This is a genomic window from Bradyrhizobium sp. BWA-3-5 (genome assembly GCF_032917985.1).
GTDB lineage: Bacteria > Pseudomonadota > Alphaproteobacteria > Rhizobiales > Xanthobacteraceae > Bradyrhizobium.
This window is the reverse complement of record NZ_CP136626.1, coordinates 1,613,743-1,671,126: the sequence shown is the minus strand read 5'-3', so window position 1 is coordinate 1,671,126 and position 57,384 is coordinate 1,613,743. Positions and strand designations below refer to the sequence as shown.

Below are 57,384 nucleotides of genomic sequence, written 5' to 3'. Positions count from 1 at the left end.
ACGGTCGCATCCGCCGTCACCACCTGCATGTCGACGCCGAACTGGCGCGCAAGCATGCCGCGGGGATCGCGGATGCCCTTGACGCCGTCGAGCGCATAGCCGACCGGCAGCGCGTGCAGCACCGTGCGCCCTTCACCGGTGGCGTGGCGCATGCCGGTGGAGGTCACCCGCGTGACATCGTCGGCGGTGACCGCGCCGCCCCTGATATCGGCGGCGGCCTCGACGAGCTGCCCCTGCAGCCGGCCGCCAGAAACCGACAGCAATACCGACTCAACGCGGACCTTGGCCATGCGCTCGGCCAGCGCTACGGCCTGGCGCACCGCCTGCTCGCATTCGGCGAGGTCGACCACCGCGCCGGCCTTGACGCCGCGCGACTGGATCTGGCTGTAGCCGATCAATTCCACCGCATGGGTGCGGCCGCGCAGCGCCTCGCTCGGCGGCGACGGCCGCAGCCGCGCAATCATGCAGGCGATCTTGCTGGTGCCGATATCGAGCGAGGCGACCATCGCCGTGCGCTTGTGGTCGACGGGCCGCGTCTTCGGGGTCTGGTTGCGGTCAAGGCCGGTCATGCGGAATCACCCGGCTTCTTCTTCGGCTTCTTGTCCTTGAACAGCTCTTCGCGGGCCTTGGCGGCCTCCTCCGACAACTGCACCGTCAGGCGGTCCGGCAGGCGCAGGTCGACGGCGGTGATGTCGCGCGAGAACAAGCGGTCCTCCTTGTCGAGCTTGCTCAGCACCGCCAGCGCATTGCCAACGTCATTCTCCGGCAGGCGGATGTCGAGACCGTCCTTCAGGCGCAAATTCCAGCGCCGTTCGCCGACCAGGATCGCCGCCTTGGTGACGGAGCGGACCTGCGGATAGCGATCGAGCAGCGCGAGGAAATCGCGCGCCTTGACGTCGGCGCCCTTCCCCACCACCAGCGGCAGCGACACGAATCGTCGCGCCACAAAGGGCTCCAGCACCGCGCCATCCTCGGCGATCACGGCAAGACGGCCGTCCTGCTGCCACAGCGCGAACGCGGTGCGCTCGACGATGTCGATCTGCAGCCGGCCGGGATACAGCTTCAGGATGGTCGCGTCCGCGATCCAGGGATTGGCCTTCAGCTTGTCGCGGAGGACGGTGGCGTCGAGAAACAGCAGCGAGGAGCGGCCGTTGACGCCGCCGATCGCAAGCACCTCGTCCTGGCTCAGTTGTCTGCGGCCGTTGATGGCGACCTCGGTGATGCGGAAGCCGGCGGAGTTGGCCAGCGCGTTGCGCGTATCGCTGAGGCCGACCATGAATTCGTCGACGTGTCCGCCCTTGACGATGCCAAGCCCGGCGCTGCCGAGCAGCATCAGCACGGTCAGGGCGACGCCGAGGCGATTCGGCAGATAGCGTTCGACCAGCCGGACCACCCGATTCGACGGTTCGCGGTCGATCATCGGTCTTTTCGGGGCGGGCGCACGACGGCCCATCCGCTCGCGCAGCAGCACCGCCGCTCCAATAGCGGCGGCCTTCAGGTCAGCCTGGGGCTCCTGCGGTCTCATCGACCGGGCGGAGCGTCCTGCACCATCCATTGCACGAGCCTGTCCAAGTGTTGTTCCCGCAAGCGTTTTTTGCGAGTTCCGGCTCAGATGACGTCTCGGCTCGGCCGGACCCACGTGCTGAAAACGCACACCCCGGCAGCCAAGCGCCACATGCGCCGCCAGCGTTAACCTTCGGACTTACTGGTAAACAAAGTGTAAAACCGCCGGCCTGGCGGTGAGATTTGATACGTCTTTTGAGGGATTTGCCGGATAACTGTTAGGATTTTGAAACAATTTTAGGGGCCGGGGCGGGTTTCCCCGGTTAACGATCTGGGCAGCCGGTCAGGCCCGTTCCCGGGCCCGCCGCTCCGCCAGGGTGATCTGGTCGCGCAGAAAGTCCGGAAATTCGATCCCCTGCGCCTTCAGCGCCTTGGGATAAAGCGAGGCCGCCGTCAGTCCCGGCAATGTATTGGTTTCCAGGTAGACCGGCCCCTTGGCCGCGACGATGAAGTCGGTCCGGGAATAGCCGGTGCAGGACAGCGCCTTGTGCGCCCGCAGCGCCTGATCCTTCAGTTGCGCGGTGATCTCGGGGGAAAAGCGCCCGGGGCAGATCTCCTGCGTCGATTTGAGCAGATATTTGGCCGCGTAGTCGAAGGTGCCCTCTCCGGGGACGATCTCGACCGGCGGCAGCGAGATCAGCGTGCCATCCGATTGCTCCAGCACGCCGCAGGTGGCTTCGATGCCCGCGATGAACGGCTCGATGACATATTCCTCGGTCTTCGCAGCGTTGCGCACCGCGACCAGATCCTGCTTGGCGTTGACGAAGATCAGGCCATAGCTCGACCCGTCGCGCGCCGGCTTTGCGATCAGCCGGCCGTATTCGGCAAACGCCGCATCGAGATCTTCCAAGGCAACCGCGGCCGGCGCCGGGACACCGGAAATCGCCGCAAAGCGCTTGGCTGCCATCTTGTCGAAGGCGAGATTCGACGACGCGGAGCCGGACCCGGTAAAGGCAATCCCGCGCAGTTCGCACATCGCCTGCAATTCGCCATTCTCGGCCCGGCCGCCATGAAGACCCAGCACCAGCACGCGGTGGTCGGCCTTGGCCTTGTCGAGCGCCGCCTCCAGCGCGACGCCGCGGTTACCCGGCTGGAATTCATTCTCGAACGGACGCTGGTGCTCGAGCAGCAGTCTCGAGCCGACCTCGTGGACCATGTCCGCCACCGACCAGAACCAGAGATCGGCTTCGGGAAGGGCCCGATGCAGCGCCTGCGCGGTTGCCACCGAGACCAGGCGCTCCTTGTTGGTGCCGCCGAAGAGAATGGTCGTTCGCATACTCGTTCCCATCTGTCATTCCGGGGCGATGCGAAGCATCGAACCCGGAATCTCTTTCGCCATGTAACCTCGAGATTCCGGGTTCGCGCTACGCGCGCCCCGGAATGACGACTAGACCGGAATTCCGATCCGCTTGATTTCCCAATGCAGCTCTATGCCAGAATTCGCTTTAACTCGCTCGCGCACGGTTTCGCCCAGCGTTTCAATATCATGGCCCGTGGCGCTGCCGGTGTTGATGAGGAAATTGCAGTGCATTTCCGAGACCTGCGCTCCGCCGACACGCAAGCCCCGGCAGCCGGCGGCGTCGATCAGTTTCCAGGCGCTGTTGCCGGGTGGATTCTTGAAGGTCGAGCCGCCCGTCTTTTCACGAATCGGCTGAGCGGTTTCACGGTGATTCTGCACTTCGGTCATTCGCGCGCGAATGGCTTCGGCGTCAGCCGCCGCACCGCGAAGCCGCGCCGACGTGAAGATAACAGAGGGATCGATGCCGCTGTTGCGGTAGACGAACTTCATGGCGGCATTGTCAAAGACATGCCTGGTGCCGTCGCGGCCGATGCCGACCGCTTCGACCAGCACGTCCTTGGTCTCCCCGCCATTGGCGCCGGCATTCATCCGCAGCGCGCCGCCGATGGTGCCGGGAATACCGAAGAAGAATTCCATGCCGCCGATGCCGGCCGCAGCCGCGATCTCTGCGACCCGCTTGTCGAGCGCGGCTGCGCCGGCGCTGACGACGTTTCCTGAAGCAGACGTCTCGCCAAACGCCCGCGGCGCCAGACGGATCACCACGCCCGGCATGCCGCCGTCGCGCACGATCAAATTGGAGCCGACGCCGACCACATAGACCGGCAACTCCTTCGGAAGATGCTTTAAGAAATAGGCGAGATCGTCCTCATCCGCCGGCGTGAACAGCACCTGCGCCGGCCCGCCGACGCGAAACCAGGTCAACTCAGCCAGCGACTGGTTGGCCAAGAGCCGCCCCCGCAATTCCGGCATTGCGGCTTTGAGTTCGGAGGTGAGGTCGGGGAAGGCCACGGCTAATCCAACGCCTTCAATTCACCGGGCAACGCATAGGCCCACTGCGTGATGTTGCCGGCCCCTAAGCAGACGACGAGATCGCCCGAGCCGGCGACGCCATGGACGATCTTCGCCAGCTCCGCCGAACCCGGAAGCGGGATCACCTCGCGATGGCCATGGGCGCGCAGGCCGCTGACGAAATGGTCGCGGTCGATGCCCTCGATCGGCGCCTCGCCGGCCGGATAGACTTCGGCGACGATGACCGCATCGGCGTCGTTGAAGCAGGTGCAGAATTCCTCGAACAGCGACTGCAGGCGGGTATAGCGGTGCGGCTGCACCACGGCGATGATCTTGCCGTTGGTGGATTCACGCGCCGCTTTAAGAACGGCCGCGATCTCCACCGGGTGATGACCGTAATCGTCGATCACGGTGACGCCTTTCCACTCGCCGGTCCGGGTGAAGCGCCGCTTGACGCCGCCGAAACCGGCGATCGCGTTGCGGATCGCGTCGTCGGACATGCCGAGTTCATGCGCCACCGCAATCGCCGCCGTCGCGTTCAACGCATTGTGCCGGCCGGGCATCGGCAGCACGATATCCGATATCTCGTGCGTGGCGTCGGTCTTGCGGTTGCGGAAGACGACCTTGAATTTCGACCCGCTACCCATCGGCGTCAAGTCGACGAGCCTTGCATCGGCCTGCGGATTTTCGCCATAGGTGACGATGCGCCGATCCTCGATCTTGCCGACCAGCGTCTGCACCACGGGATGATCGGTGCACATCACGGCAAAGCCGTAGAACGGAACGTTCTCGACGAAATTGCGGAAGGCGTCCTGGATCGCCTCGAAGGTCTTGAAGTGGTCGAGGTGTTCAGGATCGATGTTGGTGACGATCACGACATCGGACGGCAGCTTCAAGAAGGTGCCGTCGCTCTCGTCGGCTTCCACCACCATCCAGTCGCCGGCCCCGAGCCGCGCGTTGGAGCCATAGGCGTTGATGATGCCGCCATTGATCACGGTGGGATCGAGCCCGCCCGCATCGAGCAATGTCGCCACCATCGTCGTCGTCGTGGTCTTGCCATGGGTGCCGGCGATCGCGATGCAGCTTTTCAGCCGCATCAGCTCGGCCAGCATTTCGGCGCGGCGCACCACCGGGATGCGCTGGGCGCGGGCGGCCATCAGTTCCGGATTGTCGCGCTTGATCGCGGTCGAGACCACGACGACGTCGGCGCCGTCGACATTTTCGGCCTTGTGGCCGACCGAGACCTTGACGCCCTTGTCCCGGAGACGTGCGACATTGCCGCTTTCCGAGGCGTCCGAGCCCTGCACGGTGTAGCCGAGATTGACCAGCACCTCGGCGATGCCGCTCATACCGATGCCGCCGATCCCGACGAAGTGAATGGGTCCGATCTCGCGCGGCAGTCTCATGGATGGTTCCTTGTCATCGCCCGCCTTGCGGGCGGAGCGATCCAGTCTTCCGCGAAGCCAAGGCTCAAATCAGGCGCCGCGGCGTACTGGATGCCCCGCTTTCGCGGGGCATGACAAGCGCTTTTTCAGCCGCCGGGAGCGTCAAATTCCGGCCGTTTTCATCACCAGATCGGCCAGCCGCTCGGCGGCGTCGAGCCGGCCGACCTGGCGGGCAGCCTCCGCCATGGCGGTTAGCCGCGCCGGTTCGGCGGCAAAGGTGGAAATTTCCGCCGCCAGCCGGTCCGGCGTGAACTCGCCTTGCGGGATGCGCAAGGCGCCGTTCACCTTCGCCAGCACGCCGGCATTGGCGAACTGGTCCTGATCGATCGCGCCGGGCAGCGGCACCAGGATCGAGGCTCGGCCGATCGCGGCGAGTTCCGCCACCGTGCCGGCGCCGGAGCGCGAGACCACCAGATGGCTGGACGCCAGCCGCGCCGGCAGGTCGGCGAAAAACGGCGCAAGCTCGGCCTTGATCTTGAGCCGGTCGTAGATCGCGCGGACCCTGGCCATATCCTCCTCGCGCACCTGCTGCGTCACGACCAGCCGGCTCCACAGCACCGGCTCGAGCCGTTCGAGGGCTGGCGGCACGATGTCGCTCATCACCCGCGCGCCCTGGCTGCCGCCAACCACGAGCAAGCGCAGCGGCCCCTTCGGTTCCGGCGAAGCAAAGGGCGTCGCGGCCGCAGCGAGGATCGCGGGCCGCATCGGCGTGCCGACCGTCGTCGCCTTCCCCGCCAGCGCGGGATCGCGATCAAGCACGCCCGGCAGCGAGGTCGCGATCGCATTGACGCGGCCGGCGAGAAAACGGTTGGCCCGGCCGAGCACGGCGTTGGCATCATGAATGACGCTGGGCACGCCGAGCAGCCTTGCCGCGATCAGCGGCGGCAGCGTCGGATAGCCGCCGAACCCGACCACGGCCGCCGGCTTCAGCCGCCGCACCAGATTGATCGCGATACCCGTTCCATAGCCGAGCGTGATGACGGTGCGCGCCAGCGACAACGGATTGCGCCCGCGCACGGTTTCGCTCGGCACCACGTCGATATTGTCCCTGGTGAAGAGACCACTGTAGCGCAGCGCGCGGGCATCGGTCGCCAGCCGCACGCGCAGGCCGCGCTTGATCAGCTCGACGCCAAGCGCTTCGGCGGGAAACAAATGACCGCCAGTGCCACCGGCGGCCAGCAGAATGAGAGGCGCGTTGTCCATGATTTCAGATAGCCGACAACGCCGCGCCAGTCACGCCCCACAGGCGCTTTTCCGCGAAGTGCGGCTACGTCAAGCGTACCCGCGCGCGACAACCGCCTCGTTCATCGATTCTACCTCGGTGCGCGGGCGTTGCCGCGTCAGCGCCAGCATCATGCCGACGCCGTAGGCCAGCGAGATGATCGACGAGCCGCCGTAGGAGATGAACGGCAGCGTCATGCCCTTGGCGGGGATCAGTTGCAAATTGACCGCCATGTTGATCGCGGCCTGCACGCCGAACAGGATCGCGAGCCCCGAGGCCGCGAAGCGCGCGAACATGTCCTCGCTGGCATAGGCGCGCGTCAGCGTGCGCAGCACGATGAAGGCGAACAGCGCGACCAGCGCCAGGCACAGGATGATGCCGAATTCTTCCGCGGCGACCGCGAACACGAAGTCGGTATGGCTGTCCGGCAGGCTGCGTTTTGCAATTCCTTCGCCGGGGCCAAGGCCGAACCAGCCGCCGTTCCAGAACGCTTCCATCGCCATGTCGACCTGGAAAGTGTCGCCGGAGGCCGGATTCATGAAGCGCTTGATACGGCCCGCGACATGAGGAACAAACAGATAGGCACTGAACAATCCGGCCGCCGCCGCGCCGGCGAGGCCCGCCACCCAGACCATCCGCATTCCCGCGATGAAGAACAGCGCCCCCCACACCGTCAGGATCAGCATGGTCTGGCCGAAATCCGGCTCCATCACCAACAGCGAGACCAGCATCAGGAGCAGCGCCAGCGCCATCGAGGTCGCCGGCATTTCCGGCCGCCTGGTCGATTCCGCAAACAGCCACGCCGCCATCACGACGAAAGCAGGCTTTGCGGATTCGGAAGCCTGGATGTTGACGCCGAGCAGCGTGATCCAGCGCCGCGAGCCCTTCACCTCCGCGCCGAAGGCCAGCGTCGCCACGATCAGGATGACGCTAGCGATGAAAACCAGCAGCGCCAGGCGGCGGATTTGCTGCGGCGACAGGAACGATACCCCGATCAGCACCAGGATCGACGGCAGCAGGAACAGCATGTGCCGGCTGAAGAAGTGGAACGGATCAAGCCCGATCCGCGTCGCGACCGGCGGGCTCGCCGCCAAGGACAGGATGACGCCGCCCAGCATCAGCGCCATGATCGCGCCGAGCAGCAGCTTGTCCACGGTCCACCACCAGTCCGAAAACGGCGTGCGTTGGTCACGGTGGAGCATGGACGTCCCCAAAATGGCAGAGGTAACGCCCATTGGTGGCGCAGGATGGTTTATGGGGGGTTAATGGGAGGGGTAACTTTTGAGAGATCGGGCAATGCTACGCGGGATACGTGGAGCGAAGTGGAGCCCATCCTATCTACGCATGGACTTCACCCTGCGGGAAGCATTCCCTTCAACAGAAACACCTCGGGGACGCTGGAACCCGATCTCGCGCCGCGCGCAGGAGATCCTGGTCGGCTTTTGGAAGGGACGGCAAATCGCCGTCCTTGAAGAACCCCATGGCCTTGGGGGAAGTGTGGGGTCTCTTCGGTAGTTGACCGCGAACGCCCCCAACGCCTTCTCCAGCGACACGCCCGCTGAAAGCATTGCGGAGATGTCGCGATAATCCTTGGCCTCCGCGCGATCCAGAATCGCCTTCAGCTTGGTGGCGAGCAGCTCTTCAAGAGAAGCAACCAGCAGCACCCGATCCTTGGTGCGAACCGGGTCGTTGATCCTATCCAGCGCGAGTCCCCCAAAGAAGGATACTTTCCCCGGGCCAGACGGCATCGGCACACTCATGACGAGCGTGTTCTCGTCCTCCTGAATAGTTCTCGCATTCTGAACGAATTGAAAGCTTGTCTCGATGTCCGCCTTGTGCAGCGGCTCTGCCCTGAAGAAATCAAAATCGACCGAAACCCGATGGCCTAGGTGGAGCGCAACGGCAGTGCCGCCGACAACACAAACGATAGATTGGGTGCCGAGGCCAATTGAGGCCAGATCTCCTTCTGGGCCGGCGGGAGGATTTCGATGCGGGGTTCAAACGGATCCGGCATCGAACGATCTCACCGGAGCAGCGTCGGGTATCGGGCGGCCGGTTGTCCGCATCAGGCGACCACGCCAAAACTCCCATGACCGCTCATCGATCCACCCTGGCTCTGCACGAAGCATGATGTCGGCAAGTTGATCGCAGCCCAGCATTTGCTCCAATCGCCTCACCTCTTCGAAACCTGGCATACTCATCGCCTGGGCCAGAATTCTGGTTGCCGACCGAGGCTGCGAACCAACCGGCTCCCACCAGAAAAACTTCCTCTCCAGATCAGACAAAAAGTCCTTCGGAAGGTCTCTGGTCAGCGCGGTTTCCATGGCAAAAAGTTTAGCACGAGCCGCCAAACTAAGCCAGTCGGGCGCGAGCCAAGCCGACGCTTCGCCCGCTAAATCATCCGCCTCGCAATAATTTACTTTACCCTCGTCTCGGCCGCGATCAGCTCTCGCCCGTCTATGGTCGTGACCGTCAGCCGCACTTGTTCGCCGCTGCCGCCGGCGGGAATCGCCTTGGAAAGACGGTTTCCGTTCTTCGGGTCGGCCTCCACGGCGTCGTTGAACAGTATCGCCTCGCCGCGTTTCAACGTTACGCGCAACGGCCCCGTCGGCTCGATGCTGAAGAACTGAAGATTGGCGGCAGACGTGGTAGCCGAGAAATTGATCAGGATATTCTCATTCGCATGCGTCACGCTGCTCATGCCGACGGTCGGGCTGTAGGTCTCCGTAACAGACAGCTCGCCCCGCGCCGGAAGCCTGGCGCGGTGGAAAAACTGGTCCGATACGCCCGCCCATAATTCGACGTAAGGCCTGGCTTCATTCGGGTCCTTGCGCGCGTCGGTTTCGTTCATGAATGAAGGGAAGCCCCATGTCCACATCTTTAGCCCGCGCGTGACCTTATTGTCCGCGATGCGGATGATCCCCTCTTCGTTGTCGTGGTTGATCACGCCCCAGAAGTTACCGCCCTGCATATCGGGCGCCGCGTACGCGATACCCATCGTCGGCCAGTTCTTGAAGTGACGCAATTTCTCGAAACGGCTCTTGCCTGAGCCTATGCTCTCATCGCCTTCAGACAGGTTGCGCGACCAAGCAGGCGTGGTGTAGGCCGCGATCGGTGCGATGATCTCGGCGCCGCCGGTCGTTTTAGGATTGGTCGGGTCCGATCCTGGCGCCAACGTCGTGCATGTCCAGTACTCGTAGTCGACGCTCTTGTCTTGCGGATTTCTCAGTACCACGCGGGTGTCAAGCGCGGCCCGACCGGCTTTCAGGCTGATAAAGTAGGTCGCTTCGATACCCGTCGAACCCTTGAGAAATTGTTTTGGTGCCGCGGAATACGCGAAATCATCCTTGAGCGACATCGACACCGTCACTTCGCCAGCGTTCTCCTTCACTACCCTGAAATCCCAAGGCTTCAGCCATGCCTTGCCGTGCTCGGGATCCGGGAACGTCGGGAAGATGCCGCCATACACCATCAGCCAGTCGTAATAAAAATTGCCGGCCTTCATGCCGTAGGGCACGCCGACTTCCGTACGATAGAGCTGTTCATGGCCGGTCGGCTTGTAGATGATGGAGAGGATGCGCCCGCCGAATTCGGGAACGAGCGTCACCTTCAGATAACGGTTCTCAAGCACGTGGGTCTTGAACGTGCGATCGACGATGGTGTTCTTGTCGAGTGATCCGTCGATGAATCCGTTCTCTGCAGAGGTCGCGTATTTGACGGTGCTCCAGCTAATAATCGATTCGCTGAGGGACACCCGGTCCGGGGACGTCGCATGCGCGACGGCAGAAAGCGCGCAGACCGTCGAAAGGACCGTAACCACGAAGCCGCGAGACGAAGAAGCAGAAATTGCCATTTACGTCGCCTTCGAATGGGCCGGACCGACCATGCTACAGCGAACTGTGCCCCGGATGCAGCGCAGTGCGGAGCGATGCGCTGCCAGGCCCGGACCCATGTCGCCGCAGGTCCCGGCTCAGCGTAGCGGCATTACATGCCGCAACGTGTCCCGCGACACGATAATCTCACACCACCGGCTTGACGCCCGGCATCGCCGTCACCAGATCGCGGAATGCCGCGCCGCGGATTTCGAAATTGCGGTACTGGTCGAACGAGGCGCAGGCGGGCGACAGCAGGACCACGGGATCGACAGTCCCTGACGCTTCCGCATCGCGCGCGGCGTTGGCGACGGCCACATCGAGCGTTTCGGAAATCTCGTGCGGCACGCGCTCGCCGAGCGTGCCGGCAAATTCCTGCGCGGCCTCGCCGATCAAATAGGCCTTTCGGATGCGCGGGAAATATTCGGTAAGGCCCGTGATGCCGCCCTGCTTCGGCTTGCCGCCGGCGATCCAGAAGATGTCGGCAAAGGACGACAGCGCGTGCGCGGCGGCGTCCGCATTGGTGCCCTTGGAGTCGTTGACGAACAGCACGTTGCCGCGGCGGCCGACCTGCTCCATGCGGTGCGCGAGCCCTGGAAAGCTGCGCAAGCCGTTCTGCAGCGTGTCGATCGAGATGCCCATCGCCAGCGCACAGGCCGCGGCGCAGGCGGCGTTCTGTGCATTGTGCAGGCCGCGCAGCGAACCGATGCCCCCTAACCGTGCGATTTCGCGGCGCGCGCCACCGGAGGCTTGCAGGATGGTCTCGCGCTCGACATAGACGCCGTCGGGCAGCGGGTTTTTCACCGATATTCGAACCACCCGTTTGCCGGCCTGATCGAGCTGGTCGGCGATGTTGCGGCACCAGCCGTCATCGACGCCGACAATCGACGTGCCCTGCGGCTGCACGCCGGCGACCAGCCGGGCCTTCACCGCGGCGTAGTTTTCCAGCGTGCCGTGACGGTCGATATGGTCCTCGCTGACGTTGAGGAGAATGCCGACCGACGGATCGAGCGACGGGGCGAGGTCGATCTGGTAGGACGACATCTCCACCACATGCACGCGGCCCATGCGCGGCGGCTCCAGCGAGAGGATCGCGGTGCCGATATTGCCGCCCATCTGGGTGTCGTAGCCGGCAACCTTCATCAGATGTGCGATCAGGGCCGTGGTGGTCGACTTGCCGTTGGTGCCGGTGATCGCGACGAATGGCGCGTCCGGTGCGTGGCGGCGGCGCTCGCGGCAGAACAACTCGATATCGCCGATCACCTCGCAGCCGGCCCGGCGGGCCATCAGCACCGACCAATGCGGCGCCGGATGGGTCAGCGGCGCGCCGGGCGTGAGGATCAGCGCGGAGAAATTCGTCCACGAAACGTTGCGCAGATCGGCCGTGGTGAAGCCCGCTTGCGCGGCCTTGGCGACATTGTCGGCGTTGTCGTCCGCCGCGATCACCTCAGCTCCGCCGGCCTTCAGCGCGTGGCAGCTTGCAAGGCCGGAACCGCCGAGGCCGAACACGGCGACCGTCTTGCCGGCGAATGAGGTGACGGGGATCATAGCGCTCGGCTCACCGCAGCTTCAGCGTGGAAAGGCCGGCCAGCGCCAGCATCACCGAGATGATCCAGAACCGGATCACGATCTGCGGCTCGGTCCAGCCCTTCTGCTCGAAATGATGGTGCAGCGGCGCCATCCTAAACACGCGCTTGCCGGTCAGCTTGAACGAGGTCACCTGGACGATCACGGAGACAGCCTCCAGCACGAACAGGCCGCCGATCACGGCGAGCACGATCTCGTGCTTGACCGCCACCGCCGTCGCCCCCAGCATTCCGCCGAGCGCCAGCGAGCCGGTGTCTCCCATGAAGATCGAGGCCGGCGGCGCGTTGAACCAGAGGAAGCCAAGGCCGGCGCCGAGCACCGCGCCGCAGAGCACCGCGAGCTCGCCGGTGCCGGCGACATAACGGATCTGCAGGTAGTCGGAGAACACTGCGTTGCCGGTCAGGTACGAGATCATGCCGAAGCTGGCGGCGGCGATCATGACTGGCACGATGGCGAGGCCGTCAAGGCCGTCAGTCAGGTTCACCGCATTGCCGGCGCCGACGATGACGAAGGCGCCGAAGATCACGAAGAACCAGCCGAAATTGAGCACCACGTCCTTCAGGAAGGGAATCGCCAGCGAGGTCGATGTCACGTCGCGGCCGAGCCGCACCAGCGCGTAGCAGGCGGCGAGCGCGATGATTCCTTCGATCAAAAGCCGCAGTTTGCCGGCGAAGCCGCTGTGGCTTTGCTTGGTCACCTTCAAATAGTCGTCGTAGAATCCGACAAAGCCGAAGCCGAGCGTCACCGCCAGCACGATCCAGACATAGGGATTGAGCGGGTTGGCCCACAGCAGCGTCGAGACGACGAGGCCGGAGAGGATCATCAGCCCGCCCATCGTCGGCGTGCCCTTCTTGGAGATCAGATGCGATGCCGGGCCGTCGGTGCGAATCGGCTGGCCCTTGCCTTGCCTGAGGCGCAGATGGTCGATGATCCAGGGTCCGAACAGGAACACGAACAGCGCGCCGGTCACCATCGCCCCGCCGGTGCGGAAAGTGATGTAGCGAAACACGTTGAAGACGCCGCGGAAGATGCCAAAACCGGGAACGGTGTTGGAAAGCTCGATCAGCCAGTAAAACATTCAAAAGGCCCTATCACGCGGCTTGGTTGCGCCGTCTTTGGCGGTAAGCGCTTTGGCAACGACTTGATAATCGTTTTCATCCTCAAACCAAGCAAATCTTGGTCATGGCTGGGGTATTGACGAATCACGCCTCGCGGAGAAAGCCGGCCGCCGGGTGCTGGCAGTCTACGCCTTTGCCTGCAGGGCAACCAGCAGGCGGGGCACAAACTTGTTCACCCAGAACATCTTTTTGCTGCCCTTGACCACCACCACGTCCCCGTCCCGCAGCAATGCGGCGATTTTCCGGGGATCGAGCGTCGCCGGGTCATCGTGCCAGCCGAGCGCCCGCTCGGCGGGAACGAGATTATATAAATGCCGCATCAGCGGGCCGACGCAGTAGACGCCGTCAATACCAGACAGGTCTTGCGCAAGCTTCTCGTGATAGGCGGGCGCGTCAGTGCCCAGTTCCAGCATGTCGCCGAGAATGGCGATACGCCGGCCGGATTTCACCGGCCGCGCCTTCAGGCTGCCGAGCGCGGCCACCATGCTGGCCGGGTTGCCGTTGAAACTGTCATCGATCACCGTGATGCCGCCCGCCGCCTGCTCGACGCCGCGGCCGGTCATGATGCCGACATGGTTGAGTTCTTTGGCGAGCGCCGCGGGATCGAGCCCGGCGGCGTAGATCGAGGCCAACGCGGCCAGCGCGTTCTGCAGACGATGCGGGGCGCCGGGCGTCAGGCCGAATTCGATCGGCTTGCCGTTCACCTGCACGGCGACGTTCCAGCTTTCACCGTCGGCCGTATGCTTCAGTTCGCGCACCTCGGACGCTTCGCCGAAGCGGACGACCTTGCCGTTCCATTCCGGCGCCGCGACATCGTCGGGCAGCACCAGCACGCCATCCGTTGGCAGACCCTGCGCGATGCTCACCTTCTCGCGGCGGATCGCTTCCAGGCTGCCGAGCTTTTCCAGATGCACCGGCTGCACGTTGACGACCAGCGCGACCGTTGGCTTCGTCAACTCGCTGAGCCGCGCGATCTCGCCGGTCTGATTCATCCCCATCTCGACGACCCACACGCTGGCATTGGGGCTGGCATTGCACAGCGTCAGCGGCACGCCCCAGAAATTGTTGAAGCTGCTCGGACTGGCATAGGCATTTGGATAGGCGGCGAGGAATTCCTTGGTGCTGGTCTTGCCGGCGCTGCCGGTGAGCCCGATTACCGGGCCTTTGAACCGGGCACGCGCGGCGCGCGCCAGGCCCCACAGGCCATCGATCAGCGTGTCCTTCACCACCAATTGTGGAACGCTGACGCCGGCAATTCGATGCGGAACGATCATTGCCACCGCGCCGGCCGCTCCCGCTTTGTCGGCGAATTCCCAGCCGTCGCGCGCGCTGGCGAAGCTCGAGATGAAGCCGCCGCTCGGCGTACCGCTGAGCGCCACGAACAAGCTGCCCGGCTTCACCAGCCGGCTGTCCTGCGTGACGAAATCGATCGGCGTGTCCGGGTATTCACCCGAGAGGACGAGCGCGCGCGCGACTTCGGCAATTGTCCATAATGGTGTCGCGCTCATTTAACCCTCGTTGCCAGCGCGGCTGCCACCGCCTCGTGATCGCTGAACGGCAGCACCTTGTCGCCGACGATCTGCCCGGTCTCGTGTCCCTTGCCGGCGATCAGGAGCGCATCGCCGGGCTGCAGCGCGGCGATGCCCTGCCTGATCGCCTCAGCGCGGTCGCCGATCTCGGTCGCGCCCTTGGCTGCCGCCAGAATGGCGGCGCGGATCGCTTTGGGATCTTCGCTGCGCGGATTGTCGTCGGTGACGATGACCTGATCGGCATTTTCCGCCGCGATCGAACCCATGATCGGCCGCTTGCCGGCGTCGCGGTCGCCGCCCGCGCCGAAGATAACGACGAGCTTGCGCTTCGCGTAAGGCCGCAGCGCCTGCAGCGCCTTCGCCAGCGCATCCGGCTTGTGCGCGTAGTCGACGAAAACAGGCGCGCCGTTAAATTCGCCGACTCGCTCCAGCCGCCCTTTGGCGCCCTCGAGATGTTCGAGCGCTGCGAAGACGGCGTCAGGCGCACTGCCGGTGCCGATCGCAAGCCCGGCGGCCACCAGTGAATTCTCGATCTGGAATTCGCCGACCAGCGGCAGCTTGACGGAGTAATTGCGGCCGCGGGTTTCCAGCGCAAGGTTCTGCGCAAATCCTTCGACGCTGGCGCCGACGAGGCGGATGCCTTCCCCGTCGCCATCCGCATTGCGGCCAACGGCGATGATCCGCAAACCGCGCGACCGCGCCGCGTCGATCACCTGTTCCGAGCAGGCATGATCGGCCGAGATCACCGCCGCGCCGCCGGGCGGAACGAGATTGCGGAACAGCCGCAGCTTGGCCGCCAGGTAGTGCGCCTCGTCCGGATGGTAGTCCATGTGGTCGCGCGACAGGTTGGTGAAGCCGCCGGCGGCGACGCGCACGCCGTCGAGACGGAACTGATCGAGCCCGTGCGACGAGGCCTCGAAGGCGAGATGCGTGACGCCATCGCGGATGATCTCGTCGAGCTGCTTATGGAACGCGATCGGGTCCGGTGTGGTGAGCGAGCCGTAGACGGTGCGTTTTGGCGAAACCAGACCGATGGTGCCGATGCTGGCGGAGACATGGCCGAGCCGTGCCCAGATCTGGCGCGTAAACGCGGCCACCGACGTCTTGCCGCTGGTCCCGGTGACAGCGGCAATGGTCGTGGGCTGCCGCGGATAGAACCGCGCCGCTGCCAGCGCCAGTGCGCGGCGCGGGTTCGGCGTGACAACGAAGGGCACGCGGCAGTCGGCCGGAGCACGGTCGCCCACTACCGCAACCGCCCCGGCTTTGATCGCGGCGTCGATGAAGCGGGAACCGTCGGTCTTGGAGCCGGCGAGCGCAAAAAACAGGTCGCCGGGCTTCACCGCGCGGCTGTCGAAGCTGAGGCCCTTGACATCGAGCGCTGCCGCCTGCGGCTCGACCACAGCGTCATCGCTGAAGAGATCGCGAAGTTTCATCTTGCTCCAGTCCGGCCCGGCGCAGCTCGGCGCGTCTCTATTAATTGAGCCTGATCTTGTCGGAAAACCGGTGTCCACCCCGCATCAAGTGCGGGGCATGCTTTCCGGATCACGCTCGTATACGCCTTACTGGGTTGTCCTCGATGCCGCAAGAATAAGGCGGTCCGACGTCGGCAAGTCGAAGCGCGGCTCGACGCCGAGCAGCGGGGCGATGCGGGCAATCACCTTGCCGCCGGTCGGCACCGCGTTCCAGCCCGAGGTGATGAAGCCGTGGGTTTCCGGCAGTGCCTTCGGCTCGTCCAGCATGACCAGAAGCTGGTATTGCGGATTGTCGGCCGGGATGATCGCCGTGAACGAGTTGAGCACCTGCTTCTTGGAATAGCGGCCGTTCACCACCTTTTCCGAGGTGCCGGTCTTGCCGCCGATATAATAGCCCTTCACGTCGGCCTTCTTGGCGGTTCCGATTTCGGCGTTCAGCCGCATCAAATAGCGCATCTTGTCCGAGGTCTCGGTGCGCAGCACCTTCTTGGCGATCGCCTGCGCCTCCTCCTCCGACCGCTTCAGGAAAGTGGGCGGAATCAGGTAGCCGCCATTGATGCAGGCGTTGATGCCCATCACCGCCTGCAGCGGGGCCACCGCGATGCCGTGGCCGAAGGAGGCGGTGATGGTGTTGAGCTCGGTCCAGCGCTTCGGCACGATCGGTGAAGCGCTTTCCGGCAGCTCGGTGCGCAGCCGGTCCATCTGGCCGAGCTTCTTCAGGAAGGCCTTGTGCGCCTCGACGCCCTGCGACAGCGCGATCTTGGCCGCTCCGACATTGGAGGAGAAGGTGAACACTTCCGCCAGCGTGATGCTGCGGCCGACCGGGTGGGTATCGTGAATGGTGAACTTGCCGAACTTCAGCGCGCCGCGCCCGTCATAGAGTGAGTTCAGGTTGGCCTTGCCGGAATCCAGCGCCATCGCCAAGGTCAGCGCCTTGAAGGTCGAGCCCATCTCGAACACGCCCGTGGTCAGGCGGTTGATGCGGTCGGGGTCGTGCGCTTCCTTCGGGTTGTTCGGATCGAAATCCGGCAGCGAGACCAGCGCGACGATCTCGCCGGTGCGCACGTTGGAGACGAGGCCGGATGCCGCCTTGGCCTTGTATTTCTCCTTCGCCTTCAAGAGTTCGTCACGCAGCGCGTGCTCGACGCGCAGGTCGATCGACAGTTCCACCGGCTTCTGCAGCCGATCGGTGGCAAAGCCCGCGCGGTGCAGATCGGCCAGACCGTTATTGTCCAGCCATTTCTCCATCCCGGCGATGCCCTGGTTGTCGATGTTGACGAGGCCGATCAGATGCGCGACCGCGGCGCCGGTCGGATAGACGCGCTTGTTCTCGCGCAGGAAGCCGATGCCGGGAATGCCTAGCTTGTGGATGTCGTGCTGCTGCTTCGGCGTGATCTCGCGCTTCAGCCAGACGAATCCCTTGCGCGACGACAGCCGCGTGCGCGCTTCCGCCGTGTCGAGGTCGGGCAGCGCGGCGGTCAAAAGTTCGATCGCCTCGTCCTTGTCGATGATGCGGCGCGGCTCGCCGAACAGGCTCGGCGCCTTGACGTCGGTGGCGAGCACCTCGCCGTTGCGGTCGACGATATCGGGCCGCGCGGTCGCAATCGCATCCTGCGAGGCGGTACGGCGCGCACCATGGCTGTCCGCGCCGACCGCGAACATGACGAGACGTCCGGCGAGCACCACATAGATCGTCGCGAACAACAGGATCGCGAGGCCGACGCGCGCCCGCGCCTTGGCGACGCGGTCGACATTGCGCCCGTAGAGCAGGCTGCGGATCAGCCGCTGCCGCCACGGCTCTGGGGGCTTTCTGGTCCTCGCAAGTGCCCGGCCAGTCATTGCTGATCTCCCGACGCCGGCACTGATCCGGTGGTGGGCGGCGCCTCGGCGGCGGCTTCGATGGTGTTGATCATGGCGCCGATCGGATCGGGCGCGCCGGGCCGCGCAAAGGCTGGCGGCCGCTCCGGCAGATTCTTCAGCTGGTCGTACTGCGAAGCGGTGAGCGGCTGCAGCTTGAGATGACGTTCGGCGAGGCCCTGCAGCCGCAGCGGAGCGTCGAGCTTGGCCCATTCTGCGCGGAGCGCCGCGATGGCGTCGCGCTGCTCGCGGATCTCAGCATTGAGCCGCAGCACGCGTTCGACGCGCGAGGTCGATTCCATCTTGATGCGGTAGACGTAGGCTGCCGCAAACACCAAGACGCCGATGACGAGGAAGTGGATGATCCGCATGATCAGCCTCCCCTCATCACATCAGCGAGGACCGGCCAGGCGGGCAGCCGGCCGGCGGCATGCGCCGGCGCCGCGGTGCGTTCCCCGGCACGCAGCTTGGCCGAGCGCGCGCGCGGATTGGCCGCCACCTCCGCCTCACCGGGGGTGACCGGGCGCTTGGTCAAGATCTGAAAGCTCGGCGCGACCTGTGCAATTTCCGGAAGATGGCGCGAGCCGCCGCCGGTTTTGCCGCGCGCGTTGAAGAAATCCTTGACGATGCGGTCTTCCAGCGAATGGAACGACACCACCGCCAGCCGCCCGCCGGGCTTCAGCACCCGCTCGGCGGCCGCCAGCGCCAGATGCAGTTGGTCGAGTTCCGCGTTGACGAAAATTCTAAGACCCTGGAACGTGCGCGTCGCCGGGTGAATTTCGTTCGGCTTGGCGCGCACGACTTTGGCAACGATGTCGGCCAGCGCCTGCGTCGTTGCGATCGGCGCCTCTTTCCGCGCCGCCACGATGGCGCGGGCGACGGCGCGGGAATGCCGCTCTTCGCCGAAGATATAGATGATGTTGGCGAGATCGGCCTCGGACGCCTTGGCCACGACATCCGCCGCGGTTGGGCCGTCATGACCCATCCGCATGTCGAGCGGGCCATCGAGGCGGAACGAGAAGCCGCGCGCGGCCTGATCAAGCTGCATCGAGGAAACGCCGACGTCCATCACAACGCCGTCCACCGCCGCCTCGCCCTCTGCCGCGCAGACCTCCGCAAGGTTGGAGAAACGATCCTCGACCAGGGTCAGGCGTCCGTCCGACTGGTCGACCAGGTCAAACCCGCCCGTGATCGCCGACCGGTCGCGGTCGATGCCGATCACCCGGGTTCCCGCCACCGCGAGGATGGCGCGGCTGTATCCGCCGGCACCGAAGGTCGCGTCGACATAGATGCCGCCATCCCTGGGGCTAAGCATCTCGACCGCCTCGCGGCCGAGCACCGAGATATGGCGTGGCGCAGCCGGGCTCATACGCCGTTCCCTGGCGTTTTCCAGTCGATCATACCTGAACTGGACGCGAACCGGCCCATTGCGTCTCAAATCTCTGCGCTTCGCCAGGTGTGTCCGGCCGAGAGGCCACGACCCGGCAAGATTGCCGCTTCCGACCCAGCCTCGCGCGTTTCCAGACGGAATTTGCTGGGTTGCCATGGCATTTCGAGCGCGAAAGAGGGCCTCGGCCGTCCCCAAACCCGGTTCGGCTCTTCATCACTTAGTAACGGCACTTAGCGTTAAGAAAGCGTTGATGGTGTGCTGCAGCTTTTGCGCGCTTTTGAGACGGCCAAAAATGGTGATGCGCCTCGCCCACAGTTGAGCAAAAAACGCGGGGAGGAGTCCGGCCGCCGCATTGCGCGGCCGCGAAGTAAATGAATAGTAAGCGAAATTGTCTTGTGAACATGATGTTGCCGCGTTGCCGCCCCGTTTGAGATTAAAAAATGACTACTGGCTCGTTCACATCTGCTGGTATTGATTCGAGGCGTCAACGCGCCCTTCCCGTGCCCAGGGCCAACGCCGATATGAAGACCTTTATTCCGGATTCCTCGATCGCTTCCGACGTCATCCCGTCGCCGAACTTTGGCGACCGGAATAACGGACGCGCCGCCGACATGATCCTGCTGCACTACACCGGCATGCCGGACGTCGAAGGCGCGATCGCCCAGCTCTGCACTCCCGGCACCGACGTCTCGGCCCATTATATCGTGCTGGAAGACGGCCGTATCGTGCAGTCGGTGCCGGAAGCCAAGCGCGCCTGGCACGCCGGCGTATCCTCCTGGGCCGGCGAGGAAGACATCAATTCCTGCTCGATCGGCGTCGAGATCATCAATCGCGGCCACGACTGGGGCTATCCGGATTTCCCGTCGCGCCAGATCGCCGCCGTGACCGCGCTGTGCCGCGGCATCATGCTCCGCCGCAAGATATCAGCGCATCGCGTGCTCGCGCATTCCGACGTCGCCCCGGCGCGCAAGAAGGATCCCGGCGAAAAGTTTCCCTGGCACTTGCTTGCGAATTCCGGCGTCGGCCATTGGGTGCAGCCGGCGCCGATCGTGCGCGGCGAAACGCTCAAGCTCGGCAGCATCAGCGACGCCGTCGCCGGCCTGCAGGCGGCGCTCGCCAAATACGGCTACAGCATCCCGACGCACGGCAAGTACGACGGCCCGACCATGGAAGTGGTTACCGCGTTCCAGCGCCACTTCCGTCCCGCCCGCGTCGACGGCATCGCGGATCTCTCGACCATCTCTACGCTGCACGCGCTGCTGACGAGCCTGCCGGCGGATGCGAGGACGACGGTGGCGGCGAGGTAGGGTTATTAGCGAATACTCTCCGCCGTCATTGCGAGGAGCAAAGCGACGAAGCAATTCAGCACCTTGCTCGGGGAGAGATGGATTGCTTCGCTTTGCTCGCAATGACGGAGGCGCTATTTGCGATCCATCTCCGCAATCCTGCGCGCATAGAGCCGCCTTAGCGGCTCGAGCTGCGTCGCCGCCGCAGCCTTAATATACGCTTCTCGCGCGGCATCGTGGCGACCGAGCCGGCGCAAGAGATCGGCACGCACCGCCGGCAGCAACTCATATCCCTTGAGCCCGCCGCGCGCATCCAGGGCGTTGACGAGGTCGAGCGCCCGCGCGGGCCCGTCGACCATCGATACCACAGCCGCGTGGTTAAGCTCGATCACCGGCGACGGGCTGATTCGCAGCAGCACCTCGTAGAGGCCGGCGATCTGCCGCCAGTCGGTATCCTCATAACTCGGCGCACGCGCATGGAGCGCGGCGATCGCCGCCTGCACTGCATAGGATTGCGGCCGTCCTGGCATTTGCAGCGCCTCCTCTACGAGACGAAGGCCTTCCGCAATCTGCGCGCGGTCCCACAGCGTCCGGTCCTGCTCTTCGAGCAGAACGATATCGCCGCCGGCGGTCTCGCGGCTGGCGCGCCGCGAATCGTGCAGCAGCATCAGGGCGAGCAGGCCCTTGATCTCGCTGCGTCCACATATCAGCGCATCGAGCAATCGCGCCAGCCGGATCGCTTCCCGGGCCAGGTCAGGCCGCATCAAATCCTCACCGGACGTCGCAGCGTAGCCTTCGGTGAACACGAGATAGATCACCGCGAGCACGCCATTGAGCCGCCCTTCCAGCGCCTCGCGCTCCGGGACCTCATAGGGAATGCCGGCCAGGCGGATCTTTTGCTTGGCGCGCAACAGGCGCTGCGCCATCGCGTCTTCGCTGGTGAGGAAGGCGCGCGCGACCTCGGCGGTCGTCAGCCCGCACACGGTACGCAGCGTCAGTGCCACCTGTACCTCAGTTGCAAAGGAGGGATGGCAGCAGGTGAAGATCAATCGCAGCACGTCGTCGTCGAGCACGCCCGCGTCATCGTCGCTCGGCGGCAAGCCATTCAGCAGCAGCTCATGCGTCAATGCCTCCTGTTTGCCACGAAAAGAGATGTTGCGCCTGACGCGATCGATCGCCTTGTTGCGACCGACATTCACCAGCCAGGCCCGCGGATTGGCAGGCAGGCCGGCGGCGGGCCAACGCTCCAGCGCCGCCGCCACCGCATCCTGCAAGGCATCCTCGGCCAGATCGAAATCGCCGACGAGGCGGATCAGCGTGGACAGCGCCCGCCCCGCTTCGTCGCGGAATATCTTTTCGATCTCGCGTGGTGTCATTCGATTTCAACGCCGTCATTCCGGGGCGATGCAGAGCATCGAACCCGGAATTTCGAAGTTCCGGGTTCGCGCTTCGCGCGCCGCGGAATGACACCTAGTCATAGATCATGACAGGCCTGACCTCGATCGACCCCATCTTGGCGGTGGGAATCCTCGCCGCAATACCCAATGCGGTATCGAGATCGTTGGCCTCGATCAGATAATAGCCGCCGAGTTGCTCTCGCGTCTCCGCGAACGGACCGTCGGTCGTCAGGATCTTGCCGTCACGGACCCGCACGGTGGTTGCCGTCGTTGTTGGCTGCAAGCCGTCGCCCGCCTTGAAATGGCCGCTCTGGATGATGGATTGGGTGAACGCGCCGTATTCCGCCATCAGCTTCTTGCGGTCGTCCGCGGTCATGCGGCCGTATTCCGCATCACTCCGGTAAATCAGCAACAGATACTGCATCGCAAACTCTCCTCTTGATCGGCTGGATCGCCGACATCAGGTCGAACGGACCTTCCGCAAAACGACACAGCCGGAAGAATTATTTTTTTGCGGCGAAGCATGCCGGAAGCCCGACGCCGGCCGGCATCAGTGCTTTCCGCCCGCCTCGGCGAGCCGCCGCCGCAACTCCCTCACCTCCTCGAACCGCTTCGTCACGTCGCGCAGGACGGCCACCGTGCCCGCGACCTCCTGCCGGTCGTCGTGCAGCAGCACGATGGTGAATTCGACCGAGATGCGGCGTCCGTCTTTGGTCAGCGCAGGCACCGACAGCAGATCGCCGTGGCCATAGCGGCTCGTTCCCGTCGCCATCGTGTGGCGGAATCCCTCCCAGTGTCGGGCGCGCAAGTTCTCGGGAATGATGATGTCGAGCAACGCGCCGGTCGCCTCTTCGGCCGTGAAGCCGAAGATTCGCACCGCGCCGGGATTCCAGAATGTGATGCGCCCTTCGCGATCGGTGGCGACGATCGCATCCGAGGCGCTTTGCAGCAATGCGTCACCAAGAGCGGCAGGAATGTTCATGGCGTACCAACCCGCAATTATCTGTGGGCATCAAACGCCGCGATATCGGCCATGTCAAAGTGGCGCGCGGAACCCGATTAACCATCGCTTCCGCTTGACGCGGCGCGCGGAAATCCCCATTCGTAGCCCGTCAGTCGGCCGGACGGCCGCTCCCGCTACGGTCGAAAGGCTGCGGGAGAGGAAAGTCCGGGCTCCATCGACATGCGGTGCCGGATAACGTCCGGCGGGGGCAACCCCAGGGAAAGTGCCACAGAGAACGAACCGCCCTCCTTCGCCTTCGGGCTTCGGAGGGTAAGGGTGAAAAGGTGCGGTAAGAGCGCACCGCGTTTCCGGCGACGGAGACGGCATGGCAAACCCCACCGGGAGCAAAACCGAATAGGGACGGCAACGCGGTAAGTTCGCGAAAAACGATAACACCGCAGGGCGATGTCAAGCCCGCCGTCCGGGTAGGTTGCTCGAGGCCATGCGCAAGCATGGTCCCAGAGGAATGGCCGTCACGTACCATTCGCAAGGATGGTGCCCTACAGAACCCGGCTTACAGGCCGGCTGATATGTTGAATGAGGGGCTCGGCGCCACCACGCCGGGCCCCTCGCCATTTGTGATTCAGAACCGTAGCCTGCATGAGCGCAGCGACATGCGGGAACAGTCGGTGGTTAGAGTTGTCCCGGATATCGCTTCGCTCATCCGGGCTTCTGCTCCACCCCGAGACTACGCCGCAATCTTCTGCAGCAACGCCATCAGCGCCTCCGGCGCGGTGACATTGGGCGAATGGCTGGCGTCGATCTCGTAATAGCCCCAGGCGGGATCGCCCTTCGTCATCTTCGCAAAGCGGCCGAAGGTGTCGGCCGGCGTGATCCGCGTGGCGTAGATATAGCTGCGCGGCAACGTCAACGGCCCGCCCTGCAGCTTGAGCCTGGTCTCGAAACACTCGATCGGCATGTCGACGCGCCGTGCGCTGAGCCATTCGACGTCGGCCGGCGAAGTGTCCGGTGGCGTCGGGTTCGGCGGCACGCGCCAGCCGTCACCGGTCTTTGCAAGCTCTTCCATCCGCGCCCGTGCCGACTCATTGAGATCGAGCAGCGACTGGCCGTCCTGCGGCACGAAGGCATCGATATAGATGAGCTGCCTGACCTTGTCGCGGGCGCGGTCGGCGACGCCGGTCGCAACCATGCCACCATAGCTGTGCCCGACCAGCACGATGTCGCGCAGGTCCTCGTACTTGATGACGTTCAGCATGTCCTCGATATGCGTATCGAGGTTGATGGCCGGGTGCGCCAGATGCGACCGTTCGCCGAGGCCGGTGTAGCTCGGCGTGACCAGGCGATGCCCGGCCGCCTGCATCAGCGGATGCATCTTCTTCCAGGCCCAGCCTGCGGACCATGCGCCGTGACAAACGAGAAAGGTCTTTGGAGCCGTTGTGTTCATCGGACGATTTCCACCCTGTTATTGTTGAAGGCGTTGATTGCGATAGTACCTGCCGGTCGCCTCATGTAAACGTCGTGCAAATCGCAAGGTCATCATTCCGGGATGTTCCGAAGGACCAGACCCGGAATCTCGAGATTCTCAGGGGCGCAAGGGCGCCCCATAGTTCGATGCTTCGCATCGCCCCGGAATGACGGGGAGAAGCTTCCCGAACTGACGAGGGGGAAATAAAGAGTGGACGTAACCACCTACGCCATCCTGCTGGCCGGCGCGCTCGCCGGCGGTTTCGTCTCGGGGCTCTCCGGTTTCGGCACGGCGCTGATGGCGCTGGGGATTTGGCTCTATATCGTGCCGCCGGCCGTCGCCGTGCCGCTGGTGCTGATCTGTTCGGTCAGCTCGCAGATCTCGACGCTGCCCGCGATGTGGAAGGTGATGGACTTCAGGCTGGCTCTGCCGTTCGTCGCCGGCGGCCTCGCTGGCATGCCGATCGGGGCGCTGCTGGTGGCGCGCGCCGATCCGCAAGTTTTCAAGCTCAGCGTGGGCGTGATGCTGCTGGTGTTTCCGACCGCGCTCTATTTGATCCGCAAGCCGATGGCGTTCCGTTTCGGCGGCCGCATTGCCGATGCCTGCGTCGGATTCGCTGGCGGCATTCTCGGCGGCCTCGCCGGCCTGTCGGGCCCGCTGCCGATACTATGGGCCAGCATCCGCGGCTGGACCAAGGACCAGCGCCGCGGCGTCTTCCAGATATTCAATGGCACCGTGCTCGGCGCCGCACTTATCCTGCAGATCGCCAGCGGATTCGTGAAGCTGGATATGCTCTGGCTGGCCATGCTGGCATTGCCCGGCACGCTGATCGGCGCCCAGCTCGGTATGCGAACCTATCACGCGCTGAACGACCGAAACTTCTACGATGTCGTGCTGGCGCTCTTGTTCGTGTCGGGCATGGTATTGGTGTGGAGCAGCATTGCTCCGAGGTGAACGGCGCATAGCCGCCATGTGCTCCGAGTAGATTGCTGTACGCTGATCCGCAAAGCGGCTAACCAGTCGCATCATGAGCTCCCACTCGTCGCGCGAACGTCTCGGGCTGCTGCTCGGCTTCATCGGCATGGTGATCTTCGGCGGCACGCTGCCGGCGACGCGAATTGCGGTGGCCGAAATTGATCCGATTGCACTGACCGCGCTGCGCACCGCGATCGCCGGGGTCTGCTCGCTGGTGCTGTTGCTCGTGCTGCGCCGCCCACTGCCACCGCGCGCGCTGTGGCCGCAACTGGTCGTCGCGATGCTCTGCGTCGCCGTCCTGTTTCCGCTCTTGATGTCGATGGGGATGCAACGGGTCGACGCCTCGCATGGCGGCGTCGTGCTCGGCGTGCTGCCGATCGCCACCGCGCTCGTTGCGGTGGCCATTACCCATGAGCGGCCGAGGCCGCTGTTCTGGATCGCTTCGCTCGCCGGCGCCGCGCTGGTGATCGCGTTCTCTCTAAGGGAAGGCGGCGGCGCATTTTCCGTCGGCGACCTCCTTCTGTTTGCCGCCGTCGCGGTCTCCGCGATAGGCTATGCATTCTCGGGCCGGCTCGCCGCGCATATGCCCGGCTGGGAGGTCATCAGCTGGGTCCTCGTCATCGGCCTGCCGCTCTCGATTCCCGCCGCAGCGCTGACCCTGCCGCACGATGCCGGCCAGATTGCCGTGAAATCGTGGCTCGGTCTGCTCTATGTCGCGCTGTTCTCGCAATGGATCGGCTTCTTCGCCTGGAATGCCGGGCTCGCGATGGGCGGCATCGCGCGGGTTTCGCAGGTGCAGCTCCTGCAGCCCTTCGTCACCTTCACACTCGCCGCCTTCTTCAACGGCGAGACGATTACGCTGCAGATCCTGCTGTTCGCCGCCGCCGTCGTGGTGACGGTCGCGGTCTCGACGCGCACGCGCACCAGGCCTGCGCCCTTGGTACCGCAACGCGATCGCGAGCCGCCTCAGCTCGCCGCATCCTGATCGGTCAGAGACGGGCTTTCCGTGATCAGCTCGTCCCTGATCCTGTCCGACTGGATGGCGCGCAGCAGGACCCTTGCGGTCTTCAGGTGGCCCGCTTTGACGCAGAGCCGGATGATCTGGCTGACCGAAATATCGCGCATGGCGTCGTCGGAAATCTTCTTGGCGACTTCGAGCGCGCATTTGATCGCGGCCTGATAGCGCTCGCTTTCGGCGGCCTTTTCGGTTTCCGCGTTGCGGCCGCGCAGCGTTGCCATCCTTTCGGTGATAACAGCCGCCGCGGCGCAGATCTCACGTATCAGCTGCGCCGCCTCGATATCGCCCTCGGGCGCGACGCCGGTTTCCCAGACGTCCGGCGGCCGATCCCTGTGAAACCAGCGCATCGCTACGGGCCCTCCCGATATGGGAAGGATATTCCGACATCGATCGGGTCCGCAACAATGTGCGCGACCTCACTCAGCCCGCCGAGAGACGGTCGCGATCCTTACGCGGACGCGCGCGAAGCTGCCTGCTGGCCCACCCCAACGTGTGGCGGAGCAACCTCACGCTCCTTTGTCGCCAGCCGCTTCCCGAACTCGCGGCGCAGCAGAAACAGCGCGAGGCACGCCTGCAGCGTGGTGGTGGCGATCGACAGATACCAGACCTGCTCGATCGCAAAGCCCGGCCGGGTCGAGAGCCAGATCACCGGCAGCGCATAGGTCAGCAGGCGGGTGCCCGAGCTGAGCAGCACCGGCCGGGTGTTGCCAAAGGCCCTGAAACATGCTGTGGCATGTGAAGATCAGCCCCTGCGCCACCAGGTTGAGCGAGACGAAATGCAGGAACTGCACGGCGACTGTCATCGTTGCCTGATCTTTCGAGAAGCCCGCGAGCAACAGGCTGGCCTTCCATTGCGCAAGGAGCATGAAGCCGATCATCACGGCGGTGGCAATCAAGGCCGCCTTCACGAAGGTCTCGCGCACGCGGCGGCCATCGCCGGCGCCGAAATTCTGGCCGGCGATCGGCCCGGCTGCCAGGGCAACCGCCAGCGCGGGCATCTGGATCAGGCCAAGCACGCGCGTGCCGATGCCGAATCCGGCCTGGGCAGCCGCGCCGAAATCGCGGAGCACATAATAGACCACGCCCATCCACGCGAAAATGATCGCAAATTCGCCGCCGGCCGGCAGGCCGACCTTGAGGATGCGCTGCCATTGCCGGAGTTGCGGACGCCACTGCGCGGGATCGAAGCGGACATAGCGCTCGAACTTGTGGAAATACATCAACAGCATCAGCACGCCGATCAGGACGGCGATCGAGCTTGCCAGGCCCGCACCGGCAACGCCGAGCGCATGGCCGGTGCCCCAGCCGGCGATCAGCACCAACGCCAGCGCGATGTTGATGATCACGACGAGCGCCTGCACCAGCATGGTCGGCCGCACGATGCCGGTGGCCCGCAGCGCGGCCCCCATCACCTGCGTGGTGAATTGCAGCGCCAGCGCCGGCATGAACCACAACAGATATGTCGTGCCGGCTTCGACCGTGGCCGCGTCGGCGGCGACGGCGCGCATATAAAACCGCGCCACCACGGAACCCGCGGCCAGGGTTAGCAAGCCGCACAACACCGACAGCACGACCGATTGGTTGAAGACGAGGTTGGCGTCGGCGCGGTCTTTGCGCCCGACGGCATGCGCCATCAGCGAGACCGTGCCGACGCCCAGCACCTGCATCAATCCGTTGATCAGAAATCCGGCGTTGCCCGCAGCAGCCACGCCCGCAACGGCGGCTTCGCCGAGGCCGGCAACAAAATACAGGTCGACCAACTGGCAGATCATGATGGTGACCATGCCGGCGACGATCGGTGGCGCCATGCTCAGGATGTGGCCCACGATGGAGCCGCGCGCCAGGTCTTTCATTGTCAAATTCCATTTCCGGCGCGTGACTGTGCGGACGCTCGTCCATCAACCACGCGCCACAACTCATTCCGCCGCCGAGATGAACTCGGTGGCCTGCAGCTCGAACAGCCCGCGATAAATCCCGCCGGGGCGCGCCGTTAGCGCTGCATGGGTGCCCTGCTCGACGATCTCGCCGCGGTCGAACACCAGGATGCGATCCAGGCTACGTACCGTCGACAGGCGGTGCGCGATCACGATCGCGGTTCGCCCCTTCATCAGCCGCTCCATCGCCTGCTGGATCAGGCCCTCCGATTCCGAATCCAGGCTCGAGGTCGCCTCGTCCAGGATCAGGACCGGCGCATCCGCCAGGAAGGCGCGCGCCAGCGCGACGCGCTGCCGCTCGCCGCCCGACAGCTTGACGCCGCGCTCTCCAACCAGCGTGCCGTAGCCCTTCGGCAGCCGCAGGATGAAGTCGTGCGCATTGGCGAGCCGCGCCGCCTGCTCGATCACCTCCATGCTGGCGCCGGGCCGGCCATAAGCGATGTTCTCCGCCAGCGTGCGGTGAAACAGGATCGGCTCCTGCTGCACGATCGCGATCTGGCTGCGCAGCGAATGCTGCGTCGCCTTGGCGATATCCTGGCCATCGATCAGGATCTGGCCGCCGCTGACGTCGTAGAGCCGCTGCACCAGCTTGACGAAGGTGGTCTTGCCGGAGCCGGAACGGCCGACCAGGCCGACCCGTTCGCCGGCGCGGATCTCCACCGACAGGCCGTCATACAGCGGCACGCGATGGCCGCCGTAATGGAACGTCACGTCATGGAACACGATGCGGCCGCCCTGGATGTCGATCGGCGTCGCATCCGGCGCGTCGGCAATGCCGATCGGCTCGCCGTGAATCGCGACCAGCTCCTCCATGTCGTTGACGGAGCGCTGCAGGTTATTGATGTGCATGCCGACGTCACGCAAATAGGCATGGATGATGTAGTAGCTGGTCAGCACGTAGGTGACGTCGCCCGGCGTGGCGCGGCCGGCGATCCAGAGCAGGATCGCGCCGCCGATCACCGACGCGCGGAAGCACAACAACACCGCGAGCTGCGCCGTCGAGGTGTAGTTGTAGCGGTACCACGTCCGCCGCACGCGCGTGCGCCATCGGCCGATCACACCGGCCAATCGCGCATCCTCGCGCGCCTCGGCGCCGAAGGATTTCACCACCGCGTTGCAGGTCAGCGCGTCCGCCAGCGTGCCGCCGACCTTGGTGTCCCAGGCATTGGAGACGCGCGCGGCCGGCGCGATGAACTTCACCGAGAATGCCATCGTCATCGAGACATAGATGACGGTGCCGACCGCGATCACCGCGCCCAGCACGGGCCAGTGCAGCCCGAGCAGGATCATCGAGCCGACCAGCACCAGCAGCGACGGGAGCAGCGCCATCAGGAGCGTGTCGTTCAAGAGGTCGAGCGCCCACATGCCGCGCGTGATCTTGCGCACCGTCGAGCCGGCAAACGAGTTGGCGTGCCAGTCGGTCGAGAAGCGTTGCACCCGCGCGAACGCATCGCGCGAGACGTCCGACATTGTCTTCAGTGTGAACGGCACGATCGCCTGCAGGCCGGTCAGCCGCAGGATCATCGAGGTGAGGCCGAGCGCCACGATGGCGCCGAAGGCGACAAACGCGGCACGGCGCGCGGCGGGATCGGCGGTGCCGCGCGTCAGCGCATCGACCAAGTGGCCGGAGAACAGCGGCATGAACAGGTCGGCGGCGGTCGCGCCGAGCAGGCCGCCGGCGACCACCACGGCGCGGCCGGGCTGTTGCAGCCAATGTCGGAATACGAACGGGATCACCACGCGTATCGCCGCGGGACCCTTTTCCTTGAGAGCGGTCATGGCGTCATCCGGCTGCGCATGGGCACACGCCGGCTCCATCTGAATTGACGCGCAGGCGGCCTCGGAAACGAGACGCAAGCGTCGCCAAAAATTACGTTAAGTCGTTGGGAAGCTTAGAGATCGGGGCATCAGGCCCGATCAGGACTGGTGGAGCTCGCGCTCAAGAACGCGATCGAAAACCCACCACGAGCATCGAACGCGAGGACGCGATCTGCGAATACATGGAAATCATGCAAATCTCCCCGGTGCGAGCGACAATCTGCGACTTATAAATGCATCGCGGGCGATTTGCAACATGACAAGGCCGTGAAGTGCGTTGTCAAATTGCCTATCAATGCGCGTCGCCTCCCAGCACCGCCGCGGACGGCTTCTTCAGCACCAGGACGAGCAGGCTGAGGCCGATATAGAACACGGTTAGCATGAAGAAGGCGTCGCCATAGCCCATCACCACGGCCTGGCGGTGCACGATCTGCGACAGTTGCTTCATCGCCATCAGCGCGGAATCGCCCATGCCCTGCAGGCGCTGGGTGAACATGTTGAGCGTTTCGACCGCTGTCGCGTTGCCCCAGGTAACGCGGTCGTGGAGGCGCGAGATGTGCAGGTCGGTGCGCTCGTTCAGCACCTGGTTGATGACGGCAAGGCCTACTGCGCCGCCGAGATTGCGCGTCAAGTTGAACAGCCCGGAGGCGTTCTTCACCCGCTCCGGCGCCAGCGTGCCGAGCGCGATCGTGTTGGTCGGCACCATCGCCAGCATCATGCCCATGCCGCGCAGGATCTGCGGCACGAGCAATTCGTAGAAGTCATACTCCTTGGTGATCCACGTCATCTGGTAGGAGCCGAGCGCGAACAGCACGAGGCCGATCGCGATCAGGTAACGCATGTCGTATTTCGCCATCAGCCGGCCGACGAGCGGCGCGGTCAGGAACATGGCGATGCCGGAGACGAACATGGTTTCGCCGATCTGCAGCGGACTATAGCCGCGCACTTCGGCGAGATAGCGCGGATACATATAGGTGAGGCCATAAAGCCCGATGCCGACGCAGAACGAGATCAGGCAGCCGACGCCGAAATTGCGGTCGGTGAAGGTCCTGATGTCGACGATCGGCTCGCGCGCGGTCAGCACCCGCCAGAAAAACGCGATTCCCGACACCGCGCAGATCGCCGCACAGATGGCGACCGAGGTGTCTTCCAGCCATTGCGACTGCGGCCCCTCCTCCAGCACATATTCGAGCGTGCCGAGAAAGCCGGCCATGAAAGCGAGGCCCCACCAGTCGAAATGCTCGAGCAGCGCGAAATTCGGCCGGTCGAAATCGCACAGCGCCAGCACCCCGATGGTGATGCCGATGCCTGGCACGATGTTGATGAAGAACAGCCAGTGCCACGACATCAAGTCGGTGATTAGGCCGCCCACCGTCGGGCCGATGGTCGGCGCCAGTGTCGCGACCAGGCCGATGATCGGACCGACGATGTGGAACTTGGAGCGCGGAAACACCGTGTAGGCGGATGCAAACACGGTGGGGATCATGCCCGCGCCGAGAAAGCCCTGGATCGCGCGCCACAGGATCATCTGCTCGATGGTCGAGGCAAAGCCGCAGAAGAAGCTCGCGACGGTGAAGCCGGAGGCGGAAATCGCAAACAGCAGCCGCGTGCCGAACGCGCGGGACAGGAAACCGGACAACGGGATCGCGATCACCTCGGCGATCAGATAAGAGGTCTGCACCCACGAGACCTCGCTGGAGCTCGCGGAAAGGCCGGCCTGGATCTGCTGCAGCGACGCCGAGACGACCTGGATGTCCAGGATCGACATGAACATTCCGAACACCATGATGAGAAACGTGAACAGCCGCCGCGCTGGGATATGGTCGGCGGCCGCGGCGTTCATCGTCGAAGGCGATGCGGTGGTGGCGTCAGCCATGGTCAACTCGTGGACAAGCTCCGGACGTCGGCCGGAGCTTTGGAGAATTACTTCGGTTGAACCGCGCCGGGCGCATCGAGATCGGCCTCGCTGTCGGCATCGGCGGCGCCCTCGCGGGTGTCGACGGTGGTGTAGACCGACATCCCGGCACGCAGCAGGTTCTGCCGTGCAACTTCCTTCGGCACGCGGATGCGCACCGGCAGCCGCTGCACAATCTTGGTGAAATTGCCGGTGGCGTTGTCCGGCGGCAGCAGCGTGAACACCGAGCCTGCCGCTGGCGAAATGCTGTCGACGACGCCGGCGAACTTGCGGTGGCCGTAGGCGTCGACCGAGATCTTCACCGGCTGGCCGGGGCGGATGCGCTTGAGCTGGGTTTCCTTGTAATTGGCGTCGATGAAGACGTCGTCGAGCGGCACGATATTGGCGAGCCGCTGCCCGGCCTGGATGAAATCGCCTGAATTGACCAGGCGGTTGGAGAAAGTGCCGTCGATCGGCGCGCGCACCTGGGTGAAGGCCAGATCGCGCTCGGCCTTGGCGAGTTGGGTCTGCAATTCCGCAAGCTGCGCGCGCGCTTCGGCCTGCTGCGCCTTGGTCACTTCGACATTGTCGCGGGCCGCATCGTAGGCGGCCTGCGCCGACCGCACCGCGGCAGCCCCCTGATCGCGGCTGGCTTCGGAAACCTCAAAGGTGGCGCGCGACGCAAAGCCCTTGGTGCTCAGCGCCTGCTGCCGTTCGAAATCGAGATCGGCGCGCTTCAGCGCCGCTTCCGCAGAGGTGAGCTGTGCCTTGGTCTGTTGGACGGCGCTCTCGAGCGCGGTGACCTGGCGGCCGATGCGGTCGATGGTGGCCTGCTGGGTCGCGATCCTGCTGCGCGCGGCGTCGACCGCGATCTTGTAGTCGCCGTCGTCGATCCCAAAGATCACGTCGCCGGCGCGGACCACGGCATTGTCGCGTGGCAGGATGGCGGCGACATGGCCGGCCACCCGCGCCCCGAGCATGGTGTTGTTGGAGCGGACATAGGCATCGTCGGTCGAGACGTAGAGGCGGCCCACGAGAACGAAGTAGACGCCGTACCCGATGGCCGCGAGCGCCAACAGGCCGAGCACGCCGATCATGACGAATTTGCGCTTGCCCGGTTTAGCGGCCGGTGCAGGGGCGGTGTTGGGGAGTACTTCGGCCGGCGCACTCGGCGCTTCCGCAGATCGACGCCTTGCTTCTTCCGCAACGGCAGCGTGCGGCGGGGCCGAAAGATCGGCCTCATGCTCCGCTGCATCTGGTCCGGTGCGAACGATGCGCGCGGCCTGGTCTCTCGCTGCGGCCATCTTCGGCCTCCCCCATACAATGTCGCAGCCTGCGCAGCCTGAAACCAGCCGCGCAGCGCACGATCGAGACAAAAGGTAGCATTGACCGAACGGTTCGGTCAACTTATCCTTTCATCGTAACGACAATAAAGCGAAACGGAAATCAAGCCTTCACCTTGGGTTGAATTTTTCGCGAGAAAATAAACCAATGGTTGCATCGATATCAAATAACCTTCCTCCGTTCGGCGAGGAAGACAGTTCGAAGCGCCGCCAGATTTTGGACGGTGCGCGCGAGGTGTTCATGGATCTGGGCTTCGATGGGGCCAGCATGAACGAGATCGCCCGCGCCGCCGGGGTCTCCAAGGGCACGCTCTATGTCTACTTCGCCGACAAGAGCCGGCTGTTCGAGGCCATGGTTGAGGACGAGGCGCTCGAAAAGGGCAAGATCGCCTACAACCTCGATCCCAAGCGCGACGTTGAAACCACGCTGCGGGAATTCGGCCGGACCTATATCGGCACGATGTGTCGGCCCGGTGGCGGCTCGTCGATCCGCACGGTGATGGCGATCGCCGAACGGATGCCGGACGTCGGACGGCGGTTCTACGAGAACGTGCTGGCGAAGAACATCGACCGGCTCGCCGAGTATCTGCAGGCCCGCGTCGGATCCGACGACCTTGATATCGACGATTGCACCCTTGCCGCCGCGCAGTTCATGCAGATGTGTCAGGCGACGCTGTTTCTGCCCTTCGTCTTTCAGGCCGAGCCCGCCCCGTCTGCAGAGCGTATCGCGCGCGTGGTCGACAGCGCGACACGGATATTGCTGGCGACCTATCGGGCAAAGCCGCAGTAGAAGCGGCTTCCCTCCCCACCTCTCACTCGAGCTAGAAGCGATACGTCGCGCTCCCCAGCACGGTACGGCCGATGCCGAAGAAGCAGTCGCCGCGCGACAGGCACGTGGTGACGTGACGCTTGTCGGCGAGGTTGCTGGCGTTGACCTGAAATCGCCACGGCCCGGTCTCGTAGCGGACCATCGCATCGAACAGCGTGTAGTTGGGCGTACGCAGGCTGTCGGTGCCATCCCAGGACTCGCCGATATAGCGCACGCCGGCGCCGATCGTCACCCCGGGCAGACCGAGCGCGGTGAGACGGTACTTCGCCCATAGCGAGGCCTGATGATCGGGAACGGTTTCGACCCGCTTGCCTGCGTTGTCGCCGCTTTGCACCCTGGCATCGAGATAGGAATAGGCGCCGATCAGATCCAGATCGGGCGTGACGCGGGTGATCACCTCCAGCTCGGCGCCGCGAATCCGCACCTGTCCGGTCTGCACCGACAACACCGAGCCGCCGGGATCGCTCGCCAGCCGGTTCTTCTCGGTGGTGTGGAAGATCGCACCGTTGATCGCCGTGCCGGGAAACGGATTGTACTTGAATCCCAGCTCCACCATTTCGCCCTCTTGTGCCTTGCAGGGGCCGCCGACGCAGGTGGAGCCGAAGACCGGCGTGAACGAAGTTGCATAGGTGACGTAAGGCGTTAGTCCGAACGGCAATTCGTACATCAGCCCCGCGCGGCCGGTGGTCGCCTTGCTATTCTCACTCGGCGATCCCTGCACATTGCTGCTGACAAAATCCTGGCGGACGCCGAGGACGGCCAACCATGGCCCGAGCCGCATCTGGTCCTGCGCATAGAGCCCGAGCTGGCTCTGCCGCAGGTCCGGCTCGGGCGATAGAATTGGCGGTGCAACCGGATTATACACCGGCGCGTACAGATCGAACGGTGTCGGGTCGAAATAGGCGCCTGACGACGCACGCTCGCTGAGGCCGCGATAGTCGACGCCGAATAGCGTCTTGTGCGTGATCGCGCCGGTCGCGAATTTCAGCTCGGCATTGCTGTCCGAGGTAAAACTGTCCTTGGTCGTCTGGCGGCTCGAGACCCAGCGCGCCACGGTGCGATGGGCGGCATCGAGGAACGGATCGGCAGGGTTCGAGTAGTTGTCCGGATACGCCGTCCGGTAGATGCCCTCGACATGGGCATAGCGCATGTTCTGCCGGATCTTCAGCGCATTGCCAAAACTGTGCTCGAACAGGCTGGAGACCGTGCCCGTCTCCGTTTGGTATTTATCGAAGCTCGGATCGCTGGCGAAGCGCCGCACCGGGATCAAGCCGTTAGGTCCCGGTTACAGCGTGCCCTCATGCGGCAGGAAGGCCGTGGACGAGCCGGTGTTGTCCTTCTGATAGGTGCCGAGCAAGGTCCAGCTCGTATTGTTGGTCGGCCGCCAGGTCAGCGACGGCGCCAGCACGACGCGGTCATCGGGCACGAAGTCGGTCTGGGTGCCGCTGTCGCGGAAGATGCCGATGAAGCGGTACAGCCACTCGCCATCCTTGGTCAGCTTGCCGGTCGAATCGAGCTGCACCTGCTTGCGGTTGAAGCTGCCGAACTGCACGCCGATCTCGTTGAAGCTCTCCGGCTGCGGACGCTTCGAGATCAGGTTGAGCAGGCCGGCCGTCGAGGTGTCGCCATAGAGGACAGATGCCGGGCCGCGCAGCACCTCGATGCGCTCGAGCGTATAGGGATCGGGCCGCCATTCGTTGAACTGGAACGTGTTCACCACGCGCGTGCCGTCGAGATAGATATTCGGGTCCTGGCCACGGATGCGCGGATAGTCGCCGCGCGAATCCGGGCCATAGGCATCCGCGAACACACCGGGCACATAGCGCAGCGATTCCTGCATGGTGAGCGCGCCCTGGTCGGTGACGCGATCGGCGGTAACCACCGTGATCGATTGCGGCGTCTCGCGCAGCGGCGTGTCGGTCTTGGTGCCGGTGCCGCTCTGGCCGGCGAGATAGCCGGGCACCGGGCCGGTGGCGGTCTCGGCGCGCGCGCCTGCGGCGGCCGCGGCGTCCGGGTTCGTCTGTGCGCGCTGGGCGGCGCGGCGGCTCGCCGCCGACGCGGCCTGCCGCTTCGGTGCAGGCCGCGACCGCACGGCCGGCGGACGTGAAGGCCGGTCAACGACAACGGCAGGCAATTCTCTTGCCGACGATTGTGCTTGTGCCGGTGTCATATCGATCATCGCGGCGAACATCGGCAACGCGGCGCCGAGCCATCCGGCGGTCTTCAAGCCTGCAGTCATTTCCAGTCCTCATCGCTTCGCGCGAGACCACTAACAAGCGTGACCACAGCGATGAAGTGCGGGAGGGATACAGTCGCGCATCAACCACGTATTTAGAATTAGTATTTCTCCAAGCAGATCTGCCGCGACAATCCGGCGCCGAATTTAAAATTAGTATTGATCCAGACAGACCAAGCGAAAGTCGCGGTCACGCGTGGATGCGTGATCGCGCGCAGCGAACGTCGTGGTCTCCCCACATCCGATGAAACGACCGGACATCACCTGTCATTGGAACAGTGCGGCAGCGGCACGTGGGAACCGACGGAACAAAATATCTCGCAGCGAGTCAGAAATCCTATCAGACCCCAGGAGGTTGAAATGGGACTTTTCACCAAAGACATCAAAACCATGGAAGACATGTTCGTGCATGGCCTGCAGGACATCTATTACGCCGAGCACCAGATCACCAAGGCATTGCCGAAGATGATCGAGAAGGCGACGAACCGTGACCTCGCCGCCGGCCTCAAAGCACATCTTGAGGAAACCAATTCGCAGATCGAGCGCCTGCAGAAGGTGTTCCAGAAGCTCGGCAAGGAGCCCAAGGCGGCCGACTGCCCAGCGATCGACGGCCTCATCAAGGAAGCCGATACGCTCGTTGGAGAAATCGACGACAAGGCCGTGCTCGATGCCGCCATCGTGGCAAGCGCGCAGGCAGTCGAGCACTATGAGATCGCGCGCTACGGCACGCTGATCGCCTGGGCCGAAGAACTCGGCCATGACGACGTGGTCCGTTTCCTCACGACAAACCTCAACGAGGAGAAGGCCGCCAACACCAAGCTCAACACGGTCGCGCTTCGCAAGGGCGTCAACAAGAAGGCGGTCGCCTAGGGAACATAGATCCCGGCGGACAGTTGTCCTCGCGAGAGACTGCAATGACACTTTTTAAAAGCGCATTTTTCTGGTTGGCCGGCGGTTCGCTGCCGGTCATCTTTCTGATTGCGCTCTATCTGCATCCCGGCTAGCCGCCGGTAGAGAGAGCGGAACACTGTCGCAGGCGCTGCCGATCGGCAATTCCTTCAAATTGTTCGCAATCGCAACGAGTACTGCCCCGGCGTGTTTAACCAGCGGAGGTACCCACGATGTCGATATTCGGCAGAAAGCATCGCCCCTACCCCCGACGGACCAACCAGCCCGCGTGGATGACCGCGGACGACGGCTTTGCCGCGCGTCAGTGCACCATCCTCGATATCTCGGAAGGCGGCGCGCGGCTAAGCCGTCGACGACCCGCATTTCGTCAAGCCTCAGTTACAGCTCAAATTTGAACGAACGTCGCCCGGCAGGCCGTGTAGAGTCGCGCGGAGGAAAGGCGACGAGATCGGAATCAAGTTTGTGTAACCTGCGACCAGCGGCCGCACGCATCATGGAGTGACGGCGGAAACCTGCTACAATGACGCGACGACGCAATGCCGCAGACATGGAAACAAGGATGACGGCGGGCTGCCCATCGCTGATCGGTCTCTACTACAAATTGCGCGCGGCTTGGTCCACCGCGACGAGCGGAAAATGTCGCCCCGACAATCCCGCGGCGGGACAATGCTCCGTTACCGCGCTCGTGATTCAGGACGAACTTGGCGGCGAGATCCTGAAGACCGACGTCGATGGCGCCTGGCATTTCTACAATCGGATCGACGGCCGGCGCATCGATTTCACCATGAGCCAGTTCGACAGCCCGATCGGCTATGACGACCTGCCGAGCAGCCGGCAGGAGGCGCTCGCCGAGACATCGATCAAGCAATATGAATTGCTGCTCACCCGGCTACGCTCGGGGCCGACCGCAGACAACCAGCCGCGGTGATAATGTTCACGACAGATGACCCGCATCGCCTTCATCCTCGCCTTACTCTTCACCGCGCCTTGGGAAGCAGCCGAGATTGTTGAGGTAAAGGACCGCGGCCCGGTCGATCTCGCGCCGTTCAGCTGCCAGGACGTCACCCGCAGCAGCGTCATCGGCCGTGTCTGCTACGACAGCGAAAGCCGCCGCATGCTGGTGCAGCGTCACGCGGTCTATCAGCAGTACTGCGATGTGCCGCAGGACGCGCGCGATGCGCTCTTGAATGCCCCTTCGATGGGCCGCTACTTCAAGATAGCCATCGAGGCAGGCGGCCGCGACGACGAGGCGCCTTACGGCTGCCGGCCTGACAAAGCACCGTCATATCAGTGACATCGCACATGCCATCGGGCCGATCCCGCGGGCCCCTCGCCTCGCCGTGATTTGACATTTCACTCATTTTTGTCAAATTCGTCAAATGGACCCGCGCACCCGCATTCTCGACGCCGCGATGCTTGTATTCCGCCGGCATGGCTTCCGGCGCTCATCGATCGAGCAGGCCGCTGATGCCGCCGGGCTGACGCGGCAGGCGCTCTACCATCACTTCAAGTCCAAGGAAGCGCTATTCCGCGCGGTCATCGAGCGGCTGCATGAGGAGGCGCTGGCCGCCGAAATCGCTGCCGCATCAGAAGAGGAAAAGGCCGGCGGCAGCCTCGCCGATGTCATCGTCGCCTCCGTCTCCGCCAAACTCGGACAAATGGCCGCCTCGCTCGACGGCTCGCCCCATGTCGAGGAGCTGTTTTCCGAGCATCTCGTGCAGGCGCGCGACCTCTACCAGAAATACACCACGCTCTATGCGGATCAGCTCACTGCAACGATCGTCCGTGTCTGCCGCAAGCAGGGCCTTGCCTTGCGCGACGGCATGATGCCGCGCGAGCTGGCACGGTGCGTCGAGATGGCGGTCAACGGCACCAAGTCCGCCTATCCCGCATTGCAGCCGCCCGGCGCCTTCCTGAGGGACCTCGAAATCATGCTGCGCACACTGATCGCCGGCGCCGTTGGCCCGGAGAAACCGCGCGCAGCCAAGACCAAGCCTGCCAAGAAGCTTGTCAAGAAACTGCTTAAGCAGCCGGTCAGGAAATCCGCCCGCAAACCTGGAGATCGCAGATGAGCACCATGACGATCAACGGCAAACCAGCTTCCCTCCCCGACGATCCCGATGCGCTCTTGATCGACGTCGTGCGCGACGCGCTGGATCTGACCGGCACCAAGCTCGTCTGCGGCGCTGGCGTCTGCGGTGCCTGCACCGTGCTGGTCGACGGCGAGCCGGCCGTGAGCTGCCTGATGCCGGCGCGATCGGCCGCCAACAGGAACGTGACCACGGTCGAAGGCATCGGCGCGGCGAGACTGCACCCGGTGCAGCAGGCCTTCATGGCGCACGACGCGCTGCAATGCGGCTTCTGCACGCCGGGCTTCATTGTCGAGGCCGTGGCGTTTCACGATCGCTGGCGGGCGACCAAAGGAACGGCGGTGCCGTCGCGCGAGGAAATCGGCGCGGCCTTGTCGGGGCATCTGTGCCGCTGCGGCGCCTATGACGGCATCTTCCGCGCCGTGGCGGACGCCTGTGCCGGGCGCTTCGACGGCGATGACGTCCAGCCGCCGCGCATGGAGGCGCGTGACAAGGTGACGGGAGCGGCGAAATACACCGTCGACATCCACCATGACGGCCAGCTCGAAGGCGTGATCCTGCGTTCGCCGTTTGCGCATGCGCGCGTCACCGAACTCGATCTCGCGCCGGCGCACGCGATGCCGGGCGTGAGCGCCGTGATCTCGCTGCTCGGCGACGACCGCATCGTCCGCTATGTCGGCGAACCCATTGCAGCCGTCGCGGCCAGCGATCGCAAGACGGCGCTCGCCGCGATCGCCGCCATCAAGCTCTCCAGCGAGCGCCTGCCCGCGGTGATCGGGCTCGATGACGCGCGCAAGGCCGATGCGCCGGTCGTGTTCGAAAAATCCGCGCGCAAGAAGGCCGGCAACGTCTCCGAAGGCGGCGGCTCTCCGGCGGCCTGGAAGGGCAATCTCCGCGGCCCGACCGCGGCCTTTTCCAAGAAGCCGAGGAAGGTGCGGAGCTGGGTCGCGGACGCCCGCGCGGCAAACAATCCGCTGCTGGTGGAAGCCACCTTCCGCACCGCCACCCAGCAGCATTCCTGTCTCGAGCCGCACGCCGCGGTCGCGCGCTTCGACGGCGACCGGCTCACCGTGCATGTCTCCACGCAGGCGGTGTTTCATCTGATGGAGCTGATCGCCAAGCGCTACAAGATCGGCCACGACAAGGTGCGCGTGATTGCCGATCATATCGGCGGCGGTTTTGGCTCGAAGGCCTCGCTCGGCGCGGAAACCACCACCGCGATCGAACTGGCGCGCGAAGCCAGGGCGCCGGTGAGAGTTGTCTATGACCGGCACGAGGAACTCTCCGTGACCGGCTATCGGCCGGCGGCGGAGATGAAGATCGCGCTACTGCCGTCCGAACAGGGCGAACTGAAAGCGCTGTCGCTCACCGCCTATGGCGACACCGGCGCCGCGACCAACTCCACCATCGCCGCGCTCGCCCGCCTGATCTATCCGGCGGAAGCCAAGGAGCTCGTCGATTTCGACGTCATCAGCAATCTGCCGGCGGGCGCGCCCTTCCGCGGCCCCGGCGGTCCGCCGATGGCGTTTGCGCTGGAGCAGGCGATCGACGAGGCGGCGGTGCGCATGAACCTCGATCCGATCGCGCTGCGCAAGCGTTGGGATCCCGATCCCAACCGCCAGCGGCTCTACGATTGGGCACTGAACCTCGACATCTGGCGTGGCCGCAAGCCGATTACCGCGCAGAGCGGCCGCTATCGCCGCGGCATCGGCGTCGCCACCGGCTACTGGCTTTATCTGTGGCAGCCGGGCTCGAAGGTCGAAGTGTCCGTCAAGGGCGGACATCTCGTCGTCAGCACCGCGACGCAGGACATCGGCACCGGCACCCGCACCGTGATCGCCAATACGGTCGCGCGCGAGTTCGGCCTGGAGCCGCATGAGATCGAGGTCCGCATCGGCGATTCAAAATTGCCGGAGGGTCCCGGCTCGGGCGGCAGCCGCGTCACCGCGTCGATCATCCCTCCGATGCTGCTCGCAATCGAACAGCTCAAGACCGCGATCCAGCAGAATGCAAAGCGGCAGCCGGTCCCCGGCTCCAATGCGCCATGGCGCGATATGCTCGCGGCATCGCCCGACCTTTCATTATCGAGCGTGCGGCCGGAAGATTCCAAGCAGACCGCGCCGGGAGTTATGTCACCGCTCAAGCAGGCCGGCTTCATGGGCATGATCTTCGGCTGGATGATGCGCCGCTTCTCCAACCTCGCGATTGGCGCCGGCGTGCCGAGCTCGGTGCAGATCGTCGAGGTCGAAGTCGATACCTGGCTCGGGCATGTTCGTGTCATCAACGTGCACACCGGCATTGCGGTCGGCAAGGTCGTGGCGCCCGCCCTGGCACACAGCCAGGCGGCCGGCGCGGTCATCCAGGGCGTCGGCTACGCGCTCTATGAAGCGCGCGAGGTCGATTCCCGCACCGGCGACGTGCTCAGCGGCGGCATGGAGGATTATCGCATTCCCGGCATCGCCGATACGCCCGCGATATCAGTGCATTTCGACCAGGACGGCTTCGATCACGTGCTCGGCGGCAGCGTCGGCATCGGCGAGGTCGCGACGGTGCCGACATCGCCGGCCATCGCCAACGCGATTCACAATGCCATCGGCATTCGCCTGACCGAACTGCCGATCCGTCCCGACCGTTTGGTCGCCGCGCTCAAAGGGAGGGCCGCCGCATGACACCGATAACCATGACCGCCATGCACGCAGGCGAATTCCGCGCCGCCGGCACCGATCTCTCCGAGCGCCGCCGAAGCGGCGTCTCGACCGGGCCGCTGATCGACATAGCGGCCGCGCCCGACATGATGGGGATGCATTGGGCCGCCGACGGCAGCTTGCGCCTCGGCACCTTCACCACGATTGCCGCCATCGCCGCCGATCCGTCGGTCGCCGCCGCCTATCCAGGCATTGCAGCGTCGGCGCAGGGTCTGGCGACGCCGCAGATCCGTCACCTCGCCACGCTCGGCGGCAACCTCGCGCAGCGTTCGCGCTGCTGGTATTTTCGCAATCCGCACATCGCGTGCCTGAAGAAGGGCGGCTCCGGCTGTCCGGCGCGATCGGGCAATCATCTCTATCACGTGGTTTTCGACCTCGGCCCTTGCGTGGCGCCGCATCCTTCGACGATGGCGGCGGCGCTGCTCGCCTATGACGCGAAGGTGACGACCGACCGCAGAACCTCGCTGACGATCGCCGATCTTCTCGGCGACGGCTCGAACGGCGCGGCCGACAATGCGCTGCAGCCGGGCGAGATGATCAAGAGCGTCGAACTTCCCGCGCCGCTGCAGGGCGAGCGCGCGCTCTACAAGCGCGCGATCAGCCGCACCTATGCGGAATGGCCGCTGGTCGAGAGCTGCGCGCGTGCGGTGATCAAGGACGGCGCGTTCCAATTCGTCCGCCTCGCCGCCGGCGGCATTGCCCCGGCGCCGCTGCGGCTGCACGCAGTGGAAGCCGCGTTGCAGGACAGGAAAGCCACGGCTGCGGTGATCGCCAATGCGGCGGAGCAGGCGACGTCGGGCGCAAAGCCTCTGCCGATGACCGGCTACAAGCTCGATCTCCTGAAGGGCGTCGCGCACGATCTGCTGGAGCGATTGGCAGGACTTTCGTAGGGCGGATCGGCGAACCGCCCTACCACTTAAGGAAGCTTCGCACTACGTCGCCGCAGGCGCTCCGAACCATTTGGTTAGCGCCTCGGCGAGGCCTTGGCCGGCTTTGTCTCCCACCCACGCCACATAGCCATCGGGCCGGATCAGAACGGCGGCGGGCGCCGTGACGGCGCCGATCGCAGGAAGCTCCCATACACCGTGATATTCGGCATCGACGCGTTGGACCCGCTCGGCCCATGGCGTGATGTCGAGCGTGCCTCGCTCACCGAAGTTGAGCAGTACCGGCCTAGCGTTCTGCAGCAGCGTGAATGTCCGCAGCGCGCCCTTGGCGGTGACCAAGTCCAGATCGGGCATGCGGCGTCCGAGCAGCGGATGCCCTTCGCCGAGATCATAATGGATGTCCAGGCCCGACATCATGGCGGCGACGCGCCGGCGTGGCTCGTCCATGTCGAGCAGCTCCGACATGGTGTCGCGCAGCGCCTTGGTTCGATCGCCCATGCTGCGAAGCGCGACTTGCGCCATCGTGTTGCGCAACACGCGGGCGCCGACCGGGTGACGCTCGGCATGGTAACTGTTCAAAAGGCCTTCCGGCGAAATCCCTTTGATCACCTGGGCCAGCTTCCAGCCGAGATTCACCGCATCCTGCACGCCGGTCTGCAGGCCCTGTCCGCCATCCGGCGGATGCACATGCGCGGCGTCGCCGGCGAGCAGCACCCGTCCCTTGCGGTAGGCCGCGGCCTGCCGCGTCATATCGGTGAATCTCGACAGCGACGTCGGACTATGGACCCCGTAGTCGCTTCCATACACCGCGATCAGCGCTTCGCTGAGATCGCGCAGGGTAGGTTCGGTCGTGTGCCCGGCGTGCCGCTCGGTCACGAGGATACGCACGTCCGCGCCATCCTCCAATTTGCTGAGGCCATGAACGCCGACCGCATCGCGGCGCATGCCCCATTCGGCGGGCTCCTCGGCGAGTTGGACCTCGGCGATCAAATTGCTGGTCGTCGGATCCGAGCCGGGGAATTCGATGCCGGCACATTTGCGGATCAGGCTGCGTCCGCCATCGCATCCGACGAGATATTGCGCGCGCAGCGACTGGCCATCTGATAGCGCGATGTCGACGCCGGCATCGCCCTGCGTGAAGCCGGTGACTTCACGTCCACGATAGATCGGCACGCCGAACTCGCCGACCCAGCCGGCGAGGATGCGCTCGATGTGGATTTGCCAGAGCGCGAGCCCGTAAGGGTGCCGCGTCGGGAAGTCGCTGATGTCGAGCCGCATCCCGGCGAAGCCGGCAACCTGGGCCACCTGGCCCACCGCAAGGAACCGGTCAGCGATCCCGCGCTGATCGAACACCTCGATGGTGCGCGCGTGCAGCCCGCCCGAGCGCGCCCCGACAAGAGCCTGGCTGGCGCGCCGCTCGACGATCGCGACGTCAAGGCCCGCGAGGGCCAACTCGCCGGCCAGCATCAGTCCCGTCGGACCTCCACCGGCAATCACCACCGCATGCCTGCTCGATCTCAACACATCCATCCCGCGTCTCCCCGATTGTGGCTTGGGGCGGCGGTTCTACGGGAAGATGGGGATCTTGAAGCAAGCCCCTTGCGCACCACATATACAAATGGAGGGAACGGCTCCCGCCCTTCCTGTCATTCCCCAGACATCGTGGTTCCGGCGCTGAGCGCCGGATTTGCGCGGCTCACGCGTTGAAGTCGGTATGGCCGGAAGAAGTTTCGCGCGGCGCCTGATAGCTCGCGGAGCGTTGTACGGCGGCCTTCGATTGCTCGGCCATCATCGCGTCGAAGGCGGCATCCAGTTGCGCACGGGAATAGTTGGACGACGTGGACTCGCGCGGCTTCCATTCAGATTGCGCAATCGCGGTGGGCGCCCTCTCGATCGTTCCGCCGACCACCTTTGCGATACGTTCCGCGCGCCACTGCGCCAGGTCAGGGCCGCCCAGGCCCGGAGGATCCTGCAGGACGCCGACCTTTCCCCCGGCTTCATTCGTCATCGCGACAGAACCGGCGTTATAAAGCGTCGCAACGACCTTCCCTTCGACCTCGACGGTTGCATAGATATTTTGCGGCGCATTGTCGGGAACGCTGGCGGCAAAGGTCGCTTCGTCGGCCCGCATCTTTAGCCAATTCGTTGCCATCAGGTCGCGAAGCTCAGGATTGTCCTTGACGGAGATGATCTTCAGTTGGGAGACATCGACGGCCTTGAGCGATGAAACCGGAATGCCCGGCTGCGCATATTTCTCTGCCGCGCCTGCATCAGGCGCAGGCTGCGCGTCGGCCGTCGTGAATATCATCCTTGATGGAGATGGTTGCGCGGCGCGTAGATAGTTCCCCGAATTGGCAACGCTCGTGATCATGGATACACCATCTCCTCGGCAATCCGAGGATGAAAGCAATCATCATGCCAACGCGCAAAGGGTTGATGCCGCTGGCGCGCCTTGTTCTCCGGAAAAACGTCTGCGGGAAAATCTTGCCGATCGGGCAGAACTTTCCATCCACCATTCGGGATTGGATTAGCCAAGCGCTGCAGCCCTATAGGGCGGATAGTCTCAACTGACTCTAATGATCCTCGAACTCGTCTTCCTCGTTGACCTTGCCGCGGCCGCCGCCGAACCAGCGCGAGATCGATTTCTTGTTGGCGAGCGATCCCGTCGAATAGGGATCGCGTGACCCGTAGGGATTACGCTGCGCGCGTGCGGCGACCTGCTCGCCGGATACTGCGGCCGGCTGGCAGATCGTGCGGCGCGAGGCGCGGCGCATCAGGTCGACGTGAATGTGATCTTCGTGGTGCGAGTTGGAGCCGGGCGCCAGCACGGTGTTGAACTGCTGGCAGGCGGTGGCCTGAACGTCGCGCAGAAAGCCCTGCTCTTCCGGCATGCCGCGCCAACCTCCCTTCACCGTGATGCGCCGTCCGTCGGCGAGCGTGAAGGCCGCGATGTCGAGCGCGTTGCCGAACGCATGCTCGGAAATATGCGCGTGCGGATTGCCGTTCATGCCGCGGCATGAATAGGCGGAGATCTGCTTGATCTCGACGACACGCATGCCGAACCAGCGCATCGAAGCCGGCTGCACGGAATCGGTGAGCCAGCGGTCGAGCGCGGAGACGATCGGACATGCCAGCGTCGCCGCCGGCTTCATCGAGACCTGCCCGAAGGCGCTGACCGGATTGCCCTGCGCGGGCCCGAGCCGCGGCGCTGCCGGTGAAGGCGGATAGGACGGCGGCGAATATGGCGCAGGCGAAGGCGCCTGATAGCGGTCGCGCGATGGATAGGACGGCGAGGCCGCATAGCCACCGCCACGCGATGCGGGCGCTCCCTCCGGCGGCAGATCGGCGTCGTCTTCCTGCGGAGCGGCGATGCCCGGCGCCGACAGGGAGATCGGACCGTTCGACGGCGCGGCGTAGCTCGGCTGGCTCGGCGGCGGGTAGCTTCCGGAATAGTTGCCTGAATACGTACTCGGATAATTTCCTTGCGACGGCGGCGGAGGGGGCGCGCGTTTGATCGGCCAGCGCGGCTGGTTGCCGATATTGCCGGGCGGCCGCAGGCTTTCGTCGGCAAAGCCGAAACTGGCGGTGTTTTCGCCGAGCGCAGCGACCTTCAGCGGATATTCCGCACCGCACACGCCGGGACCCGAGATCGGTTCGATACGAACCACTTCCGGGCTTTCCTTGACCGCGCCGGACTTCAGGCAAGCGAGTTCGGCCTCGGCACGCCACGGTTCGCGCTCGGCGGACTGAAAAAATCCGCGGCCACAACCCGCTAGCGAGACGAGGACGAAGGAGCCGACGAGATACAAACGAACTCCGCGCGTCATCGCGCGCAGATTCAACCAAATTTATTTAAAGATTCTTCAACATGTTGATTTTACGATTTTTTTACCATGTTTGGCGCACCCGCAGCCTATGGAGAGCGGCGGATGGACAGTAACGCTGACTTTTTGCGCCGGGAACGCTTTGTTAACTTCGAAGTTAGTTGCGGGCACGACGTGAACCCCCAGGGAGCTCTCCCAATGGATTTCGTAAGTCCTCTCGTCAGCAGGCTTGGCGTTGTAGCCGCGTATGTTGCATTCGCCTTCGTCGGCGCGATTGTACTCGGCGTGTTCTAGCGTCCGGACATGGACGTAAAGACGCCCGGTGGCCCATGCCTCCGGGCGTTTTCGTGGGCAGCTTATGCGCGCCGTCCGCCGGCCGGCCGCCGCGACGTCACGAGGATGTCGGCGCGGCGCGTGATGCGGCTCCAGTTATTGCCGGAGCAGTAGAAGCGGCCGAGCGCGCAGGCCTCGACGCGCAGCGTGTCGTTCCCTTTCATCGCAATCGTGCCGTAATAGATATCGCCGCTGTCCTGGCTATAGACGCTGCCGGCCCATTGCCGTTCCTTCTTCGGCTTCATGTTGATCAGGATCGCCTCGCCCTTCTCGTTCGATGACGTCAGCACATCGCCGCACAATGCGGGGCCGCATTTGGCGATGCGCACCGTGCCCTTGCCTTCGGTCAGCCAGTCGCCGATCGGCGAGTCCTGCGGCTCCTCCTCACTCCGATGCGAGACCTGCTCGATCTGCGGCGCAGGCTGCGCAGCCTCTGCCGGCTTCGCTTCCGGCGGTGGCGGCGGCGCCGGAATCGAAACCTGTTGGGCCGGTGGCCCTGCAAGCGGCGGTGGCGCGGGCGCCGCAACGATCTCGCTTGCCGAAGCAGCCGGCGTGTAGACCGCGGGCGGCGGTAGCGCGGTGACGATGGTCTTGGCAGGCGCCGTGGCCGGCGATGCCGAAGGCACGGGAGGTTTGGGCGGCGAAACCGTTTGCGGCGCAGGCGGGATGAGCCTCGGCGCGACGCCGCCGGTGCGATCGTCATCGAAACGCTTGCGGCGCCAGTCCACGCTTCTGGAGATCCACAGCGAGGTACACGGCGCCGAACGGCAATTTCGCTGGCGTTCGATGTGCACCTGGTGGCTGCCGATGCGGAATGAAATCGAGCGGGCGTCGGCCGACGTCGTGAGCGCGATCAGCATGGCGAGAAAACCAAGTCGTTTCATCGAAGCCTCCCGCACAGCTGATGCGGCAGGTTAGCCGCGGGGAACCACGGTCGGATGTGATTTGAATCACCGATCGTATCCGCTGCGGCTCCTTCGGCCTCGCGTGATGCACATCACGGAAGGCGGCGGCGCGCCCACGTAGGGTCCGCTCAACTTCAACCACCTAAAGCCGCTCGGGAGGCTCCTATGAACAAGCTCTACATCCTCGCCGCATTGTTGATGGCCACCACTTCGGCGCACGCCGGCGGGATCACGTTCCAGGTCAATGGCGAGCGCATCCGCATTGAGGCGCCGCGCAACTGCAACGCCCTGTCCTGCGTCAAGGTCACCGCGCCCGGCTACAACGGCTCGATCGGCAATATCGACCTCAAGGGCATCGGTTCGAAGAACAGGGACGATGATGATGTGGCCGCGACCGCGCCGGCAAGACCGACAGCGCCAGCGCCGGCTCCGGTCCAGGCGACTGCGCCGCAGCCGCCCGCTCCCACCGCGGCAGTTCCGGCACCCGCGCCCGCTCCATCGACGGTCGCGACCGCAACGCCGATGCAAAGCGACGTCGCAGCACCCGCTCCGCCTGCGCCGCCCGCTCCCGTTGCCGCCGCACCGGCACCCGCGCCGCAGCCGACCACGGTTACCGCCGCGTCCGACCCGAACTCGCCGCTCGGCGTCTGGTCGACCGAGGACAACAAGGGCAACGTTCGCATCGAGGAATGCGGCGCCAATCTGTGCGGCTATTCCGTCAACACCGGCGAGCGCATCCTGATCAACATGAAGCCGCAGGGCACCAAGTGGGCCGGCCGGATTCACGATCCCAGCAGCGGCCGCAACTACGACTCGACGATCGCACTGAAGAGCACCAACACGCTCAAGGTCCAGGGTTGCGCCTTCGGCGGCATGTTCTGCGGCGGCCAGACCTGGAAGCGCGTGAGCTGACGATTTCTCCCGAGAGGTTTCTCCCGAGACCTCTACATCCCGAGACTTTCCTCCCGAGACTTGGGCCCCGTGAAAAACCTTCACGGGGCCTCTTTTTTGTGTCTCGCCAAACCAGCCACCGCGAACTGAATCTCGCCGTTGTTCGGGAAAACGGCCGGCCTCGAACGGCAGCAGCGCAGGATAAATATTTCAGCAACCATGCACCGTGAAACAAATCTCCTTCGCGACGAAACACTTTTCCCCTTGTGACGAGAAAATCCCGAAACCGGCCTTGCGTAGTTCTCCCTCGCTACTTCCGGCGCGAGAAACTCGCAGCGCAATCATCTGCGCGACACAATCCATAAGGGGACAATCAATGGCCTTCACCGCTTCGACCGTGCGCGCCTGCACCATGCTGATCGCAACGACCTTCGCGCTTGCTGCGCTCAGCGCCGCTGCCCAGGCCTACTCGCAGGAGCAGGAGCAGATGTGCCACTGGCGATGCGATGCGGCTGTGCTCGTCGGAAATCCCCGATGTCGAGCGCGTCACGGCGTGCATGGTGCAGAAGCGCGCGCAGCTCAGCGATAGCTGCAAGGCCGTCTTCCACTATGTGCCATCGGCGACCGCAACGCCTGCCAGCTACACGGCAAAGCCCGGCAAGCCGGTGAACCTCACCCCGCACAAACGCGGCTGAGCACAATTTTCGCGGTGAGAAAGCGCCATGCCCACATCCCGGGCGTGGCGCTTGATCGTTTTGTCATGTTCGCTTTGTCATGGGGTCTTGGGCATGACAACAAATGCCGTATTCATCTTGCATTCAGGCTTGCGGCGCTGAAATCGGATTCCCGCCCTCTGCCGCCCCTCCGTAACCGGAAAAACCCCGATGTCGCGTCAACTTTGCCTCGCGCTCGTGCTGCTGTTCTGCGGCACGCCGGTCGGCGCAGGGCAAGTTTTCGCAGGCCCTTCCAAACTGACGCAACTGGCGCAGGCACCGGCCAATCCTGCGCAGCCCGTCACGCCGGCGACAGCGGCGCCCGATGCAACGGCGCCTGCCGCCGACGCGCAGGCGCCGGAGGAGCCGATCGGCAATGTCGCGACCGTGACCGGCAGTGCCAGCGTGATCCGCAACGACACGGCGACCTCGCTCAAGGTGAAGGACGACATCTATCTCAATGACGTCGTGCAGACCGGCGCCAACGCGTCGCTCGGCATCACTTTCATCGACAACACCACCTTCAATCTCAAGGCCAACACCAGGATCAGCGTCGACAATTACGTCTATGAGGACGGCGGCAAGAGCAACGCCGCGATCTTCGACGTCGCCAAGGGCACCGCGGCCTTCGTCGCCGCATCCGTCGCCAAGACCGGCGACATGAAGATCACGACCCCGACGGCAACGCTCGGCATCCGCGGCACCACCGGCCTCGTCGAGGTGCCGGAAGGCGCCGCCGCCAACAATCCGCGCAACGTCGCGGTCAAGCTCTATCCTGACGCCGACGGCAGGGTTGGCCGCATCGAGGTCAACGACCGCGCCGGCGCCCAGCTCGGCTTTCTAACCCAGGGCGCGAGCGGCTTTACCATCCGCCCCGGCGCCGGCGGCGCGCGCTTTGCCGCCGTGCCGCTGGCGATCCCGCAGGCGGTGATGCTGCGCGACCAGGGCTTTGTGCGCCAGCTTCACTCGACGCAGAATCTCGGCCGGCAGGTCGTATTCCAGCAGCGCGAATTCCGCCGGGCCAATCCCAATTTCGTCAATCCGAACCGGCCGATCCGGCAGTTGCAGCCTGGACAGCCGCCGCGCCAGAACTCCCTGCCCGGACAGAACAGGAGCGGACAACCGCCTGGTCAGCTGAACCGTCCGGGCCAGCCGCGCCAGAACGGCCTGCCGGGACAACCCGGTCAGCCCCCGCTGCCGACCGTGCCGAACCGGCAAGGACAGAATCCGGTACAGAACCAAGGTCAACAGCAGCCCGGCCAGCTCAATCGTCCCGGCCAGCCGCAAGCGCCAAGCCAGTTGAACCGGTCCGATCAACAGCAACCGGCGACGCCGAACCGCCAGGGCCAGCAACGGCCGGGCTCGCCCGGCCAACCGGGCCTGCCGCCGCGTGCTGGACAGCCGTCACGAACCGATCTGCCGCCGCAGCCAAGCTTGCCGCCACGCGCCGGACAAGCGCAGCAACCCAGCGTGCCGGCGCAGCCCGCCGCGCCGCTGGCGCGGCCGGGATTGCCGAACCGCTACGGCGTCCCCGGCCTGCAGCGCCCGCCCACCGTTCAAGTTGCGCCCGCCTTGCGGCCGGGAGTGCCTCCCACCCCACGGCGCGCGGCGCCCGTGCCACAACGCGGCAAGCCGCCAAAGGACCAGCGCTAGAAAATCGTATCTCATGCCTCGGACGCGGCGCAGCACGAAGTGATGCGACGCAGAGCCGGGGCCCATCGTGCTCCGAACCGGGGTGGGTCCCGGTTCTGCGAAGCAGCGCTGTGCGCTGCATCGCGCCCGGGACACGAGGTTAGCGGAATAGCCGCAGCAGGTTTTGCAGAAAGCCCGTGCGCTCTTTCTTGCGTTCGCGGACGACCGGCTGCGCCGCTTCCGGCAATGCGATCCCCACTCCATTCGCCGCCGCAATCGCGATCGGCCCGACCTGCTCCAGGAACGCGCGCTCGTAGCCCCGCGACAGCCGTTCGACGGCTTTGTCGAGCGGCAGCCAGTCCACCGCCTTGACGTCGCGCATCAATTCACGGGTCGGCGCATGCGTCGCTTCCATGCGCCAGTAATGCACGACCTTGGAGCCGTCCCTGACATCATAGACCAGCGTGCCCAGAAATTCGCGCACGGCAACGTCGTGCCCGGTCTCTTCCATCACCTCGCGTATCGCCGCGGCGCGCGGCGTCTCGCCGTTGTCGAGCTTGCCCTTGGGCAACACCCATTCATTGCGCTTGCGCAGGCGCACCACCGCGACCAGCGGCGGCTCCGCCCGTCGCAGCACAATACCTCCTGCCGCCAGGACGGTCGTTCGCGCCATCGCTCTTCCCGCATTGCTTCAAGGCTGCAAGCATATAGAGACAAGCGCTTCTCAGATCGAGAAAAGAATCAGGGCTTTCGCAGCAGCGGCTCTCCCGCGCGAATGCGCCCGCCTTCCACGACATTGTCGGCGAATTCGAAACTCTCCGGCGCCAGCACGATGATGGTCGAGCCGTGCTCGAACCAGCCGAGCTCATCGCCCTTCTTGACCCGGGCAAGGCAGGGGAAGTCGACCGGTCCCTTGCTCTGCGCATTGAGCGTGACATCGAGGAAATGCAGGCGGATGCTGGCGACCAGGATGGCGGCGACCGGCACCAGCGTCAGCGCTTCGCCTGACGTCAGCCGCGCCTGCAGCACGGCCCGTTCGTTCTTGCAGAACAGACGCTCCACCCGCTTCAGCGCGATCGGATTGACGTTCCAGACATCGCCATGGATGAACGTCACCTTCTTGATCGTGGCGTCATAGGGCGCGTGGAAACGGTGATACATGCTCGACGTCAGACGCAGCGTCAGGAAGCGGCCGTTGCGGTGTTGGTCCACCAGCGCGGGATCGCCGAGCAGATCGACCAGCGAATAAGGCGCGCCCTTGATCTGAAACAGCTCGGTATCGGCAATGCGGCCGTGCGCGCCGATGATGCCGTCGCTCGGGCTGCATACGACATTTGGATCGGGGTCGAACGGCCGCAGCCCGGGGCGTAGCTCGCGCGTAAAGCAATCGTGCAGGCTCTTGAATTCGGTCTTCTTCGCCTCCGACAGATCGAGATCGGAAAACAGCCGCCAGCACAAGATCGAGCAATTGCGCACAAGGGGGTTCTCGATCTTGCTGAACCAGCCCATGAAGCGCGTCAGCGCCGCGCGTGGCACGCGGTTGGTCAACAGGAAATTGAGGTTCTCCTGCTGCGTAAAGCGGGCAATCAGGCGCCGCATTGTCATCAATCTGTCAGCAGGATTGGCTAGCGCTTCAGACATGGATTCGTCCCTTCCGATTCTTTCAATGTCCGCCGCCGCACTCGCAAGCGCTGCGGCCGTCTTCCCCAAACTGCAGGCGCGGCTCGCGCTCTCGCGCGCCAAGCACCGCTCGCTGACTGGACATTCCAAAATGTCCAAAATGGTGGCACGGCTGGTGCCACATTACGAGTTCGATATCGACGGCTTCTTCGCCTCCGACGGCGCTCCCCCTGACATCGCCATGCAGCGGCAGGACGCCTTCTTCCGCCTCGCCTGCCTGTTCGAAGAGCGCTACGCCAAGGGCCGGCAGATGACGGCGGAGGCCGCCGGGCACATCTCCGACCTGCAGTTCACCGAGACCTACCGGGTGCCGTTCCAGTACAGCCGGCTGGTTCGCGAAAATCTCGGCACCGGCACCTTCATGGAATCGTCCGGCGGCGTCACCGTCACCGACGTCGACGGCAATGTGTTCTACGACCTGACCGGCTCCTACGGCGTCAACATTTTTGGCAACGATTTCTACAAGGAGTGCATCACGGAAGCCGAAAAGCGCGCCCGCGCGCTCGGTCCCGTGCTCGGCCCCTATCATCCCGTCATCAACGAGAATGTGCGGCGGCTCTGCGAAATCTCCGGCCTCGACGAAGTCTCGTTCCACATGTCCGGCACCGAAGCCGTGATGCAGGCGGTGCGGCTGGCGCGCTACCACACCAAACGCACGCATCTGGTCCGTTTCGCCGGCGCCTATCACGGCTGGTGGGGCGACGTGCAGCCCGGCGTCGGCAATCCCGTATCGCCGCACGAGACCTATACGCTGGCCGACATGTCCGAGCGCACGCTGCATGTGCTGCGCACGCGCAAGGACATTGCCTGCGTGCTGGTCAATCCCCTGCAGGCGCTGCATCCGAATGCCAACGCGCCCGGCGATTCCGCGCTGGTCGATAGTTCGCGCAAGGGCGCGTTCGATCGTGTGGCCTATACGGAATGGCTGAAAAAGCTGCGCGAGGTATGTACCGAGCGCGGCATCGTCCTGATCTTCGACGAAGTCTTCGTCGGCTTCCGCCTCGCCGCCCGCGGGGCCCAGGAATATTTCGGCGTCCGTGCCGATATGGTGACCTACGGCAAGAGCCTGGCCGGCGGCCTGCCCGTCGGCGTCGTGTGTGGCCGCAAGGACCTGATGCGGCGCTTCCGCGACGATCGCCCGGCCGACGTCTGCTTCGCCCGCGGCACCTTCAATTCGCATCCCTATGTGATGACGGCGATGGACGAATTTTTGAGCCGCCTCGCCAGCCCGAATTTCAATGCCGTCTATCAGTGCCTCGACGAGACCTGGAACGGCCGCGCCTGGGCCTTGAACGAGCGGCTGGCCGGCGGCGACCTGCCGGTGCGCGTCAGCAACCTCTCCACGATCTGGATGGTGCAGTATACCGAACCGTCCCGCTATAACTGGATGCTGCAATACTACCTGCGCGCCGAGGGGCTGGCGCTGAGCTGGGTCGGAACCGGACGTTTCATTTTCAGCCTCAACTACACCGACGCCGACTTCAACGAAGTCGCGGACCGCTTCGTCGCGGCCGCCGAGAAGATGAAGCGCGACGGCTGGTGGTGGCATGATGCTGTTCTGACCAACAAGAATATCAAGCGGCGGATTTTGAAAGAGATGTTCGCCAAGCGGTTTGGGCGCTAAGCCCGCATCGTCCATCGTCATGGCCGGGCTTGTCCCGGCCATCCACGTCTTAAGCACCAGTTGTGAGACATCATTGCGAGCGAAGCGAAGCAATCCACATCTCCGCACGGGAATGGATGGATTGCTTCGTCGCTTCGCTCCTCGCAATGACGAAGAAGGCAGCGTGAGGAAGGCCGCAGGAGACGTAGATGGCCGGGACAAGCCCGGCCATGACGGCGTTCCCCGATCAAGCCCGGCACTCACGCCGGCTTGACGTGCTTCTCCAGGCCCGGATCGATCAGTTCGCCCTTCATCAGGTACAGCGGCGCCTTGTAGTACAGCTTCATATCGTTGAAGGGATCGGTGAGGACCTTGGTCATCCAGACGAGGCCGGTCTCGACGTCGCGGATGACGAACAGGTGAACGGTGCGGAACAGCAATCCGCCGATACCGACCGCCAGCCAGACCTTGGCGACCTGGCGCATAAAGTCGGCGGTGGTGGTCCAGGGCTCGACCAGCCCGAACAGCGTCGGGGTGAAATACAGCACGACCGGCGACAGCGCCCAGATTGTCATCAGCACGACCTTGCGCTGCAGATTATAGCCGACCTTGATCTCTTCCTTGTGCTCGTGGGTCGCATGGTTGACGTGATCATAGCCCTTCGGCTCGAAAAAGAAGTGGCCGGCCTGCCGCGTCGTCATCGACACCAGCCAGCCGACCAGCGCCGATACGACGGGATCGAAGAACAGCATCACATAGGCGAACAGGAAGCTCAGCGCGCTGACGAAGTGCAGCGACTGGTTGATGCGGCTGTGGTGATAGTAGCGGTGGTCGTCCCAGCGCTGGGTTTTCAATTCCTGCAGGAAGTTCTGGATCATTCTCTACCCCCTTGTTCTGAGCTGCTCGAGGCCTATCGGGATTCGATGTCCGGCATGTGACATCATGAAGTTGACATGTGACGGTTCGCAGCGGCGGCGATGTCGCCGACGCCAGCGAGAGCTCGTGCGCCTCAAGCTGCGGCGGCGACGTCGTTTTTGCGAAAACGCACCAGCGAGAAATGTCCGAGCGGCGGGATCAGGCGGCGCTCCGCCAGCTCCATGCCGCGCGCGCCGGCCAGCCACTCTGCGTAGCGCGACCAGGCGAACTCGGCGGTGCGAAAGCCGAGCGGACGGACCACCGGCTGCAGCCGCTGCTCGATGAAGCGGCGCATGCCGGCATCGGCGCTGACGCGGGTGAGGATGATGAGTTCGCCGCCCGGCCGCAGCACGCGGGCGAATTCGTCGAGTGCCTTTTCCGGGTTCGGCACCGCGGTGACGACATATTGCGCCATCACCACGTCGAAGGAATCATCTGGAAATTCGAGGTTCTCGGCGTCCATCACCGCGAGGCCCTCGACGTTCTTCAGGCCGAGTTCGTCGACGCGCTTCTTCGCCTTCTGCAGCATCGCCTCCGAGATGTCGGTGCCGAAGATGCGCACATGCGGCGCGTAGAGCGGCAGCGAGATGCCGGTGCCGACACCGACCTCGAGGACGCGGCCGCCGATCTTGCTGGTCGCCGCAATCGCCGCCTTGCGGCCTTTGGAGAATACGCCCCCGAACACGAGGTCGTAGACCGGCGCCCAGCGGTCGTAGGCCTGCTCGACCGTTTCGCGGTCGAAATCGAGCGGCCTGGTGCCGTCAAGCTTGATGATATCTGCCATGGTTGGTTCTGCCTTCTCGTCTCACGCACATCACGGTTGTTGCGATTGAATCTTCGTACTCAGCCCTGCGCGGCGCCTGTCGCCGGCACGCCGAGCACCGGTCGCAGCGTGCGGCTCGGCGGCAGCGCCGTCAGGTTGCCGATGAACTGCCGCGCGCTGTTTTCCCAGGAACGCGCCAGCGCAAAACTCCGGCACGCCTCGCGTGACATATCCAGCGCGCGCAGACACGCGGCTCGCAGATCGGCATCCAGCGCGCCGATCGGATGGTCGGCGATGACGTCCTTCGGGCCGGTGACCGGGAACGCGGCAACCGGCGTTCCGCACGCCAGCGCTTCGAGCTGCACCACGCCGAACGTGTCGGTCAGGCTCGGAAATACGAATACGTCGGCGGCGGCGAGATGCGCTGTGAGGTCCGCGCCCTTCTTCTCGCCGAGGAAGATCGCTTCGGGATATTGCGTTTCGAGCTGCGCCCGCTGCGGCCCGTCGCCGACCACCACTTTCGACCCTGGCAGGTCGAGCGACAGGAACGCCTCGATATTCTTTTCTACCGCGATGCGCCCCATGGTCATGAAGATCGGCCGCGGCAGATCGAGCGTGGCGGGGCTAAACGGATTGAACAGCTCTGTGTCGACGCCGCGGGTCCAGAAACCGAGCTTGCGGAAGCCGCGTGCGGCAAGCTCCTGCCGCAGCGAGTCGGTCGCGACCATGACGGTGGAAGACGCCGCGTGAAAGTGCCGCATCACCGCATAGCCGAGGCTCAAGGGAAGGCCGGTGCGGACGGCGACATATTCGGGAAAGCGCGTCGTATAGGACGTGGTAAACGCCAGCTTGCGGCGGCGGCAATAGGCGCGCGCCATCCAGCCGATCGGCCCTTCGGTCGCAATATGGATCGCATCAGGCGCCGCCTGCTCGATCCGCCGCGCGATTTCGCCCATGGTCGGCAACGCGATGCGCAACCCCGGATAGGTCGGTAGCGGCATCGAGGGAAATC

General features: G+C 64.5%; 51 protein-coding genes, 1 other RNA gene and 1 pseudogene (2 of these 53 cut by a window edge). 15 read left to right on the top strand and 38 right to left on the bottom strand.

The genetic code is table 11. The annotated features are described in order from the left end of the window. The 17 genes from ftsA to rsmH all read right to left on the bottom strand — a co-directional run. Positions 1-569, bottom strand: partial view of a cell division protein FtsA gene (gene ftsA, locus RX331_RS08125; protein ID WP_317256081.1) — the 5' portion only. The gene continues 751 nt to the left of window position 1, outside the view; the window shows 569 of its 1,320 coding nt (coding positions 1-569); the start codon lies at positions 567-569; its stop codon lies beyond the left edge, outside the window. After that, a complete protein-coding gene (locus RX331_RS08120; protein ID WP_317256080.1) occupies positions 566-1,555 on the bottom strand; it encodes a cell division protein FtsQ/DivIB in 990 nt (329 codons plus the stop codon). Before RX331_RS08120 ends, ftsA begins: the two co-directional genes overlap by 4 nt. A 291-nt stretch (positions 1,556-1,846) precedes the next feature. Beyond that, a complete protein-coding gene (locus RX331_RS08115) occupies positions 1,847-2,839 on the bottom strand; it encodes a D-alanine--D-alanine ligase (protein WP_317256079.1) in 993 nt (330 codons plus the stop codon). 111 nt (positions 2,840-2,950) lie between these two features. Further along, positions 2,951-3,871, bottom strand: a complete 921-nt coding sequence (gene murB / locus RX331_RS08110) for a UDP-N-acetylmuramate dehydrogenase (RefSeq protein ID WP_317256078.1) — start codon at positions 3,869-3,871, stop codon at positions 2,951-2,953. Positions 3,872-3,873: 2 nt separating this feature from the next. Beyond that, positions 3,874-5,277 (bottom strand): UDP-N-acetylmuramate--L-alanine ligase, encoded by a 1,404-nt coding sequence (gene murC / locus RX331_RS08105; protein WP_317256077.1) that lies wholly within the window; start codon positions 5,275-5,277, stop codon positions 3,874-3,876. A 141-nt stretch (positions 5,278-5,418) separates the two neighbouring features. Continuing rightward, the gene (gene murG / locus RX331_RS08100) at positions 5,419-6,522 is read right to left on the bottom strand and encodes an undecaprenyldiphospho-muramoylpentapeptide beta-N-acetylglucosaminyltransferase (RefSeq protein ID WP_317258059.1); all 1,104 of its coding nucleotides are present in this window, start codon (positions 6,520-6,522) and stop codon (positions 5,419-5,421) included. 66 nt (positions 6,523-6,588) lie between these two features. Then, positions 6,589-7,740, bottom strand: a complete 1,152-nt coding sequence (ftsW, locus tag RX331_RS08095) for a putative lipid II flippase FtsW (RefSeq protein ID WP_317256076.1) — start codon at positions 7,738-7,740, stop codon at positions 6,589-6,591. 132 nt (positions 7,741-7,872) lie between these two features. Further along, positions 7,873-8,466 carry a nucleotidyl transferase AbiEii/AbiGii toxin family protein gene (locus RX331_RS08090; protein WP_317258058.1) on the bottom strand — a complete coding sequence of 198 codons (594 nt, stop codon included), beginning with the start codon at positions 8,464-8,466 and terminating at the stop codon, positions 7,873-7,875. Between the two features lie 69 nt (positions 8,467-8,535). Further along, a complete protein-coding gene (locus tag RX331_RS08085) occupies positions 8,536-8,862 on the bottom strand; it encodes a hypothetical protein (RefSeq protein WP_317256075.1) in 327 nt (108 codons plus the stop codon). Positions 8,863-8,954: 92 nt separating this feature from the next. After that, a complete protein-coding gene (locus tag RX331_RS08080; RefSeq protein WP_317256074.1) occupies positions 8,955-10,391 on the bottom strand; it encodes a DUF5107 domain-containing protein in 1,437 nt (478 codons plus the stop codon). 166 nt (positions 10,392-10,557) lie between these two features. Further along, the gene (gene murD / locus RX331_RS08075) at positions 10,558-11,958 is read right to left on the bottom strand and encodes a UDP-N-acetylmuramoyl-L-alanine--D-glutamate ligase (protein ID WP_317256073.1); all 1,401 of its coding nucleotides are present in this window, start codon (positions 11,956-11,958) and stop codon (positions 10,558-10,560) included. A 10-nt stretch (positions 11,959-11,968) separates the two neighbouring features. Continuing rightward, positions 11,969-13,075: a phospho-N-acetylmuramoyl-pentapeptide-transferase gene (mraY, locus tag RX331_RS08070; protein ID WP_317256072.1), complete on the bottom strand. Its 1,107-nt coding sequence runs from the start codon at positions 13,073-13,075 to the stop codon at positions 11,969-11,971. 165 nt (positions 13,076-13,240) lie between these two features. Beyond that, the gene (locus RX331_RS08065) at positions 13,241-14,623 is read right to left on the bottom strand and encodes a UDP-N-acetylmuramoyl-tripeptide--D-alanyl-D-alanine ligase (RefSeq protein WP_317256071.1); all 1,383 of its coding nucleotides are present in this window, start codon (positions 14,621-14,623) and stop codon (positions 13,241-13,243) included. Continuing rightward, positions 14,620-16,077, bottom strand: a complete 1,458-nt coding sequence (locus tag RX331_RS08060) for a UDP-N-acetylmuramoyl-L-alanyl-D-glutamate--2,6-diaminopimelate ligase (RefSeq protein ID WP_317256070.1) — start codon at positions 16,075-16,077, stop codon at positions 14,620-14,622. The genes RX331_RS08065 and RX331_RS08060 overlap by 4 nt, the downstream gene beginning before the upstream one ends. A 126-nt stretch (positions 16,078-16,203) precedes the next feature. After that, complete coding sequence (locus RX331_RS08055; protein ID WP_317256069.1) at positions 16,204-17,955, bottom strand: penicillin-binding protein 2; 1,752 nt, start codon at positions 17,953-17,955, stop codon at positions 16,204-16,206. After that, a complete protein-coding gene (locus RX331_RS08050) occupies positions 17,952-18,344 on the bottom strand; it encodes a hypothetical protein (RefSeq protein ID WP_283032643.1) in 393 nt (130 codons plus the stop codon). The genes RX331_RS08055 and RX331_RS08050 overlap by 4 nt, the downstream gene beginning before the upstream one ends. 2 nt (positions 18,345-18,346) lie before the next feature. Next, entirely contained in the window at positions 18,347-19,342 is a 996-nt protein-coding gene (rsmH, locus tag RX331_RS08045; protein ID WP_317256068.1) for a 16S rRNA (cytosine(1402)-N(4))-methyltransferase RsmH, read from the bottom strand. A gap of 461 nt (positions 19,343-19,803) precedes the next feature. Between rsmH and RX331_RS08040 the strand changes: the two genes are divergently transcribed. Further along, entirely contained in the window at positions 19,804-20,670 is an 867-nt protein-coding gene (locus tag RX331_RS08040) for an N-acetylmuramoyl-L-alanine amidase (protein WP_317256067.1), read from the top strand. Positions 20,671-20,783: 113 nt separating this feature from the next. Here RX331_RS08040 and RX331_RS08035 read toward each other — a convergent pair whose 3' ends face one another. The 3 genes from RX331_RS08035 to RX331_RS08025 form a co-directional block, all read right to left on the bottom strand. Next, positions 20,784-22,025 (bottom strand): RNA polymerase sigma factor, encoded by a 1,242-nt coding sequence (locus RX331_RS08035; protein ID WP_317256066.1) that lies wholly within the window; start codon positions 22,023-22,025, stop codon positions 20,784-20,786. 94 nt (positions 22,026-22,119) lie between these two features. Then, on the bottom strand, positions 22,120-22,470 hold the full coding sequence (locus tag RX331_RS08030; RefSeq protein WP_317256065.1) for a YciI family protein: 351 nt from the start codon (positions 22,468-22,470) through the stop codon (positions 22,120-22,122). Positions 22,471-22,596: 126 nt separating this feature from the next. After that, the gene (locus tag RX331_RS08025; RefSeq protein ID WP_317256064.1) at positions 22,597-23,028 is read right to left on the bottom strand and encodes a PAS domain S-box protein; all 432 of its coding nucleotides are present in this window, start codon (positions 23,026-23,028) and stop codon (positions 22,597-22,599) included. Between the two features lie 130 nt (positions 23,029-23,158). On the opposite strand from RX331_RS08025, the gene rnpB reads away from it, so the two are divergent. Beyond that, positions 23,159-23,582, top strand: an RNA gene (gene rnpB / locus RX331_RS08020) — RNase P RNA component class A. A gap of 155 nt (positions 23,583-23,737) precedes the next feature. On the opposite strand, the gene RX331_RS08015 is transcribed toward rnpB, so the two are convergent. Further along, entirely contained in the window at positions 23,738-24,454 is a 717-nt protein-coding gene (locus RX331_RS08015; protein ID WP_317256063.1) for an alpha/beta hydrolase, read from the bottom strand. Between the two features lie 231 nt (positions 24,455-24,685). On the opposite strand from RX331_RS08015, the gene RX331_RS08010 reads away from it, so the two are divergent. Both RX331_RS08010 and RX331_RS08005 read left to right on the top strand, forming a co-directional pair. Further along, on the top strand, positions 24,686-25,429 hold the full coding sequence (locus RX331_RS08010) for a sulfite exporter TauE/SafE family protein (protein WP_317256062.1): 744 nt from the start codon (positions 24,686-24,688) through the stop codon (positions 25,427-25,429). 73 nt (positions 25,430-25,502) lie between these two features. After that, entirely contained in the window at positions 25,503-26,435 is a 933-nt protein-coding gene (locus tag RX331_RS08005) for a DMT family transporter (protein WP_317256061.1), read from the top strand. Here the strand turns inward: RX331_RS08005 and RX331_RS08000 are convergent. From RX331_RS08000 to RX331_RS07980, 5 genes and pseudogenes are all read right to left on the bottom strand, one after another. After that, entirely contained in the window at positions 26,417-26,815 is a 399-nt protein-coding gene (locus RX331_RS08000) for a hypothetical protein (RefSeq protein WP_317256060.1), read from the bottom strand. The two genes, RX331_RS08005 and RX331_RS08000, sit on opposite strands and share 19 nt — an antisense overlap. Positions 26,816-26,916: 101 nt before the next feature. Further along, positions 26,917-28,321: pseudogene (locus RX331_RS07995) on the bottom strand (MATE family efflux transporter). A 63-nt stretch (positions 28,322-28,384) separates the two neighbouring features. After that, positions 28,385-30,181, bottom strand: a complete 1,797-nt coding sequence (locus RX331_RS07990) for an ABC transporter ATP-binding protein (RefSeq protein WP_317256059.1) — start codon at positions 30,179-30,181, stop codon at positions 28,385-28,387. Between the two features lie 331 nt (positions 30,182-30,512). Then, a complete protein-coding gene (locus tag RX331_RS07985) occupies positions 30,513-32,096 on the bottom strand; it encodes a DHA2 family efflux MFS transporter permease subunit (protein WP_317256058.1) in 1,584 nt (527 codons plus the stop codon). A 47-nt stretch (positions 32,097-32,143) separates the two neighbouring features. Continuing rightward, complete coding sequence (locus tag RX331_RS07980) at positions 32,144-33,418, bottom strand: HlyD family secretion protein (RefSeq protein ID WP_317256057.1); 1,275 nt, start codon at positions 33,416-33,418, stop codon at positions 32,144-32,146. Positions 33,419-33,605: 187 nt separating this feature from the next. On the opposite strand from RX331_RS07980, the gene RX331_RS07975 reads away from it, so the two are divergent. Continuing rightward, complete coding sequence (locus tag RX331_RS07975; protein WP_317256056.1) at positions 33,606-34,247, top strand: TetR/AcrR family transcriptional regulator; 642 nt, start codon at positions 33,606-33,608, stop codon at positions 34,245-34,247. 31 nt (positions 34,248-34,278) lie between these two features. Here the strand turns inward: RX331_RS07975 and RX331_RS07970 are convergent, their stop codons facing one another. Both RX331_RS07970 and RX331_RS07965 read right to left on the bottom strand, forming a co-directional pair. Then, on the bottom strand, positions 34,279-35,547 hold the full coding sequence (locus RX331_RS07970) for a TonB-dependent siderophore receptor (protein ID WP_317258057.1): 1,269 nt from the start codon (positions 35,545-35,547) through the stop codon (positions 34,279-34,281). Between the two features lie 24 nt (positions 35,548-35,571). Beyond that, on the bottom strand, positions 35,572-36,525 hold the full coding sequence (locus RX331_RS07965) for a TonB-dependent siderophore receptor (protein ID WP_317256055.1): 954 nt from the start codon (positions 36,523-36,525) through the stop codon (positions 35,572-35,574). Positions 36,526-36,882: 357 nt separating this feature from the next. Between RX331_RS07965 and RX331_RS07960 the strand changes: the two genes are divergently transcribed. The 6 genes from RX331_RS07960 to RX331_RS07935 all read left to right on the top strand — a co-directional run bounded on the left by RX331_RS07960 (position 36,883) and on the right by RX331_RS07935 (position 43,116). Continuing rightward, positions 36,883-37,392 (top strand): ferritin-like domain-containing protein, encoded by a 510-nt coding sequence (locus tag RX331_RS07960; protein WP_317256054.1) that lies wholly within the window; start codon positions 36,883-36,885, stop codon positions 37,390-37,392. Positions 37,393-37,951: 559 nt separating this feature from the next. Further along, a complete protein-coding gene (locus RX331_RS07955; RefSeq protein ID WP_317256053.1) occupies positions 37,952-38,359 on the top strand; it encodes a hypothetical protein in 408 nt (135 codons plus the stop codon). Positions 38,360-38,374: 15 nt separating this feature from the next. After that, entirely contained in the window at positions 38,375-38,725 is a 351-nt protein-coding gene (locus RX331_RS07950) for a KTSC domain-containing protein (protein WP_317256052.1), read from the top strand. An 85-nt stretch (positions 38,726-38,810) separates the two neighbouring features. Next, complete coding sequence (locus RX331_RS07945) at positions 38,811-39,503, top strand: helix-turn-helix domain-containing protein (protein WP_317256051.1); 693 nt, start codon at positions 38,811-38,813, stop codon at positions 39,501-39,503. Further along, positions 39,500-42,190 (top strand): molybdopterin-dependent oxidoreductase, encoded by a 2,691-nt coding sequence (locus tag RX331_RS07940; RefSeq protein ID WP_317256050.1) that lies wholly within the window; start codon positions 39,500-39,502, stop codon positions 42,188-42,190. The genes RX331_RS07945 and RX331_RS07940 overlap by 4 nt, the downstream gene beginning before the upstream one ends. After that, the gene (locus RX331_RS07935) at positions 42,187-43,116 is read left to right on the top strand and encodes an FAD binding domain-containing protein (RefSeq protein WP_317256049.1); all 930 of its coding nucleotides are present in this window, start codon (positions 42,187-42,189) and stop codon (positions 43,114-43,116) included. Before RX331_RS07940 ends, RX331_RS07935 begins: the two co-directional genes overlap by 4 nt. 42 nt (positions 43,117-43,158) lie before the next feature. On the opposite strand, the gene RX331_RS07930 is transcribed toward RX331_RS07935, so the two are convergent. The 4 genes from RX331_RS07930 to RX331_RS07915 all read right to left on the bottom strand — a co-directional run bounded on the left by RX331_RS07930 (position 43,159) and on the right by RX331_RS07915 (position 48,154). Next, positions 43,159-44,643 (bottom strand): FAD-dependent monooxygenase, encoded by a 1,485-nt coding sequence (locus tag RX331_RS07930; protein WP_317256048.1) that lies wholly within the window; start codon positions 44,641-44,643, stop codon positions 43,159-43,161. 166 nt (positions 44,644-44,809) lie between these two features. Next, positions 44,810-45,523 (bottom strand): hypothetical protein, encoded by a 714-nt coding sequence (locus tag RX331_RS07925; protein ID WP_317256047.1) that lies wholly within the window; start codon positions 45,521-45,523, stop codon positions 44,810-44,812. Between the two features lie 163 nt (positions 45,524-45,686). After that, a complete protein-coding gene (locus tag RX331_RS07920) occupies positions 45,687-46,940 on the bottom strand; it encodes an extensin family protein (RefSeq protein ID WP_317256046.1) in 1,254 nt (417 codons plus the stop codon). Between the two features lie 353 nt (positions 46,941-47,293). Next, entirely contained in the window at positions 47,294-48,154 is an 861-nt protein-coding gene (locus tag RX331_RS07915; RefSeq protein ID WP_317256045.1) for a DUF2147 domain-containing protein, read from the bottom strand. A gap of 186 nt (positions 48,155-48,340) precedes the next feature. On the opposite strand from RX331_RS07915, the gene RX331_RS07910 reads away from it, so the two are divergent. Beyond that, positions 48,341-49,087, top strand: a complete 747-nt coding sequence (locus RX331_RS07910; protein ID WP_317256044.1) for a DUF2147 domain-containing protein — start codon at positions 48,341-48,343, stop codon at positions 49,085-49,087. 189 nt (positions 49,088-49,276) lie between these two features. Here RX331_RS07910 and RX331_RS07905 read toward each other — a convergent pair whose 3' ends face one another. Beyond that, positions 49,277-49,480 (bottom strand): hypothetical protein, encoded by a 204-nt coding sequence (locus RX331_RS07905; RefSeq protein WP_317256043.1) that lies wholly within the window; start codon positions 49,478-49,480, stop codon positions 49,277-49,279. Between the two features lie 92 nt (positions 49,481-49,572). Here RX331_RS07905 and RX331_RS07900 point away from each other — a divergent pair, with 92 nt between their 5' ends. Both RX331_RS07900 and RX331_RS07895 read left to right on the top strand, forming a co-directional pair. Beyond that, the gene (locus RX331_RS07900) at positions 49,573-49,761 is read left to right on the top strand and encodes a hypothetical protein (RefSeq protein WP_317256042.1); all 189 of its coding nucleotides are present in this window, start codon (positions 49,573-49,575) and stop codon (positions 49,759-49,761) included. 189 nt (positions 49,762-49,950) lie between these two features. Continuing rightward, positions 49,951-51,432, top strand: coding sequence for a FecR domain-containing protein (locus RX331_RS07895; protein WP_317256041.1), 1,482 nt, complete (start codon positions 49,951-49,953; stop codon positions 51,430-51,432). 139 nt (positions 51,433-51,571) lie between these two features. On the opposite strand, the gene RX331_RS07890 is transcribed toward RX331_RS07895, so the two are convergent. Beyond that, positions 51,572-52,084, bottom strand: coding sequence for an NUDIX hydrolase (locus tag RX331_RS07890; protein WP_317256040.1), 513 nt, complete (start codon positions 52,082-52,084; stop codon positions 51,572-51,574). Positions 52,085-52,152: 68 nt separating this feature from the next. Continuing rightward, on the bottom strand, positions 52,153-53,016 hold the full coding sequence (asd, locus tag RX331_RS07885) for an archaetidylserine decarboxylase (protein ID WP_317258056.1): 864 nt from the start codon (positions 53,014-53,016) through the stop codon (positions 52,153-52,155). A 34-nt stretch (positions 53,017-53,050) separates the two neighbouring features. On the opposite strand from asd, the gene RX331_RS07880 reads away from it, so the two are divergent. After that, positions 53,051-54,715 (top strand): aminotransferase class III-fold pyridoxal phosphate-dependent enzyme, encoded by a 1,665-nt coding sequence (locus tag RX331_RS07880; RefSeq protein WP_317256039.1) that lies wholly within the window; start codon positions 53,051-53,053, stop codon positions 54,713-54,715. Positions 54,716-54,954: 239 nt separating this feature from the next. Here the strand turns inward: RX331_RS07880 and RX331_RS07875 are convergent, their stop codons facing one another. The 3 genes from RX331_RS07875 to RX331_RS07865 all read right to left on the bottom strand — a co-directional run. Then, the gene (locus RX331_RS07875; RefSeq protein WP_317256038.1) at positions 54,955-55,572 is read right to left on the bottom strand and encodes a hypothetical protein; all 618 of its coding nucleotides are present in this window, start codon (positions 55,570-55,572) and stop codon (positions 54,955-54,957) included. Positions 55,573-55,703: 131 nt separating this feature from the next. Further along, entirely contained in the window at positions 55,704-56,393 is a 690-nt protein-coding gene (locus RX331_RS07870; RefSeq protein ID WP_317256037.1) for a class I SAM-dependent methyltransferase, read from the bottom strand. A gap of 59 nt (positions 56,394-56,452) precedes the next feature. Then, positions 56,453-57,384 carry the 3' portion of a glycosyltransferase family 1 protein gene (locus RX331_RS07865; RefSeq protein ID WP_317256036.1) on the bottom strand. It continues 124 nt past the right edge of the window, so 932 of the gene's 1,056 nt are visible here — the last part of the coding sequence; its start codon lies off the right edge, out of view; its stop codon occupies positions 56,453-56,455.

Bases quoted from the DNA above. Each gene is read 5' to 3' on its own strand.
- RX331_RS08120 (WP_317256080.1), bottom strand. From the start codon at position 1,555: ATGGATGGTGCAGGACGCTCCGCCCGGTCGATGAGACCGCAGGAGCCC.
- RX331_RS08115 (WP_317256079.1), bottom strand. From the start codon at position 2,839: ATGCGAACGACCATTCTCTTCGGCGGCACCAACAAGGAGCGCCTGGTC.
- murC (WP_317256077.1), bottom strand. From the start codon at position 5,277: ATGAGACTGCCGCGCGAGATCGGACCCATTCACTTCGTCGGGATCGGC.
- ftsW (WP_317256076.1), bottom strand. From the start codon at position 7,740: ATGCTCCACCGTGACCAACGCACGCCGTTTTCGGACTGGTGGTGGACC.
- RX331_RS08085 (WP_317256075.1), bottom strand. From the start codon at position 8,862: ATGGAAACCGCGCTGACCAGAGACCTTCCGAAGGACTTTTTGTCTGAT.
- RX331_RS08080 (WP_317256074.1), bottom strand. From the start codon at position 10,391: ATGGCAATTTCTGCTTCTTCGTCTCGCGGCTTCGTGGTTACGGTCCTT.
- murD (WP_317256073.1), bottom strand. From the start codon at position 11,958: ATGATCCCCGTCACCTCATTCGCCGGCAAGACGGTCGCCGTGTTCGGC.
- mraY (WP_317256072.1), bottom strand. From the start codon at position 13,075: ATGTTTTACTGGCTGATCGAGCTTTCCAACACCGTTCCCGGTTTTGGC.
- RX331_RS08065 (WP_317256071.1), bottom strand. From the start codon at position 14,623: ATGAGCGCGACACCATTATGGACAATTGCCGAAGTCGCGCGCGCGCTC.
- RX331_RS08060 (WP_317256070.1), bottom strand. From the start codon at position 16,077: ATGAAACTTCGCGATCTCTTCAGCGATGACGCTGTGGTCGAGCCGCAG.
- RX331_RS08055 (WP_317256069.1), bottom strand. From the start codon at position 17,955: ATGACTGGCCGGGCACTTGCGAGGACCAGAAAGCCCCCAGAGCCGTGG.
- RX331_RS08050 (WP_283032643.1), bottom strand. From the start codon at position 18,344: ATGCGGATCATCCACTTCCTCGTCATCGGCGTCTTGGTGTTTGCGGCA.
- rsmH (WP_317256068.1), bottom strand. From the start codon at position 19,342: ATGAGCCCGGCTGCGCCACGCCATATCTCGGTGCTCGGCCGCGAGGCG.
- RX331_RS08040 (WP_317256067.1), top strand. From the start codon at position 19,804: ATGACTACTGGCTCGTTCACATCTGCTGGTATTGATTCGAGGCGTCAA.
- RX331_RS08035 (WP_317256066.1), bottom strand. From the start codon at position 22,025: ATGACACCACGCGAGATCGAAAAGATATTCCGCGACGAAGCGGGGCGG.
- RX331_RS08030 (WP_317256065.1), bottom strand. From the start codon at position 22,470: ATGCAGTATCTGTTGCTGATTTACCGGAGTGATGCGGAATACGGCCGC.
- RX331_RS08025 (WP_317256064.1), bottom strand. From the start codon at position 23,028: ATGAACATTCCTGCCGCTCTTGGTGACGCATTGCTGCAAAGCGCCTCG.
- RX331_RS08015 (WP_317256063.1), bottom strand. From the start codon at position 24,454: ATGAACACAACGGCTCCAAAGACCTTTCTCGTTTGTCACGGCGCATGG.
- RX331_RS08005 (WP_317256061.1), top strand. From the start codon at position 25,503: ATGAGCTCCCACTCGTCGCGCGAACGTCTCGGGCTGCTGCTCGGCTTC.
- RX331_RS08000 (WP_317256060.1), bottom strand. From the start codon at position 26,815: ATGCGCTGGTTTCACAGGGATCGGCCGCCGGACGTCTGGGAAACCGGC.
- RX331_RS07990 (WP_317256059.1), bottom strand. From the start codon at position 30,181: ATGACCGCTCTCAAGGAAAAGGGTCCCGCGGCGATACGCGTGGTGATC.
- RX331_RS07985 (WP_317256058.1), bottom strand. From the start codon at position 32,096: ATGGCTGACGCCACCACCGCATCGCCTTCGACGATGAACGCCGCGGCC.
- RX331_RS07980 (WP_317256057.1), bottom strand. From the start codon at position 33,418: ATGGCCGCAGCGAGAGACCAGGCCGCGCGCATCGTTCGCACCGGACCA.
- RX331_RS07975 (WP_317256056.1), top strand. From the start codon at position 33,606: ATGGTTGCATCGATATCAAATAACCTTCCTCCGTTCGGCGAGGAAGAC.
- RX331_RS07965 (WP_317256055.1), bottom strand. From the start codon at position 36,525: ATGACTGCAGGCTTGAAGACCGCCGGATGGCTCGGCGCCGCGTTGCCG.
- RX331_RS07960 (WP_317256054.1), top strand. From the start codon at position 36,883: ATGGGACTTTTCACCAAAGACATCAAAACCATGGAAGACATGTTCGTG.
- RX331_RS07955 (WP_317256053.1), top strand. From the start codon at position 37,952: ATGACGCGACGACGCAATGCCGCAGACATGGAAACAAGGATGACGGCG.
- RX331_RS07950 (WP_317256052.1), top strand. From the start codon at position 38,375: ATGACCCGCATCGCCTTCATCCTCGCCTTACTCTTCACCGCGCCTTGG.
- RX331_RS07945 (WP_317256051.1), top strand. From the start codon at position 38,811: ATGGACCCGCGCACCCGCATTCTCGACGCCGCGATGCTTGTATTCCGC.
- RX331_RS07940 (WP_317256050.1), top strand. From the start codon at position 39,500: ATGAGCACCATGACGATCAACGGCAAACCAGCTTCCCTCCCCGACGAT.
- RX331_RS07935 (WP_317256049.1), top strand. From the start codon at position 42,187: ATGACACCGATAACCATGACCGCCATGCACGCAGGCGAATTCCGCGCC.
- RX331_RS07930 (WP_317256048.1), bottom strand. From the start codon at position 44,643: ATGGATGTGTTGAGATCGAGCAGGCATGCGGTGGTGATTGCCGGTGGA.
- RX331_RS07920 (WP_317256046.1), bottom strand. From the start codon at position 46,940: ATGACGCGCGGAGTTCGTTTGTATCTCGTCGGCTCCTTCGTCCTCGTC.
- RX331_RS07915 (WP_317256045.1), bottom strand. From the start codon at position 48,154: ATGAAACGACTTGGTTTTCTCGCCATGCTGATCGCGCTCACGACGTCG.
- RX331_RS07910 (WP_317256044.1), top strand. From the start codon at position 48,341: ATGAACAAGCTCTACATCCTCGCCGCATTGTTGATGGCCACCACTTCG.
- RX331_RS07905 (WP_317256043.1), bottom strand. From the start codon at position 49,480: ATGGTGCAGGCGCGCACGGTCGAAGCGGTGAAGGCCATTGATTGTCCC.
- RX331_RS07900 (WP_317256042.1), top strand. From the start codon at position 49,573: ATGCGGCTGTGCTCGTCGGAAATCCCCGATGTCGAGCGCGTCACGGCG.
- RX331_RS07895 (WP_317256041.1), top strand. From the start codon at position 49,951: ATGTCGCGTCAACTTTGCCTCGCGCTCGTGCTGCTGTTCTGCGGCACG.
- RX331_RS07890 (WP_317256040.1), bottom strand. From the start codon at position 52,084: ATGGCGCGAACGACCGTCCTGGCGGCAGGAGGTATTGTGCTGCGACGG.
- asd (WP_317258056.1), bottom strand. From the start codon at position 53,016: ATGACAATGCGGCGCCTGATTGCCCGCTTTACGCAGCAGGAGAACCTC.
- RX331_RS07880 (WP_317256039.1), top strand. From the start codon at position 53,051: ATGGATTCGTCCCTTCCGATTCTTTCAATGTCCGCCGCCGCACTCGCA.
- RX331_RS07875 (WP_317256038.1), bottom strand. From the start codon at position 55,572: ATGATCCAGAACTTCCTGCAGGAATTGAAAACCCAGCGCTGGGACGAC.
- RX331_RS07870 (WP_317256037.1), bottom strand. From the start codon at position 56,393: ATGGCAGATATCATCAAGCTTGACGGCACCAGGCCGCTCGATTTCGAC.